The 54289-nt window shown below is 67.3% G+C and carries 59 protein-coding genes (1 of these 59 cut by a window edge); 32 read left to right on the top strand and 27 right to left on the bottom strand.

Going from position 1 to position 54289, the window contains the following annotated elements:
- A protein-coding gene (gene gluQRS, locus V7S63_RS28055) for a tRNA glutamyl-Q(34) synthetase GluQRS (RefSeq protein ID WP_336532738.1) crosses the window boundary here: on the bottom strand, nt 1-579 show its 5' portion. It extends 306 nt beyond the left edge of the window; only the first 579 of its 885 coding nucleotides appear in the window; the start codon lies at nt 577-579; its stop codon lies beyond the left edge, outside the window.
- 89 nt (nt 580-668) lie between these two features.
- Between gluQRS and V7S63_RS28050 the strand changes: the two genes are divergently transcribed.
- Nucleotides 669-1310, top strand: a complete 642-nt coding sequence (locus tag V7S63_RS28050; protein WP_336532737.1) for a DNA-3-methyladenine glycosylase family protein — start codon at nt 669-671, stop codon at nt 1308-1310.
- 4 nt (nt 1311-1314) lie between these two features.
- On the opposite strand, the gene V7S63_RS28045 is transcribed toward V7S63_RS28050, so the two are convergent.
- Both V7S63_RS28045 and V7S63_RS28040 read right to left on the bottom strand, forming a co-directional pair.
- On the bottom strand, nt 1315-2100 hold the full coding sequence (locus V7S63_RS28045) for an HpcH/HpaI aldolase family protein (protein ID WP_100959363.1): 786 nt from the start codon (nt 2098-2100) through the stop codon (nt 1315-1317).
- Between the two features lie 144 nt (nt 2101-2244).
- Nucleotides 2245-2568: a DUF1476 domain-containing protein gene (locus tag V7S63_RS28040; protein ID WP_091843151.1), complete on the bottom strand. Its 324-nt coding sequence runs from the start codon at nt 2566-2568 to the stop codon at nt 2245-2247.
- A 345-nt stretch (nt 2569-2913) separates the two neighbouring features.
- On the opposite strand from V7S63_RS28040, the gene purC reads away from it, so the two are divergent.
- The 4 genes from purC (at nt 2914) to purQ (ending at nt 5311) form a co-directional block, all read left to right on the top strand.
- Complete coding sequence (gene purC / locus V7S63_RS28035) at nt 2914-3708, top strand: phosphoribosylaminoimidazolesuccinocarboxamide synthase (RefSeq protein ID WP_091843148.1); 795 nt, start codon at nt 2914-2916, stop codon at nt 3706-3708.
- Nucleotides 3709-3770: 62 nt separating this feature from the next.
- On the top strand, nt 3771-4304 hold the full coding sequence (locus V7S63_RS28030; protein WP_143079838.1) for a hypothetical protein: 534 nt from the start codon (nt 3771-3773) through the stop codon (nt 4302-4304).
- 65 nt (nt 4305-4369) lie between these two features.
- Nucleotides 4370-4612, top strand: a complete 243-nt coding sequence (gene purS, locus V7S63_RS28025; protein WP_091843141.1) for a phosphoribosylformylglycinamidine synthase subunit PurS — start codon at nt 4370-4372, stop codon at nt 4610-4612.
- A 3-nt stretch (nt 4613-4615) separates the two neighbouring features.
- Nucleotides 4616-5311, top strand: coding sequence for a phosphoribosylformylglycinamidine synthase subunit PurQ (gene purQ, locus V7S63_RS28020; protein ID WP_091843137.1), 696 nt, complete (start codon nt 4616-4618; stop codon nt 5309-5311).
- A 10-nt stretch (nt 5312-5321) separates the two neighbouring features.
- Here the strand turns inward: purQ and V7S63_RS28015 are convergent, their stop codons facing one another.
- The 4 genes from V7S63_RS28015 to V7S63_RS28000 all read right to left on the bottom strand — a co-directional run bounded on the left by V7S63_RS28015 (nt 5322) and on the right by V7S63_RS28000 (nt 7195).
- Nucleotides 5322-5918: a DsbE family thiol:disulfide interchange protein gene (locus tag V7S63_RS28015; RefSeq protein ID WP_336532736.1), complete on the bottom strand. Its 597-nt coding sequence runs from the start codon at nt 5916-5918 to the stop codon at nt 5322-5324.
- Entirely contained in the window at nt 5915-6088 is a 174-nt protein-coding gene (gene ccmD / locus V7S63_RS28010; protein WP_091843129.1) for a heme exporter protein CcmD, read from the bottom strand. The genes V7S63_RS28015 and ccmD overlap by 4 nt, the downstream gene beginning before the upstream one ends.
- Nucleotides 6085-6843, bottom strand: coding sequence for a heme ABC transporter permease (locus V7S63_RS28005; protein WP_091843125.1), 759 nt, complete (start codon nt 6841-6843; stop codon nt 6085-6087). The genes ccmD and V7S63_RS28005 overlap by 4 nt, the downstream gene beginning before the upstream one ends.
- 109 nt (nt 6844-6952) lie before the next feature.
- The gene (locus V7S63_RS28000) at nt 6953-7195 is read right to left on the bottom strand and encodes a hypothetical protein (RefSeq protein WP_336532735.1); all 243 of its coding nucleotides are present in this window, start codon (nt 7193-7195) and stop codon (nt 6953-6955) included.
- A 203-nt stretch (nt 7196-7398) separates the two neighbouring features.
- Here V7S63_RS28000 and V7S63_RS27995 point away from each other — a divergent pair, with 203 nt between their 5' ends.
- Nucleotides 7399-7626, top strand: a complete 228-nt coding sequence (locus V7S63_RS27995) for a hypothetical protein (RefSeq protein WP_336532734.1) — start codon at nt 7399-7401, stop codon at nt 7624-7626.
- Between the two features lie 4 nt (nt 7627-7630).
- Here V7S63_RS27995 and ccmB read toward each other — a convergent pair whose 3' ends face one another.
- Together ccmB and ccmA are read right to left on the bottom strand one after the other, a co-directional pair.
- A complete protein-coding gene (ccmB, locus tag V7S63_RS27990) occupies nt 7631-8296 on the bottom strand; it encodes a heme exporter protein CcmB (protein ID WP_336532733.1) in 666 nt (221 codons plus the stop codon).
- Nucleotides 8293-8913 carry a heme ABC exporter ATP-binding protein CcmA gene (ccmA, locus tag V7S63_RS27985; protein WP_244544073.1) on the bottom strand — a complete coding sequence of 207 codons (621 nt, stop codon included), beginning with the start codon at nt 8911-8913 and terminating at the stop codon, nt 8293-8295. Before ccmA ends, ccmB begins: the two co-directional genes overlap by 4 nt.
- A gap of 236 nt (nt 8914-9149) precedes the next feature.
- Between ccmA and acnA the strand changes: the two genes are divergently transcribed.
- The 11 genes from acnA (at nt 9150) to V7S63_RS27930 (ending at nt 19651) form a co-directional block, all read left to right on the top strand.
- Entirely contained in the window at nt 9150-11861 is a 2712-nt protein-coding gene (gene acnA / locus V7S63_RS27980) for an aconitate hydratase AcnA (RefSeq protein ID WP_336532732.1), read from the top strand.
- 192 nt (nt 11862-12053) lie between these two features.
- On the top strand, nt 12054-12335 hold the full coding sequence (locus V7S63_RS27975; RefSeq protein WP_066473700.1) for an acyl carrier protein: 282 nt from the start codon (nt 12054-12056) through the stop codon (nt 12333-12335).
- A 107-nt stretch (nt 12336-12442) separates the two neighbouring features.
- A complete protein-coding gene (locus V7S63_RS27970) occupies nt 12443-12904 on the top strand; it encodes a 3-hydroxyacyl-ACP dehydratase FabZ family protein (RefSeq protein ID WP_336532731.1) in 462 nt (153 codons plus the stop codon).
- A gap of 1 nt (nt 12905) precedes the next feature.
- On the top strand, nt 12906-14036 hold the full coding sequence (locus V7S63_RS27965; protein ID WP_336532730.1) for a beta-ketoacyl-ACP synthase: 1131 nt from the start codon (nt 12906-12908) through the stop codon (nt 14034-14036).
- A gap of 11 nt (nt 14037-14047) precedes the next feature.
- The gene (locus V7S63_RS27960) at nt 14048-15331 is read left to right on the top strand and encodes a beta-ketoacyl-ACP synthase (RefSeq protein ID WP_336532729.1); all 1284 of its coding nucleotides are present in this window, start codon (nt 14048-14050) and stop codon (nt 15329-15331) included.
- The gene (locus tag V7S63_RS27955; RefSeq protein ID WP_336532728.1) at nt 15328-16074 is read left to right on the top strand and encodes an SDR family NAD(P)-dependent oxidoreductase; all 747 of its coding nucleotides are present in this window, start codon (nt 15328-15330) and stop codon (nt 16072-16074) included. The genes V7S63_RS27960 and V7S63_RS27955 overlap by 4 nt, the downstream gene beginning before the upstream one ends.
- Nucleotides 16075-16172: 98 nt before the next feature.
- On the top strand, nt 16173-16424 hold the full coding sequence (locus tag V7S63_RS27950) for a CopG family ribbon-helix-helix protein (protein ID WP_091843096.1): 252 nt from the start codon (nt 16173-16175) through the stop codon (nt 16422-16424).
- Nucleotides 16421-16705: a type II toxin-antitoxin system RelE/ParE family toxin gene (locus V7S63_RS27945; protein ID WP_336532727.1), complete on the top strand. Its 285-nt coding sequence runs from the start codon at nt 16421-16423 to the stop codon at nt 16703-16705. The genes V7S63_RS27950 and V7S63_RS27945 overlap by 4 nt, the downstream gene beginning before the upstream one ends.
- A gap of 13 nt (nt 16706-16718) precedes the next feature.
- On the top strand, nt 16719-17741 hold the full coding sequence (locus V7S63_RS27940) for a zinc-binding dehydrogenase (RefSeq protein WP_336532726.1): 1023 nt from the start codon (nt 16719-16721) through the stop codon (nt 17739-17741).
- Between the two features lie 60 nt (nt 17742-17801).
- Complete coding sequence (locus V7S63_RS27935; protein ID WP_442896532.1) at nt 17802-18830, top strand: lipid A biosynthesis lauroyl acyltransferase; 1029 nt, start codon at nt 17802-17804, stop codon at nt 18828-18830.
- Between the two features lie 65 nt (nt 18831-18895).
- Nucleotides 18896-19651: a DUF1223 domain-containing protein gene (locus V7S63_RS27930; protein WP_336532725.1), complete on the top strand. Its 756-nt coding sequence runs from the start codon at nt 18896-18898 to the stop codon at nt 19649-19651.
- Between the two features lie 19 nt (nt 19652-19670).
- Here the strand turns inward: V7S63_RS27930 and V7S63_RS27925 are convergent, their stop codons facing one another.
- From V7S63_RS27925 to V7S63_RS27915, 3 genes are all read right to left on the bottom strand, one after another.
- A complete protein-coding gene (locus V7S63_RS27925) occupies nt 19671-20279 on the bottom strand; it encodes a TPM domain-containing protein (protein ID WP_336532724.1) in 609 nt (202 codons plus the stop codon).
- 1 nt (nt 20280) lies between these two features.
- Entirely contained in the window at nt 20281-21090 is an 810-nt protein-coding gene (locus V7S63_RS27920; protein ID WP_336532723.1) for a TPM domain-containing protein, read from the bottom strand.
- Between the two features lie 116 nt (nt 21091-21206).
- Nucleotides 21207-21773, bottom strand: coding sequence for a LemA family protein (locus V7S63_RS27915; RefSeq protein ID WP_244544077.1), 567 nt, complete (start codon nt 21771-21773; stop codon nt 21207-21209).
- 182 nt (nt 21774-21955) lie between these two features.
- On the opposite strand from V7S63_RS27915, the gene ggt reads away from it, so the two are divergent.
- A complete protein-coding gene (ggt, locus tag V7S63_RS27910) occupies nt 21956-23716 on the top strand; it encodes a gamma-glutamyltransferase (protein ID WP_336532722.1) in 1761 nt (586 codons plus the stop codon).
- Nucleotides 23717-23725: 9 nt separating this feature from the next.
- On the opposite strand, the gene V7S63_RS27905 is transcribed toward ggt, so the two are convergent.
- The 4 genes from V7S63_RS27905 to V7S63_RS27890 all read right to left on the bottom strand — a co-directional run bounded on the left by V7S63_RS27905 (nt 23726) and on the right by V7S63_RS27890 (nt 26482).
- Nucleotides 23726-24079, bottom strand: a complete 354-nt coding sequence (locus V7S63_RS27905; protein WP_336532721.1) for a hypothetical protein — start codon at nt 24077-24079, stop codon at nt 23726-23728.
- A gap of 60 nt (nt 24080-24139) precedes the next feature.
- The gene (locus V7S63_RS27900; RefSeq protein WP_336532720.1) at nt 24140-24628 is read right to left on the bottom strand and encodes a hypothetical protein; all 489 of its coding nucleotides are present in this window, start codon (nt 24626-24628) and stop codon (nt 24140-24142) included.
- Nucleotide 24629: 1 nt separating this feature from the next.
- Nucleotides 24630-25859, bottom strand: coding sequence for a dual-specificity RNA methyltransferase RlmN (rlmN, locus tag V7S63_RS27895; RefSeq protein ID WP_091843072.1), 1230 nt, complete (start codon nt 25857-25859; stop codon nt 24630-24632).
- Between the two features lie 80 nt (nt 25860-25939).
- Nucleotides 25940-26482 carry a hypothetical protein gene (locus V7S63_RS27890; RefSeq protein ID WP_336532719.1) on the bottom strand — a complete coding sequence of 181 codons (543 nt, stop codon included), beginning with the start codon at nt 26480-26482 and terminating at the stop codon, nt 25940-25942.
- A 307-nt stretch (nt 26483-26789) separates the two neighbouring features.
- Between V7S63_RS27890 and V7S63_RS27885 the strand changes: the two genes are divergently transcribed.
- Nucleotides 26790-27761, top strand: coding sequence for an NADPH:quinone oxidoreductase family protein (locus tag V7S63_RS27885; RefSeq protein WP_336532718.1), 972 nt, complete (start codon nt 26790-26792; stop codon nt 27759-27761).
- 136 nt (nt 27762-27897) lie between these two features.
- On the opposite strand, the gene V7S63_RS27880 is transcribed toward V7S63_RS27885, so the two are convergent.
- On the bottom strand, nt 27898-28278 hold the full coding sequence (locus V7S63_RS27880; RefSeq protein WP_091843062.1) for a YkvA family protein: 381 nt from the start codon (nt 28276-28278) through the stop codon (nt 27898-27900).
- A 172-nt stretch (nt 28279-28450) separates the two neighbouring features.
- Between V7S63_RS27880 and V7S63_RS27875 the strand changes: the two genes are divergently transcribed.
- Complete coding sequence (locus tag V7S63_RS27875; protein ID WP_336532717.1) at nt 28451-29236, top strand: SDR family NAD(P)-dependent oxidoreductase; 786 nt, start codon at nt 28451-28453, stop codon at nt 29234-29236.
- A 67-nt stretch (nt 29237-29303) separates the two neighbouring features.
- Here V7S63_RS27875 and V7S63_RS27870 read toward each other — a convergent pair whose 3' ends face one another.
- Nucleotides 29304-29927 carry a septation protein A gene (locus tag V7S63_RS27870; protein WP_091843055.1) on the bottom strand — a complete coding sequence of 208 codons (624 nt, stop codon included), beginning with the start codon at nt 29925-29927 and terminating at the stop codon, nt 29304-29306.
- Nucleotides 29924-31189 (bottom strand): signal recognition particle-docking protein FtsY, encoded by a 1266-nt coding sequence (gene ftsY / locus V7S63_RS27865; RefSeq protein ID WP_442896534.1) that lies wholly within the window; start codon nt 31187-31189, stop codon nt 29924-29926. The genes V7S63_RS27870 and ftsY overlap by 4 nt, the downstream gene beginning before the upstream one ends.
- Between ftsY and V7S63_RS27860 the strand changes: the two genes are divergently transcribed.
- The 3 genes from V7S63_RS27860 (at nt 31168) to V7S63_RS27850 (ending at nt 33848) form a co-directional block, all read left to right on the top strand.
- Complete coding sequence (locus V7S63_RS27860) at nt 31168-31911, top strand: RluA family pseudouridine synthase (protein ID WP_336532715.1); 744 nt, start codon at nt 31168-31170, stop codon at nt 31909-31911. The genes ftsY and V7S63_RS27860 overlap by 22 nt on opposite strands.
- Nucleotides 31912-32004: 93 nt before the next feature.
- Nucleotides 32005-32658 carry a DUF6875 domain-containing protein gene (locus tag V7S63_RS27855; protein WP_336532714.1) on the top strand — a complete coding sequence of 218 codons (654 nt, stop codon included), beginning with the start codon at nt 32005-32007 and terminating at the stop codon, nt 32656-32658.
- Nucleotides 32659-32660: 2 nt separating this feature from the next.
- Nucleotides 32661-33848 carry a GNAT family N-acetyltransferase gene (locus V7S63_RS27850; protein WP_336532713.1) on the top strand — a complete coding sequence of 396 codons (1188 nt, stop codon included), beginning with the start codon at nt 32661-32663 and terminating at the stop codon, nt 33846-33848.
- 98 nt (nt 33849-33946) lie between these two features.
- Here the strand turns inward: V7S63_RS27850 and V7S63_RS27845 are convergent, their stop codons facing one another.
- The 4 genes from V7S63_RS27845 to V7S63_RS27830 all read right to left on the bottom strand — a co-directional run bounded on the left by V7S63_RS27845 (nt 33947) and on the right by V7S63_RS27830 (nt 36641).
- The gene (locus tag V7S63_RS27845) at nt 33947-34249 is read right to left on the bottom strand and encodes a 4a-hydroxytetrahydrobiopterin dehydratase (protein ID WP_091843037.1); all 303 of its coding nucleotides are present in this window, start codon (nt 34247-34249) and stop codon (nt 33947-33949) included.
- 2 nt (nt 34250-34251) lie between these two features.
- Entirely contained in the window at nt 34252-34830 is a 579-nt protein-coding gene (gene thpR, locus V7S63_RS27840) for an RNA 2',3'-cyclic phosphodiesterase (protein ID WP_336532712.1), read from the bottom strand.
- 88 nt (nt 34831-34918) lie between these two features.
- Nucleotides 34919-35974 (bottom strand): aldo/keto reductase, encoded by a 1056-nt coding sequence (locus tag V7S63_RS27835; RefSeq protein ID WP_336532711.1) that lies wholly within the window; start codon nt 35972-35974, stop codon nt 34919-34921.
- Nucleotides 35975-36047: 73 nt separating this feature from the next.
- The gene (locus V7S63_RS27830) at nt 36048-36641 is read right to left on the bottom strand and encodes an arylesterase (protein ID WP_336532741.1); all 594 of its coding nucleotides are present in this window, start codon (nt 36639-36641) and stop codon (nt 36048-36050) included.
- Nucleotides 36642-36825: 184 nt separating this feature from the next.
- On the opposite strand from V7S63_RS27830, the gene V7S63_RS27825 reads away from it, so the two are divergent.
- The 3 genes from V7S63_RS27825 (at nt 36826) to V7S63_RS27815 (ending at nt 41121) form a co-directional block, all read left to right on the top strand.
- Nucleotides 36826-37533 carry an ABC transporter ATP-binding protein gene (locus V7S63_RS27825; RefSeq protein ID WP_244544071.1) on the top strand — a complete coding sequence of 236 codons (708 nt, stop codon included), beginning with the start codon at nt 36826-36828 and terminating at the stop codon, nt 37531-37533.
- Nucleotides 37533-40127 (top strand): ABC transporter permease, encoded by a 2595-nt coding sequence (locus V7S63_RS27820; RefSeq protein WP_336532710.1) that lies wholly within the window; start codon nt 37533-37535, stop codon nt 40125-40127. Before V7S63_RS27825 ends, V7S63_RS27820 begins: the two co-directional genes overlap by 1 nt.
- Nucleotides 40128-40344: 217 nt before the next feature.
- Complete coding sequence (locus tag V7S63_RS27815) at nt 40345-41121, top strand: Bax inhibitor-1/YccA family protein (RefSeq protein ID WP_336532709.1); 777 nt, start codon at nt 40345-40347, stop codon at nt 41119-41121.
- Between the two features lie 180 nt (nt 41122-41301).
- Here V7S63_RS27815 and V7S63_RS27810 read toward each other — a convergent pair whose 3' ends face one another.
- Nucleotides 41302-41670: a DUF2794 domain-containing protein gene (locus V7S63_RS27810; protein WP_336532708.1), complete on the bottom strand. Its 369-nt coding sequence runs from the start codon at nt 41668-41670 to the stop codon at nt 41302-41304.
- 429 nt (nt 41671-42099) lie between these two features.
- A complete protein-coding gene (locus V7S63_RS27805) occupies nt 42100-42693 on the bottom strand; it encodes a peroxidase-related enzyme (protein WP_442896533.1) in 594 nt (197 codons plus the stop codon).
- 178 nt (nt 42694-42871) lie between these two features.
- On the opposite strand from V7S63_RS27805, the gene V7S63_RS27800 reads away from it, so the two are divergent.
- Both V7S63_RS27800 and V7S63_RS27795 read left to right on the top strand, forming a co-directional pair.
- Nucleotides 42872-47710, top strand: coding sequence for an NAD-glutamate dehydrogenase (locus V7S63_RS27800; RefSeq protein ID WP_336532707.1), 4839 nt, complete (start codon nt 42872-42874; stop codon nt 47708-47710).
- Between the two features lie 19 nt (nt 47711-47729).
- Nucleotides 47730-47939, top strand: coding sequence for a Trm112 family protein (locus V7S63_RS27795; RefSeq protein WP_336532739.1), 210 nt, complete (start codon nt 47730-47732; stop codon nt 47937-47939).
- A gap of 140 nt (nt 47940-48079) precedes the next feature.
- On the opposite strand, the gene V7S63_RS27790 is transcribed toward V7S63_RS27795, so the two are convergent.
- Nucleotides 48080-49336, bottom strand: a complete 1257-nt coding sequence (locus V7S63_RS27790; RefSeq protein WP_442896531.1) for a ubiquinone biosynthesis hydroxylase — start codon at nt 49334-49336, stop codon at nt 48080-48082.
- Nucleotides 49337-49443: 107 nt separating this feature from the next.
- Between V7S63_RS27790 and tesB the strand changes: the two genes are divergently transcribed.
- The 3 genes from tesB to V7S63_RS27775 all read left to right on the top strand — a co-directional run bounded on the left by tesB (nt 49444) and on the right by V7S63_RS27775 (nt 52388).
- Nucleotides 49444-50310: an acyl-CoA thioesterase II gene (gene tesB / locus V7S63_RS27785; protein ID WP_091843001.1), complete on the top strand. Its 867-nt coding sequence runs from the start codon at nt 49444-49446 to the stop codon at nt 50308-50310.
- Between the two features lie 234 nt (nt 50311-50544).
- Nucleotides 50545-50883 carry a P-II family nitrogen regulator gene (locus tag V7S63_RS27780; RefSeq protein WP_091842997.1) on the top strand — a complete coding sequence of 113 codons (339 nt, stop codon included), beginning with the start codon at nt 50545-50547 and terminating at the stop codon, nt 50881-50883.
- An 80-nt stretch (nt 50884-50963) separates the two neighbouring features.
- Nucleotides 50964-52388 (top strand): ammonium transporter, encoded by a 1425-nt coding sequence (locus V7S63_RS27775; RefSeq protein ID WP_244544075.1) that lies wholly within the window; start codon nt 50964-50966, stop codon nt 52386-52388.
- 67 nt (nt 52389-52455) lie between these two features.
- Here V7S63_RS27775 and V7S63_RS27770 read toward each other — a convergent pair whose 3' ends face one another.
- Entirely contained in the window at nt 52456-52797 is a 342-nt protein-coding gene (locus V7S63_RS27770) for an antibiotic biosynthesis monooxygenase family protein (RefSeq protein WP_336532705.1), read from the bottom strand.
- Between the two features lie 176 nt (nt 52798-52973).
- Here V7S63_RS27770 and V7S63_RS27765 point away from each other — a divergent pair.
- Nucleotides 52974-54289, top strand: a 1316-nt coding sequence (locus V7S63_RS27765; RefSeq protein ID WP_336532704.1) for a DNA translocase FtsK 4TM domain-containing protein, incomplete at its 3' end; no start/stop codon positions are given.

The following is a 54289-nucleotide window of genomic DNA, read 5'->3' as shown; positions in this document are numbered from 1 at the left end:
CCCGGCCGGATCGACGGTGACGTCCCGCTGTGCTCCAGTTTCGTCGAAGAGCCGGTAGACGAGCGCTGCGCCCGCTGCCCGCGCCAGGGCCCGGTCCATGGCGAGTCGCAGCACATGCGGCTCGCCGACAGCGCGGCGTCGGCGTGCCTCGGCTTCACTCAGGTCACGACAGGTGCCGGGATAGAGCGGCGCGCCATCGGGATCGCACGGCCAGGGCATTCCGCTCTCGGCCTCGCATCGGCCCACGGCCTCCTTCACCTGCTGGCGCGAGCAGAAGCAGGGATAGACCAGCCCCATCGCATCGAGCCTGTCCAGCGCGCGGCGATAATCGTCGAAATGCCGGGATTGCCGCCGCACCCCCGGTGGGAACGAAATCCCCAGCCAGGCGAGGTCATCATAAATGCCCTGCTCGAATTCGTGCCGGCAGCGCGTCAGGTCGATATCCTCGATCCGCAGCAGCAGCTCGCCGCCGAAGCGCCCCGCCAGCCGCTGGTTGAGCAGCGCCGAATAGGCATGGCCGAGATGCAGCCGCCCGTTCGGGCTCGGCGCGAACCGGAAAACGGGTGGAGACGATGCCATCCGCTTCTGTCTATGGTTTGCGGCGAGCCTCGCCAAGCCCTGCCTCCTGACAGGACCAGGAGCAGCGATCGGCAATAGACCCGGGCAACATGACGACGATCTCCTGCACCGCCGATCTCGAAGAGGGCATGGCTGCCCTCACCACGCTCGATCCCGTCTGGGACCAGATCATCGCCCGGACCGGCATCCCGCCGCTGCGCCGCCGCGAGAGCGGGTTTTCGAGCCTGGCCTCGATCATCGTCTCGCAGCAGCTTTCGGTGGCAAGCGCCCGCGCCGTCTGGGCGAGGGTCGAGAGCGTGCTTGCCCCGCTGACGCCGGAACGCGTCCTCGCTGCCAGCGACGAGGAGATGCGGCTGTCGGGTCTGTCCCGGCCGAAGCAGAAGACGCTGCGCGCCGTCGCCGCGGCGATCGCCGAGAACCGGCTCGACCTTGCCGCGCTGGAGACGGCGACGCCGGAATTCGTCCACGCGCACATGACGGCCGTTTCCGGCATCGGCCCCTGGACGGCGGATGTCTACCTGCTGTTCTGCCTCGGCCATCGCGACGGCTTCGCCGCTGGCGACCTCGCGGTGCAGGAGGCCGCGAAGGTCGCTTTCGGGCTGCCGTTGCGGCCAAATCCCGCCGAACTGACGGAACTCGCTGAAGCCTGGCGGCCCTGGCGAGGCGTTGCCGCACGCTTGCTCTGGGCCTATTACGCCGCGCTGAAATCGCGCGAGGGCATCAACGCCTGAAGCGTCAGCCGCGCGCGATCTTCAGCGCAGCCTGCGCAGCATGACGCAGGAAGCCGGTATCGCTCATCACGGTAACCAGACGCGCGCCGAGTGCGACACCTTCCGCGGCCCGTTCGGCGCTCGCAGCATAGAAGGCGACCGGCTTCTTCACGGCATTGGCCCGCGCCACGATGTGGCGCAGCGCATCATCGACCTCCTTGGCCGAGGCATTGACGGAGGCGCCGCCCGACAGCGCGATCGAGAGATCGGACGGGCCGACGAAGAGCGCGTCGATCCCCTCGAGCGCGAGGATGTCGTCGACGATCGCCAATGCCTCGCGGGTCTCGATCATCGCGAAGGTCAGCGAGAAGCTGTTGGCCTGCCTGAGATAGCCGTTCTGGTCGAGGCCGGAGGCGCCGAGGCCGCCATAGCTGCCCCAGCTGCGCTCGCCGAGCGGCGGATACTTGGCATAGGCCGCGAGCCGGCGCGCATCCTCGATCGTGTTGATCATCGGCGCGATGACGCCGGAGGCGCCGGAATCGAACAGCTTCGAGACGTTCTGGAACTCGCCGACCGGAATGCGCGCCAGCGCCGGCTTGCCGGCGGCGTTGATCAGCGGAATCGCCCGGATCACCTCGGCGAGCGTGATCGGGCCGTGCTGCATGTCGAGCGTGACCGCGTCGAAGTCTTCCTGCGCCAGGATCGCGGCGATGCTCGGATCCGGCAGCCCGCACCACGCGGACAGCAGCGTCTCGCCCTTGGCGAGACGATCGGCGAGCGAGGACAGCACGGTCGGCTTGGCGGCGGTCATGAGCGCATTCATCCGGTTGCCCGCTCTTCACCACTGGCGGGTCCAGGGACCGTGGACCGAACCGGCGGTGAAAGGCAAACGATGCGGCATGCACCATGCTCAAGGGCGCAATGCGATGAAGTCCGCCCTGCGCCCGAGCGTCGTTCAGCGGCCGGCCTGGATCTCGTCGGCGGCCTTGATCAGGAGCTCGGTCATCGTCCGACGGATCTCATCGTCCGCGACCGTGACGCCGCCCGCGGCGAAATCGGCCTTGACCTTGCGCAGCACGTCGTCGTCGCCGGCCTCCTCGAAATCGGCGAGCACCACCGACTTGGCATAGGCATCGGCATCGGCGCCGCTCTTGCCGAGCTTCTCCGCGGCCCACAGGCCGAGCAGCTTGTTGCGCCGGGCGGTCGCCTTGAAGCGGAGCTCCTCATCATGCGCGAACTTGTTCTCGTAGGCGTCCTTGCGCTGGTCGAAGGTGGTCATCTGGTTTCTTATCCTCTTCGGAGCGGCAATCTTGCTGCGGCGCGATATCAGCTTCGCCATATAGCAATGTGATGGCGGTGCGGGCTAGAGGCCCAGCTGTCCAACCTGATCCGGCACGGTCAAATCCGGCGTCGAGACCCTGCCTCAGGCGCTTTGTTGCGTTTGCAGCACGAAAGGCCCATATAGCGCGACGTGTGGCCGGTTCCTAGGGAGCAGGGCCCGCATGAACCAGCCGGACCGGCGCGCCAGGATCGAACTCGACAGAGCAACGAGATTGCGCGAGAGCGTGCTGAAAAGGGCCATGATCCCGCCGCGGGCAACCGCGACCAGAGAGAGGCCGACCCTTTGGATTTCCTCAAGCCACGGTATATCCCGATGAACCGCCGCCGTCGCATTTACGAAGGCAAGGCGAAGGTCCTCTATGAAGGACCGGAGCCTGGAACGCTGATCCAGCATTTCAAGGACGACGCGACCGCCTTCAATGCCAAGAAGCACGAAGTGATCGACGGCAAGGGCGTGCTGAACAACCGCATCTCCGAGCACATCTTCAGCAATCTCAACGATATCGGCGTTCCCACGCATTTCATCCGCCGCCTGAACATGCGCGAGCAGCTGATTCGCGAGGTCGAGATCATTCCGCTCGAGGTCGTGGTCCGGAATGTCGCTGCCGGCTCGCTCTCGACCAAGCTCGGCATCGAGGAAGGCACCCAGCTGCCGCGCTCGATCATCGAGTTCTACTACAAGAACGACGCGCTGGGCGATCCGATGGTGTCGGAAGAGCACATCACGGCCTTCGGCTGGGCAACGCCGCAGGAGATCGACGACATCATGGCGCTTGCCATTCGCGTCAATGATTTCCTCTCGGGCCTCTTCCTCGGCGCCGGCATCCGTCTCGTCGACTTCAAGATCGAGTGCGGCCGGCTCTGGGAAGGCGACATGATGCGCATCGTCGTCGCCGACGAGATCAGCCCCGATTCCTGCCGGCTCTGGGACATCAGGTCGAAAGACAAGATGGACAAGGATCGCTTCCGCCGCGACCTGGGTGGGTTGATCGAGGCCTATACCGAAGTGGCGCGCCGCCTCGGTATTCTCGGCGAGAACGAAAAGCCGGGCCCGGCGGGCCCTCGGCTGGTGCAGTAATTGTCGCGCCTCGTGCTGTGAGCATGACGGCTACCAAGTCCCAGACGACCGGACGGGGGCGCTTGCGCTCCCGTTTGCGTTTCGGCGCGCTCGCGCTCGGTATGATCCTGATCGCTGGGTGCGCCGATCATTTCGGGCCGGGCCTGGTCCAGCTCGCAGCCGGGCGCGGCTGGGAACCGCTGCCGATCCAGAACTGGGTCGTCAACGACGGCATCAATCCGAAGGCGATGGTCTTCTGCACGCCGCAGGACTGCGAGCGGCCGGGCGTTGCCGCGCTGCTCAGCTTCGAAGGCAGCGAGGCCGCGGACATGGCGCGGACGCTTGCGCTCAACCCGGCGCGGCTGGCACGCGAATTCTCCAAGCGCCCAAAGGCGAAGCGGGCCGAGAAGCCGAAGAGCACGACCACCGTCTCGCGCTTCAAGCAGGACGGCACCGACGGCATCCTCGTCGAAATCCGCGCCAGGGACGGCGGCCGCCTGGCTGCGACCGCGATCCTCTACGCGCGCAAGGACACCACGCTGTCCATGGCGATCGCCGTGACCGATGATTCGCAGGCCGCCCAGGATTTCGCCCGCGCGACCTGGGCGAGTCGCTGAAATGGTTGAGCCGGCACCGATTCACCGCTAAGCGAACCGACAAGCGCCCCGTTCCGGAGATCACGATGAAAGCCCGCGTCACCGTCACCCTCAAGACCGGCGTGCTCGACCCGCAGGGCAAGGCGATCGAGGGCGCGCTGAAATCCCTCGGCATCGACGGCGTCGGCTCGGTCCGCCAGGGGAAGGTCTTCGACATCGAGCTCGACGGCGCCGACAAGGCCGCGGCCGAGGCCGCCCTCAAGGCGGCCTGCGAGAAACTCCTCGCCAACACCGTCATCGAGAACTACCGGGTCGAGATCGGAGCCTGACCGATGCGCGCCGCCGTCATCACCTTCCCCGGCTCGAATCGCGACGGTGACGTCGCCAAGGCCCTGCGCCAGGCGGGCGCCACGGTCGACCATGTCTGGCATGGCGATCATGAGTTGCCTGGTGGCACCGACCTCGTCGTCCTGCCCGGCGGTTTCTCCTATGGCGACTATCTGCGCTGCGGCGCCATCGCCGGCCGAGCCCACATCATGGACGCGACGCGGGCCCATGCGGCGCGCGGCGGCCTCGTGCTCGGCATCTGCAACGGCTTCCAGATCGCCTGCGAGGCCGGCCTGCTGCCGGGCGTGCTGGCTCGCAACGCCGATCTGAAATTCGTCTGCAAGCGCCAGCATCTCAAGGTCGAGCGGAACGACACCGCCTTCACCTCGGCCTATGCCAAGGGGCAGGTGATCGATGTCTGCATCGCCCATGGCGAGGGCAACTATATCTGCGACCCCGAGACGCTGGCCCGGCTCGAAGGCGAGGGACTCGTCGCCTTCCGCTATTGCGATGCGGATGGGAACGTGACTGCCGCGACCAATCCGAACGGCTCCCTCAACGGCATCGCCGGCATCTATTCGCCCGGCCGCAACGTGCTCGGCCTGATGCCGCATCCGGAGAATCTGATCGACGGCCTCGTCGGCGGCACCGACGGCCGCGGCATGTTCGAAAGCCTGGTCGGCGGCAAGAAGGCGGCCTGACCTGCGGCCGTCACTTCACCAGCGCCGCCGCCTTCGCCAGCATGCGTGACGCCGCCTGCCCGTCGAGCGGGCCGACATGCTTGTCGAGGATGCGCCCATCCGGCCCGATCAGGAAAGTCTCGGGCACGCCGTAGACGCCCCAATCGATGGCGGCGCGGCCGGCACGATCGGCACCGACGGCGGAATAGGGATTGCCGAGCGCGCCGAGGAAGCGGCGGGCATTCTCGGCCTCGTCCTTGTAGTTGAAGCCGACGAGCTGGACCTTGCCCTGCTTCACCGCGGCCGAATCGGCCATGGCGACGAGGAAGGGATGCTCGACCCGGCAGGGCGCGCACCAGCTGGCGAAGACGTTGACGATCGTCGCCTTGCCCTTGGCGAGATCAGCCATGCCGAAGGCCGGCACAGGTTGGCCATCGCGCTGCAGGCCTTCGAGCGGCGCCAATGTGACCGCCGGGGCCGGCTTGCCGATCAGGGCCGAGGGCACCTTGCTGGCATCGCCCGAGAACAGCCCTTTGGCGAACACCGCCGCCAAAGCCGCGAAAACCAGCAGCGGGATCGCACAGAGCCAGGGCGACCGTCGCGGCGCTGAAACGGACGCCTCGCTCATGACGACGCTCCGCCACGACGACCGGCGCCGCGCTCTTCCAGCGCCGCCAGAGCACGCCGCTGCGCGCGCCGGTCGAGCAGGATCGCGGCGGCGAGACCGCCGAGGATCACGGCCGCCGCCAGATAGGCGGCGAGGATGAAGCCGGCATGGGGTCCGAGCACGTCCGTCATTGCGCCGCCTGCAGCGAGAGCCGGTCGAGCCGCTCGGCCTCGAAGATCGTCAGTGTGCGCACGCGCCGGCGCAGGATCTCGGCCTGCATGGCGGCGCAGTGCAGCGCCAGCGCCAGCAGCGTGAAACCGATTGCGGTGATCACCAGCGGCCAGAGCATCGAGGAATGGATGGTCGGCCCGCCCAGCCGCAGCACCGAGGCTGGCTGATGCAGAGTGCTCCACCAGTCGACCGAGAACTTGATGATCGGGATGTTGACGCAGCCGACCAGCGTCAGGATCGCGACGGCGCGGCCCGCGCGCGAGGGCTCGTCGATGGCCCGGCGCAGCGCGATCAGGCCGAGATAGATGAGGAACAGCACCAGCATCGAGGTCAGGCGCGCATCCCAGACCCAGTAGGTGCCCCACATCGGCTTGCCCCAGAACGACCCGGTCAGCAGGCAGATCAGTGCGAAGCAGGCGCCGATCGGCGCCGCCGCCTGCTGGGCGACGTCGGCGAGCGGATGGCGCCAGACCAATACGCCCAGCGCCGAGAGCGCCATCATCGAATAGAACATCAGCGCCAGCCAGGCCGCCGGCACATGGATGTACATGATCCGAATCGTCTCGCCCTGCTGGTAATCGGAGGGGGCGACGAACCAGACGAGATAGAAGCCGATCGTGAGCAGCAGCGCCGCCGCTCCCGCGAGCCAGGGCAGCAAGACGCTCGACAGGCGCATGAAGCGCGCCGGATTGGCCAGTTCGGTAAGGCTCGCCATGACGGTGGTGGCCGGCTCTGCTCTTCTTTCGACCAGAGAGCATGTAGCAATCGCCGGCCCGGCTCACAATCGAGGAGCGGTACCTGCGACGATGAGGCTAGCAAGAAGGCTAGTTCTTCTCCGGCACGGCCGGCTCGTCGCCATCGACCTTGTCGAGGACGCTGAAGCTGCCTGAACGAGCGCCGTCGGCAGCGACGTCGAAGCCCTCGGCATTCAGGCCGCGCCTGAGCAATTCGCGGACGGCCGCGGCGCGGCTCGGCATCCGCTTCTCGAACCGCCAGTTCTCGACCGCACGGAGTTCGTCCGCGCTGAGCATGATCTGCAAACGTTCGCCGCGTTCCAAATCCGACATGGCGCGTTCCATCGCGCTGCAAATGAGTAACTGACTATATGTGCGCAAGTTACTCAACCGCAAGCGGCTGCGCCGCCGACGGCACCTTAGCGTCACGCGACTCAACCGCCACTGGCGCAATCTACTAACTATCTGAAAATAATACATATTTTCTTGAGGACTACTCAGCTTGGGCGTAATATCGGGTCGTAGGAGGGATTGCCATGCTCATCACGCTATCCGATCCCATGCGACGCGACATCGAGACGGCCGTGCGCCTGGAGGCAGGTCAATCGCGGGTCGTCGACGTCTTCGGCTTGGCCGAGGAGATTCAGCTCCGCTTCGTCGACGACAATGTTGCGCTCGAAGACATCGCGGCCGCAGTCGCCCGGTTGGCAACCCAATCTGGCTGCGCCCTGGAACTCGACCGGGGTGAATTGTCCGAGGTCTGACGCCTCAATCCGGCTGGCGCAACGCTGCGGCCGCCGCGACACAGCCAACCACGGCCGCCATCAGCGATAACGCAGCCAGGATCAGCAACGGGCTCTGCAGCGGTATCGGGCCGCGTGCCGCGTCCGAAGCCGAAACACCGAAGATCAGCACGGGCACGCACAGCGGCGCGACCAGGATCGGCAGGATCAGGCCGCCGCGACGCAGGCTTGCAGTCAGCGCCGCAGCAGCCGCACCGATGAAGCTCAGCGCCGGCGTCCCCAGTGCAAGGCTCGCGGTCAGCGGCAGGACGCTCTCAACCGGCAGGGCGACGAGCAGCCCGAGCAGCGGCGCGGCCAAGGTCAGCGGCAGGCCAGTCGTCAGCCAATGCGCCAGTGCCTTGGCGAGGACGGCGAGCTCCAGCGGCAGCGGCGCGCCGCGGATCAAATCGAGCGAGCCGTCCTCCTCATCAGCCTGGAACAGGCGGTCGAGCCCGATCAAGGTCGCCAGCAACGCCCCGAGCCAGAGGATAGCCGGGCCGATCCGCGACAAGAGGTTGAGGTCGGGCCCGAGCGCGAACGGAATCAGCACCACGACGGTCAGGAAGAAGACGAGCGCGAGCTCGCCGCCGCCGCCGGCCCGGACAGCCAAAGCAAGATCGCGCCTGAGGATGGCAAGGAAGGCGCCGGTCACGGGCCGATCCTGAGTTCGCGCGCGCCGTCGAGGCCGAGCGGGCCGTGGGTCGCCGCCAGGATCGCGCCGCCCGCCGCCAGATGTGCCTGCATGAGCTGCGACAGCATCGCCTGCGAGCCGATATCCAGTGCCGCCATCGGCTCGTCCAGCAGCCAGATCGGCCGCGACGCCACCAGGAGGCGTGCCAGCGCGACGCGCCGGCGCTGGCCGGCCGAGAGATAGCCGACCGGCAGCGACCCGGCATGCGGCAGGCCGACCGTAGCGAGCGCCTCGGCCGGGTCGAGGCCCGGCTGGCCAAGCAGATCCTGCGCGAAACGCAAATTCTCGGCCGCGGTCAGCGCGGTCTTGAGCCCGTCGCGGTGGCCGACCAGATGAACTGCCTCGGCCGGCGGCAGGTCGCCCTGCCCCTCGAGCTTGATCACCCCGGCTTCGGGCCGCAGGCGCCCGCACACCATGGCGATCAGGCTCGATTTGCCGGCGCCGTTGCGGCCGGTGAGCGCGATCGCCGTGCCATTTTCCAGGTGGAAGCTGACGTCGCCGAAGACCGCGCGCCCGCCGCGGCGGCAAGCGAGCCCTTCGGCTGTCAGGGCGAATCTCTGGAAAGGAATCTGCGTCACGCCGAGCCTGTCTTCCGAAGCGTCATGAGCTCTTCATCTGACGCATATCGAGCCTGTAGCGAGCTTCTTGGAATTGATCTATAGAACCCGTGGCTACGCCGCACGCCGATCCGGCGCGGGGCTCGGGCACTCCCGGGGCGGCGTGCGCGTCATGCGCAACAGGCCTTCGACCGGATTCATCCGCAAGGAGGGATTCGGCTCGTGACCGCAACCCCTTGATCAGGATGTAAGCCAAAATGGCCTCGCTCGATTCATTCAAGTGCCGCAAGACGCTGACCGTCGGCACGAAGAAATATGTCTATTACTCCCTCAAGGCTGCCGAGAAGAACGGCCTCGCCGGCATTTCCAAGCTGCCCTTCTCGATGAAGGTGCTGCTCGAGAACCTGCTGCGCTTCGAGGACGGCCGCTCGGTCACCAAGGCCGACATCGAGGCCTTCGTCGGCTGGCTCGACGACAAGGGCAAGGCCGGCAAGGAGATCGGTTTCCGCCCCGCCCGCGTGCTGATGCAGGACTTCACCGGCGTGCCGGCGGTGGTCGACCTCGCCGCGATGCGTGACGGCGTCGTCGCGCTCGGCGGCGATCCCAAGAAGATCAACCCGCTGGTGCCGGTCGATCTCGTCATCGACCACTCCGTCATCGTCGACGAGTTCGGCTCGCCCAAGGCCTTCAAGCAGAACGTCGATCTCGAATACCAGCGCAATGGCGAGCGCTACCGCTTCCTGAAATGGGGCCAGGGCGCCTTCGACAATTTCCGCGTCGTCCCGCCCGGCACCGGCATCTGCCACCAGGTCAACCTGGAATACCTCGCCCAGACCGTCTGGACGGCGAAGGAGAAGGTGAAGAAGGGCAAGAAGACCGAAACGGTGGAGGTCGCCTATCCCGACACCGTGGTCGGCACCGACTCGCACACCACCATGGTCAACGGCCTCGCCGTGCTCGGCTGGGGCGTCGGCGGCATCGAGGCCGAGGCCGCCATGCTCGGCCAGCCGCAGTCGATGCTGCTGCCCGAGGTGATCGGCTTCAAGCTCACCGGCAAGCTCAAGGAAGGCATCACCGCGACCGACCTCGTGCTGACGGTCACGCAGATGCTGCGCAAGAAGGGCGTCGTCGGGAAGTTCGTCGAGTTCTTCGGCCCCGGCCTCTACAATCTGACGCTGGCCGACCGCGCAACGATCGCCAATATGGGCCCCGAATACGGCGCCACCTGCGGCTTCTTCCCGGTCGACGCCGAGACGCTGAACTATCTGGAGACCACCAGCCGCAAGGCCGCCCGTGTCGCCCTGGTCGAGAAGTACTCGAAGGCCCAGGGGTTGTTCGCGACGCGCTCGACGCCCGACCCGGTCTTCACCGACACGCTCGAGCTCGACCTGAATACCGTCCAGGCCTCGATGGCTGGCCCGAAGCGTCCGGAAGGCCGCGCCGATCTCGGCGCGATCAAGAGCGGCTTCGCCGCAGCGATGGATACGGACTACAAGAAGGGTGGCGAGCTCTCCCGCCGCGTCAAGGTCGAGGGTGAGAAGTTCGATCTCGGCCATGGCGACGTCGTCATCGCCGCCATCACCTCCTGCACCAACACCTCGAACCCGTCGGTGCTGATGGCTGCCGGCCTGCTCGCCCGCAACGCGGTGGCCAAGGGCCTCAAGGTCAAGCCCTGGGTCAAGACCTCGCTGGCCCCCGGCTCGCAGGTCGTGGCCGAGTATCTCGCCAAGGCCGGCCTGCAGAAGGACCTCGACAAGCTCGGCTTCAACCTGGTCGGCTTCGGCTGCACCACCTGCATCGGCAATTCCGGCCCGCTGCCGGCCCCGATCTCGAAGGCGATCAACGATCAGGGCCTGATCGCCGGCGCCGTGATCTCGGGCAACCGCAACTTCGAGGGCCGCGTCTCTCCGGACGTCCAGGCGAACTACCTGGCATCGCCGCCGCTGGTCGTCGCCTATGCGCTGGCAGGGTCCGTGCAGATCGACCTGACCACCGAGCCGCTCGGCATGGGCAAGGACGGCAAGCCGGTCTATCTCAAGGACATCTGGCCTTCCAACAAGGAGATCCAGGCCTTCATCGCCAAGAACGTCACCAAGGCGATCTTCAAGGCGAAGTATGCCGACGTCTTCAAGGGCGACGCCAACTGGCAGAAGGTCAAGGCGCCGACTGGCCAGACCTATGCCTGGGACGACAAGTCGACCTATGTCCAGAACCCGCCCTATTTCCGCGGCATGGGCAAGCAACCGGCTCCGGTCACCGAAATCGTCGGCGCCCGCATCCTCGGCCTGTTCGGCGACAAGATCACCACCGACCACATCTCGCCGGCCGGTTCGATCAAGGCCGCCTCGCCGGCCGGTGCCTATCTCACCGAGCATGGCGTCGCCGTCGCGGACTTCAACCAGTACGGCACGCGCCGCGGCAATCATGAGGTGATGATGCGCGGCACCTTCGCCAATATCCGCATCCGCAATCACATGATGGGCCCGAACGGCCGCGAAGGCGGCTACACCATCCACTATCCCAGCAAGGAAGAGCTGCCGATCTACGACGCGGCGATGCGCTACCAGGCCGAGAAGGTGCCGCTGGTGATCTTCGCCGGCGTCGAATACGGCAACGGCTCGTCGCGTGACTGGGCCGCCAAGGGCACCAACCTGCTCGGCGTCAAGGCCGTGATCGCCCAGAGCTTCGAGCGCATTCACCGCTCCAACCTGGTCGGCATGGGCGTGGTGCCGTTCACCCTGCAGGAGGGCACGAGCTGGGCCTCGCTCGGCCTCAAGGGCGACGAAACCGTGACGATCAAGGGTCTCGCCACCGTCAAGCCGCGCCAGACGCTCGAAGCCGAGATCACCTATGCCGATGGCAAGGTGAAGAAGGTTCCGATCCTCTGCCGCATCGATACGCTGGACGAGCTCGACTACTTCAAGAACGCCGGCATCCTGCACTACGTGCTGCGCGGCATCGCCGCCTAAGGCTCGGCGAGGACAATACTGGACGCCCGGCCAAAAGCCGGGCGTCTCTCTTTTGGTCGTGACGGTTGTCCTATCCTGCACGCAGGTGTAAGGGGGCGGTCACAGTCATCCTCGGCGGGGGGCTTGGGGCAGGCGCGGGGCGAACGCGCCCGGACGCCGTCCGCCATCATCATCCAAGACGGGAGCACCCGCATGTCCGCCACGTTCGAGACGGTCGCCGGCATCATTTCGGAAACTTGCGACATTCCCCGCGAGAAGATCACGCCCCAGAGCCACGCGATCGACGATCTCGGCATCGACTCCCTCGCCTTCCTCGACATCGCCTTTGCGATCGACAAGGCCTTCGGCATCAAGCTGCCGCTGGAGCAGTGGACCCAGGAAGTCAACGAGGGCAAAGCGCCGGCCGAGCAGTATTTCGTGCTCGAGAACCTGTGCAAGCGCATCGACGACCTCGTCGCCGCCAAGGCTGCCTGAGTAAATTGGCCGCCTGAGCGCATCTCGGCCCGTCGGGGCCGACGCTGGACGTTGAGACGCCGCAAGCGGGGCACGACCCCGATCGCGGCGAGACGGGTTGGAACCGCATGCGCCTCGAATATTTCGACATGATCGACAAGGTCGAGAGCTTCGATCCGGCGGCCAAGCGGATCCTGACCCGCTCGACCGTTCCGGCGACAAGCCCGGTCTTCGAAGGCCATTTTCCCGGCCACCCGCTCGTTCCCGGCGTCCTGCTGACCGAAACCATGGCGCAAGCCTCCGGTTATCTTCTGCTCGGGCTCAACGGCCTGACGCAGATGCCGTTCCTGATGATGGTCGACAAGGCGCGCTTCCGCACGTTCGTCGAACCGAATGCGGTGCTCGAGGTCAGCGCCGAACTCGTCCACGAGGGCTCCGGTTACGCAGCGACCAAGGCGAAGATCGCCATCGCCGGCAAGCCGATCTGCGATGCCGAGCTGCGCTTTCGCCTGATGCCTTTCCCCGCCGATATGCGCACGCTGATGCAGAGCCGCATCGCCGCCATCGGCCTCTCCCCGGAGGCAGCCTGACATGGCCCGCGACGTCGTCATCACCGGCATCGGCCTTGCCTCCAGCCTCGGCGAGGGCGTCGAGGCGCACGCGCTGGCGCTCGCGTCCGATACGGCCCCCGTCGTCGATACCCAGAGCTTCGCGCCCTACCCGCTGCATCCGCTGAAGCCACTCGAGCTCGACAAGCAGATCCCGAAGAAGTCCGACCAGCGCCAGATGGAGCCCTGGCAGCGGCTCGGCGTGTATGCCGCCGGCCTCGCCCTCGACGATGCCGGGCTAAAGGACGACACCGAGGCCAAGAGCCAGCTCCAGGTCATCGTCGCCGCCGGCGGCGGCGAGCGCGACCACGCGGTCGATGCCGCCATCCTGGCCGGCCTGCGCAACGCCAACCAGCCCGGCGCCTTCCTCAACGAGCGGCTGATGGGTGATCTCAGGCCGACGCTGTTCCTGGCTCAGCTATCCAACCTGCTCGCCGGCAATATCGGCATCGTCCACGGCATCACCGGCGCCTCGCGCACGCTGATGGGCGAGGAGCAGGCCGGCGTCGACGCGATCCGCACCGCTCAGGCCCGGATCGCGGCCGGCCAGGCAGACATCATCCTCGTCGGCGGCGCCTACAATGCCGAGCGCCGCGACATGCTGCTGCTGTTCGAGCTCGGCGGCTTCCTGCGCTCTGCCGATTTCGCACCGGTCTTCGCTCGCAGCGAGGCGCCCGGCATGATCACCGGGAGCGCCGGCGCCTTCCTCGTGCTCGAAGCGGCCGAGCGCGCCGCGGCGCGCAGCGCCAGGGCGCATGCGCGCCTCAGCCATGCCGGCGCTCATCGCAGCCGCCGCCAGCCCGGCTCGGTCGCCAAGGCACTCGACGAACTTCTCTCCGGCTTCGGCCCGATCGCCGCCGACGCGCTGGCGATATCGGCTGCGACCGGCTGCGCCGAAATCACCGACGAAGAAGCCGCCGCCATTGCCAAGGCCGCGCCAGGCGCGCGCCGCATCGCCACCGGCGACCTCGTCGGCCATTCCGTCGAAGCCGCCTTCCCGGTCTCGGTCGCGCTCGCCGCAGCCGCGCTCTCGACCGGCGCGGCAAACGAGGCCATCGTCACCGGCGCCGCCCATTGGCGCGGCGAGGGCGCTGCCCGTCTGGTCAAGGCGTGAGGAGAGGCGTCATGGGTGCAAACCATCGCGACAGCCAGGGCCGGCCGATCGTCGCCGTCACCGGCCTCGGTATCGTCACCTCCCTCGGCCAGGGCAAGGACGCCAACTGGGAGGCCCTGACCGCGGGCCGCTCCGGCATCCACCGCATCGAGCGCTTCCCGACCGAGGGCTTGCGCACCACCATCGCCGCAACCGTCGACTTCCTGTTCGACGGTTCTTTTGCGGCCCCGGAGCTCTCAGAGAAGCTCGCCACGCTCGCCGCTGAGGAAGCGGTCGCGCAGAGTGGTCTCGGCGAAGCCGGCGATTTCCCGGGTGAGCTCTTCATGGCGGTGCCGCCGGTCGAGATGGAATGGCCGCAAAAGCAGGAACTGGCGCAGGCGGTGGATGGCGATACCGACTACGATGCGCTGCTGCGCGTCGCCGCCCGCCACAAGCACAAGGCGATGCACGAGCTCTTCCTGTTCGGCGGCGTCGCCGAGCACATCGCGGAGAAGTTCGGCACCAAGGGCTCGCCGATCTCGCTCTCGACCGCCTGCTCCTCGGGCGCGACAGCGATCCAGATGGGCGTCGAGGCGATCCGTAGAGGCGAGACAGAGGCCGCGCTCTGCATCGGCACCGACGGCTCGGTCCATGCCGAGGCGTTGATCCGATTCTCGCTGCTCTCGGCCCTCTCGACCCAGAACGATCCGCCGGAGGCCTCCGCCAAGCCGTTCTCGAAGAACCGCGACGGCTTCGTCATGGGCGAGGGCGCCGGTGCGCTGGTGCTGGAGGACTACGACCACGCCCTGGCGCGGGGCGCCACCATTCTCGGCATCGTCGCCGGCTGCGGCGAGCGCGGCGACGGCTTCCACCGCACCCGCTCGAGCCCGGACGGCAAGCCGGCGATTCTCGCCATGCAGGACGCCCTGGCCGACGCCGGACTCACCCCCGACGACGTCGACTACATCAACGCGCACGGCACCTCGACGCCGGAGAACGACAAGATGGAGGCGATGAGCTGCTCGGCCGTCTTCGGCGAGCGCATGGCGAGGCTCCCGATCTCCTCGAACAAGTCGATGCTCGGCCATACGCTGACGGCAGCCGGCGCGGTCGAGGCGGTGATCTCGCTATTGACCATCGCCAATGGCCGGATACCGCCGACGATCAATTACAACACGCCCGATCCGGCGATTGCGCTCGACGTCATCCCGAATGAGGCCCGCGACGCCAAGGTCCGCACCGTGCTGTCGAACTCCTTCGGCTTCGGCGGCCAGAACACCTGCCTCGTCCTGACGGCGGGGCCGAACGCAGCATGACCAGGGTTCTCGTCACCGGCGGCGCCAAGGGCGTCGGCGCCGCGATCGTGCGGGCTCTCGTGGCCGATGGCCACGATGTCGATTTCACCTACCGTTCTTCGGGCGATCAGGCGCAGGCCCTCGCTGCGGAGATCGCCGAAGCCGTGCCTGGTCGCTCGGTGCGCGCTTTGCCGCTCGATCTCTCCGACAAGGCCGCGCTCGACGCCTTCTGCGAGCAATGCGAAGGCGAGACCTGGTTCGGCCTCGTCCACAATGCCGGCCAGCCCTATGACACGCTCGCCGCCATGCTGGTGCAGGACAAGGCCGAAGCGGCGATGCAGGTCAACTTCTGGGCCTTCACCCGCCTCGCCAAGAGCCTGATGCGCGGGATGATCCGCGCCAAGGAAGGCCGCATCGTCGCGATCGGCTCGGTCGCGGCGCTGCGCGGCAATCCCGGCAATGCCGCCTATGCGGCATCCAAGGGCGCGCTGATCTCCTATGCCAAGACGCTCGCGGTCGAGACCGGCAAGCGCGGCGTCACCGTCAATGTGATCGCGCCGGGCTTCGTCGATACCGACATGATGGCGCCCTATGCCGCCTATCGCGACAAGATGGAAAGCCAGATCCCGGCCGGCCGCTTTGCCAGACCGCAGGAGGTCGCCGGCCTCGCCGCCTTCCTGCTGAGCCCGCCGGCCGCCTACATCACCGGCACGGTCCTGCCGATCGATGGCGGCCTGACCGCCCATCTCGGTGTGCACCGTTAAAGGGCTCTCCAGCGCTTCACGTGAAACATGGTAAACGCGCGACGCTTGGCGCTGCGCTGTAAACCGCCTATGTTCATTGTGAACCGGAGTGAACCAGCATGACGGCAGCCTTCACCATCCGCCTCGACGACGAGACCCTTGCCAAGCTCGATGCGTTGGCGGCCGACACCGACCGCTCGCGCAACTGGCTCGTGGCGAAAGCGATCCAGGACTATGTCGAGCTGAATGCTTGGCAGATCCAGCGGATCAAGGAAGGCATCGCCGAAGCCGACCGAGGCGAATTCGCGACTGACGAAGAACTCGACGCAATCGAAGCCAAGCTGCAAGCCATGATCAACGCCGGTCGATGAAAGTCATCTGGACGGCCCGCGCCCGGGTCGAGCTTGATGACATCGCGGACTATGTCGCGCCGATCAGCGCCTCAGCCGCTTTGGCTCTCGTGCGCCGCCTCAGGCAGGCGGGAAAGCAGCTCGGCGAGCACCCCCATATGGGAAGGCCGGGTCGTGTCGACGGGAGCCGTGAGCTCGTCGTGAACGGAACGCCCTATATTCTACCCTATCGCGTTCGCGACGGACGCGTCGAAATCCTCGCGGTCCTGCACGCCTCCCGGCTATGGCCGGACCAGCTTTGAAAGAACAAGACCGATGCTCTCGCTCCAGCTCCATGGCGACCGCGATCTCCGCCTCGAACAGATCGAGCCGCCGCCCCCGCCCGCTCCCGGCGAGGTCCAGATCCGTATACGTGCCGTCGGCCTGAACTATCTCGACCTCTGGGGCTTCCGCGGCATGGCCTTCGCCAAGCGCAAGATGCCGCAGGCGGCCGGCGTCGAGGCGGCCGGCGAGGTCGTCGCGGTCGGCGAGGGCGTCTCGCGCTTCCGCGAGGGCGATACGGTGACGATGTACGGCGCCGAGACCTGCGGCCACTGCAAGGCTTGCCGCGAAGGCCGCGACAATCTCTGCGAGAACGTCGCCGGGATCATGGGCTTCCACATCGACGGCTTCGCCCGCGAATTGATCAACCGCCCAGAGCGGCTGGTGATCAAGGCGCCGAAGGGGGTCTCCTTCGAGGAGGCCGCCTGCGCCCCGATCGGCTTCGGCACGGTCCAGCACATGCTGTTCGACAATGCCAGGCTCGAGCCTGGCGAGTCCGTCCTCGTCCATGCCGGCGGGTCCGGCATCGGCACCGCGGCGATCCTGATGGCCAAGGCGATCGGCTGCACCGTCTACACCACCGTCGGCGACGACGAGAAAGGTGAGAAGGCCAAGGCGCTCGGCGCCGATTTCGTCGTCAACTACAAGACCGAACGCTTCGAGGGCGAGGTCCGGCGCCTGACCAAGCGCAAGGGCGTCGACGTCGTCTTCGAGCATGTCGGCGCCGACACCTGGAACGGCTCGCTGCTCTGCCTGAAGCGCGGCGGCCGGCTCGTCACCTGCGGCGCGACCTCCGGCGCCTCGACGACGATGAACCTGATGCAGCTCTTCCAGCAGCAATACCGCATCACCGGCTCCTTCGGCTGCCGGATCGAGAACATCGCGCAGTCACTGGAGAAGATGGCCGGCGGGATGAAGCCGGTGATCGATTCGGTCTTCCCGCTCGCCGAGTTCGAGCAGGGCCTCGCCCGGATCGAAGGCCGCAAGGTCTTCGGCAAGGTCATCGTCACGCTCTGAGCGCCCCTTTGAGCCGGCGCGACTTGACGCGCCGGCCACAATCCCGCAAGTCGCGCCGCAATGGCGAGGTCCGGCCCGGACGCTGCGCCGACGGACCGGGCTGGGATTTTGAGGAAGCTGAAGCAATTCGCGACGCGCATCGGCGCTGCGCTGATGATCGGGCTTATCCGCACGATCTACGCCTTCCTGCGCGCGCTTGGACCGGAGCGCGCCTCAGATCTCGGTGGCTGGCTCATGCGCAGCATCAGCCCGCTGATCCCGGTCAACCGCGTCGCCTATGCCAATGTCCGCGCAGCCTTCCCGGGTATCGCCGATGCCGAGGCACGGCGTATCGTCCGCGGCGGCTGGGAGAATCTCGGCCGCACCGTCGCCGAATATGCCCATCTCAAGACGCTGTTCGATTACGACTACCACAATCCCGATCCGAACGGCCGGATCGAGGTCGTCGGAATCGAGCATTTCATCGCGCTGAAGGACGACGACAGGCCAGGCCTGATCTTCTCGACGCATCTTGCCAACTGGGAACTGCCGGCGATCTGCGCGGCAACCTACGATCTCGACACCACCGCCGTCTTCCGCGCGCCGAACGATCCGGCGATCGCCGCCGTCGTTCACGAGATCCGCTCCAGCGCGATGGGCGGGCTCGCCGCCGCCAAGCAGGGCGCCGCCTTCGCCATGCAGGGCGTGCTCGAGAATGGCGGCCATCTCGGCATGCTGATCGACCAGCATTTCACCCGCGGCGTGGTGGTGCCTTTCCTTGGCCGGCCGGCGCTGACCAACCCGATCCTCGGCAAGTTCGCTCGCCGCTTCGAATGCCCGGTCCATGGTGTGCGCGTCATCCGCCTGCCGAACCGGCGCTTCCGCATCGAGTTGACGCCGCCGCTGGACCTGCCGCGCGATGCCAACGGCGAGATCGACGTCACCGGCGCCATGGCGATGATGACCGCCGTGGTCGATGGCTGGGTCCGGGAACATCCCGAACAGTGGCTGTGGATGCACCGGCGCTGGCGCCCGAACCTGATCAGCGCCGAGGCTCTGGCACGTTTTCGCGATCAGGCGCCACAGAAGCCTGTTTTCAAGGCAACGTGATTTCCAATTGAGTGGAGAGTAGCGCTTTTGGTAACCGCCTGCTTCTATACAGGCGTCGAGTTCGAATGATGGTCCGCCACACCAGCAACATCGCTGCTGCCGCTGCTCTCCTGCTGCTCGCAGGTGCCCCGGCGCATGCCCAGCAGCCGGCGGTGCGCCCGCAGGCGGTGGTCGAGCTTTTCACCAGTCAGGGCTGCTCGTCCTGCCCCGCGGCGGACGCGCTCTTCACCGAGCTCGCCAAGGACCCCAAGCTGATCACCCTGACCCTGCCGGTGACCTATTGGGACTATCTCGGCTGGAAGGACACGCTCGGCCAGGAGGTTTTCAGCAAGCGCCAGAAGCTCTACGCCAAGGCGCGCGGCGACGGCCAGATCTATACCCCACAAGCCGTGGTCAACGGCGCTGCCCATATCGTCGGCTCCGACAAAGGCGGCATCGACAAGCTCGTCCAGGAGCAGGGCAAGAGCGGCTTTACGGTCAAGGTCGACCTGTCCGAGGCGGATGGCGCGCTGCGTGTCGCTCTGGGCCAGGCGCCTTTTGCAAGCGAGAAGCCGGCCGTCGTCTGGCTGCTGCAGGTCAGCCGAACCGCTACCGTGCCGATCGAGCGCGGCGAGAATACCGGCAAGACCGTGACTTATGCCAATGTCGTGCGCGGTATCAGCAGGATCGGCGAATGGAACGGTCAGGCTGCGACCCTGAGCGTGCCGCTGGAGACCGTCCGCTCCGCCGCAAAGGCCGATTCTTACGTCGTGCTGGTCCAGGCCGATCTCTACGCCCGCCAGAGCGCCATCCTCGGCGCCGCGCGCGGTCCGGCCAAGTAAGCAGCCGAAGTAGGCGGTCCTACAGAATCACCACCTTGTTCGGCAACTCGTCGACATCGTCGGCGGCCGGTGGCGCATGGGCGGCGAGTACGGCGCCGACATCGCGCACCGCCGCGATCAGACCTTCACGCAAAGTATCCTGCGCCGCAGCCGCCAGCAGCGGCTCGACGATCTTCTGCCAAGCCTCGCCATCGACCTTGGCCGAGATTCCGGCATCGGCGACCACCTCGGCATAGCGCTCCTGCACGGCGATATAGAGCAGCACACCGGTGCGCGCCTGCGTCAATGTCAGCCCCCGAGCCGTGAACTCGCGCAGCGCCGTCTCATGCGCCTGCCGGCGCTTGACGAAACCGGGGACGAAGCGCCCGCCGCGGCCATACCACAGCAGCGTCGCGAGCAGCAGCGCTGCGGCGATCAACTGGGCCAGGAAGATGCTGGCGGCGCTCAGATTCGTGATCAGCAGGAACGGCCAGGGCACGAACAGGGCAAGCGCCAGCGCCAGCACCAGTGGCACCGCGACATAGCTGCCGGCGGCGCGGTCGACGACGACGACGATCTCGCCGGAGGTCTGCCGTTCGGCCTCGCGCACGGCCTCGGCGATGGCGTCGCGATCATCGGAATTCAGCATCTCACCAGTCCCCCGAAGCCCCGCCACCGCCGGACGAGCCGCCCCCGCCCGAGAAACCGCCCGAGCTCGAGCCGCCTCCCCAACCCGAGCTCCAGCCGCCCGAGGAGGAGCCGCCGCTCCAGCCCGAGCCGCCGGAGGGCGGCAGGACGATCCAGCGTCCGTCCCGCGTCCGGTGCCGGCGTGCCCCGCCCGAGGAACGGCCGAGCTCGCGCATGAAGCTGACAATCAGGATGAACACGATGATCATGACAAAAATCACCGCGGCGGTCTCGGTCCAGGAGGATTCGTCGCTGCGGATCTGGGCGCGCCGCTGCCATTCCTCGGCATCGCCCGCCAGGATCGAGAGGATCGCGTCGACGCCGCCCTCGATGCCCCCCGCGAAATCGCCGTTCTTGAATTTGGGCGCGACCGCGGTGGTGATGATCACCTTTGAGAGCGCGTCGGTCAGCGCCCCTTCCAGCCCGTAGCCGACCTCGATGCGCACCTTCCGCTCGTTCGGCGCAACGATGAGCAGGACGCCGTTGTTCTTCGCCTTGTCGCCGAGCTTCCAGGCCCGGAACAGGCCGTTGGCGAACTCCTCTACGGGGTAGCCTTGCAGCGAGGGCACCGTCGCGACCACGACTTGGTCGCTGGTCTTCTCCTCATGCGCGCGGAGCTTCTGCTCGATCCGGCTGAAGGCCTCGGCATCCAAAAGGCTCGAGTTGTCGACGATACGGCCGGTCAGCGCCGGATAGTTCGGCTCGGCGGCGATGGCGATGAGGGGGGAAAGGAGGCAGAAGAGCAGGACAGCGAGCCGGATGAAGGCCGTCATGCTCGGGCTTGACCCGAGCATCTCCTGATCGAGATTCTCGGATCTACGCTTCGCTCCGTCCGAGAATGACGGCATGTCGATGGCTGCAGAGACCCGGACCACGCAGGATCACACGCTCAGAACTTCACCGCCGGCGGCCGTTCGGCTCCTGCCGTCGCCGAGAAGCTCTCCATCGGCTTGGCCCCCCAGAACAGGCGAGCCCAGATCACCCCCGGGAAGGTCCGGATCTCCGTATTGAAGGCCTGCACCGCCTGGATGTAGTCGCGCCGGGCGACCGCGACGCGGTTCTCGGTGCCTTCGAGCTGCGACTGCAAGGCCAGGAAGTTCTGGTTCGACTTCAGTTCGGGATAGCGCTCGACCGTCACCATCAGGCGCCCGAGCGCACCGCTGAGCTGGTTCTGCGCGTCCTGGTATTCCTTGAACTTGGCGGGGTCGGTGATCGTGGAGGCATCGACCTTGACCTGCGTCGCCTTGGCGCGCGCCTCGATCACCTGGGTCAGGACCTCCCGCTCCTGCTGGGCATAGCCCTTCACCGTCTCGACCAGGTTCGGGATCAGGTCGGCGCGGCGCTGATACTGGTTCTGCACCTCGCCCCAGGACGCCTTGGCCTTCTCCTCCAGCGTCGGCACGTTGTTGTAGCCGCAGCCCGCCAGAACCAGGCCGAACAGCCCGATCAGCAGCATGACGAGGGGACGGCGAATTGCCGGAGACTGCGTGAGCACCATGACGAACCCCTTCGGCGTAGGCGAACAAATCAGGAGGCCGACCATAGCCGCGCCGCCCGGCAGAGCAAACCAGCGCCGCAAGCATGGCGCGCAAGCCGGCAAGCGCGCTAGTCTGCGCGGCAATCGAAGAGGACAGGACCATGCTGCATACATCGTCCGCATTCGGTAGCCGCTCGCTCATCGCTCTCGGCCTTTGGCTCGCCGCTGCAACCGCAGCCCCGGCCCAGACCATGGCGCCCGCGCCCGAAGCTGCGACCGGCCGCACCGCCAAGACACTCGGCACGGCGCAGCGCTACATGGCCGCTGCCGCCAATCCGCTCGCCGCCGCGGCCGGTCGCGAGATGCTGCGGGCCGGCGGCAGTGCCACCGACGCGGCGATCGCGATCCAGCTCGTGCTCAACCTGGTCGAGCCGCAGAGTTCCGGCATCGGCGGCGGCGCCTTCTTCGTCTATTGGGACGAGGCCGGCCGGCAGATGACCACGCTCGACGGCCGCGAGACCGCGCCGAAGGCGGCCAAGCCCGAGCGCTTCCTCGGCGCCGACGGCAAGCCGATGAAGTTCGTCGATGCCGTGGTCGGCGGCCGCTCGGTCGGCGTGCCCGGTACGGTCCGGCTGCTCGAGGAGGCGCATAAGCGCTGGGGCAAATTGCCCTGGGCCGAGGTTTTCGCCCCGGCGATCAGACTGGCCGAGGAGGGCTTTGCCATCTCGCCGCGTCTCAACGGGCTCCTCGCCCAGGAAACGAATCTCGGCAAGGATGCCCGGGCCGCCGCCTATTTCTACGAGGCCGACGGCAAGCCCAAGCCGGTCGGCGCGATCCTGAAGAACCCGGCCTTCGCGACGACGCTGCGCGCCATCGCCGGACGCGGTGCCGACGCCTTCTATGAGGGTGCGATTGCAGAGGACATCGTCGCGACGGTGACCGGCCATGCAACCAATCCCGGCGACATCACGCTGGACGACCTTGCCGCCTACAAGGTCGAGGAGCGCGCCCCGGTCTGCGGCCGCTATCGCGCCTATACGCTCTGCGGCATGGGCCCGCCGAGCTCGGGCGCGGTCGCCGTGCAGCAGATCTTGGGCATGCTCGAGACCAAGGACATTGCTCGTGCCGGAGCGGGCGCCGAAGCCGCCCACTGGTTCGCCGAAGCCGGGAAGCTCGCCTTCGCCGACCGGGCGCTCTATCTCGGCGACCCCGCCTTCGTCAGCGTGCCCATCTCCGGTCTGATCGACGAGGAGTATATCCGTGAGCGCGCAAAACTGATCAGCCCGGACAAGGCGATGGCCAAGGCCAGCGCCGGCACCCCGCCGAACAAGCGCGCTTTCCTGTTCGCGCCCTCGGATGGCGTCGAGAACGGCACCAGCCATATCTCGGTGATCGACGCTGCCGGCAATGCCGTCTCGATGACGACGACCATCGAGGACGGCTTCGGCTCGCGCCTGATGACGAAGGGCGGCTTCCTGCTCAACAACGAGCTGACCGATTTCTCGTTTGCGCCGACCGAGGACGGCAAGCCGGTCGCCAACCGGGTCGAGCCCGGCAAGCGCCCGCGCTCCTCGATGGCGCCGACCATCGTCTTCGATGCCTTTGGCCGGCTCTATGCCGTCACCGGCTCGCCCGGCGGCAGCCAGATCATCGGCTATGTCGCCAAGACGCTGGTCGCCCTGCTCGACTGGAAGATGGACCCGCAGCGCGCCGTCGATCTCGCCAATTTCGGCAACCGCAACGGGCCGACCGAGCTCGAGAAGGGGAGCGAAGCGGAAAACTGGAAAGCCGCGCTGGAAGCCAGGGGCCACGACGTCAGGCTGATCGAGATGACCTCCGGCATCCAGGCCATCGTCAAGACGCCGGAGGGCTATCTCGGCGGCGCCGACGGACGGCGTGAGGGCGTGGCGATCGGCGATTGAGAACCAGTCTTAGGAACAGCGCGACAGACGCCGCGAAGGTTTGCCGCGTTCCGACCAGACCAACACATCGCCGTCGCGCGCGAGGTTGATACGGCGCTTCTCGGTCATGCCTTCGCCGTGGCAGGTCGCCGCGATGTCCCAGCGGCCATTACCACCACCGACGCGGTCGAAGCTGCAGTCGAACTCATAGCCGTCGACGCGGCGCGCGGTGAAGCGCATGGCGATTTCGTCGGTCGTACCGAGCTTGTTGCGACACCAGGCGGCTTCATGCGCCCAGCGACCGGCATAAGCGGGCTGCTGGGCAGCCGCAGTGTGAATAAGGCCGAGCGACGACAGGCTGATGAGCATGGCATAGCGAAGCATGGCATCCCCCATCATGATGATGATGCGGGATTTGGCGAGATCAGACGGGTTTTGTCGAGATCAGGCCTGACGCTGCGGCTCGCGCTTCTCCCCGCCCGCCCCGCGCCCGGCGATCAGCCAGTAGACGAAGCCGGTGGCGGCGCCGACCAGGAAGAGCGCCGCCACGACCTGCATCTCGCCGGCGCGCGGCGCCCTGGCCATGCCGAGCATGGCGAGCGGCAGCAGGGCGGCCAGCAGGCCGGTGAGCCCGCTCTGGATCAGGCCGCTGCGGAAGCGGAACAGCTCGGACGCGATCGCGACCAGCACCACCGGCAGGACCAGGATGGCGAAGCCGAGCCGGCCGAGCAGGGAAAACGCCGCCTCCGCCGTCGGGCCGGGATCGAAGCCGCGCTCGGCCTGGTCGAACAGCGCCGAGATCAGCCGGTCGAAGCCGCCGCCGATCAGCAGGCCGAGATCCGGCGAGGCGACGCCGGCGATCAGCAGGGCGACCAGGCCCGAACCGATCGCGAAGAGCAGCGCGAACGGGATCAGCAGCAGCCAGCGCAGCATGTCAGTGGGTCGCCACGGCCGTCGCGGTGTCGACCTCGCCCTGCTCCAGCATCAGCCGGGCGCGAGCCGAGAGCTTCTCGGTCTCGCTCTTGAGCTGGCCGCAGGCGGCGAGGATGTCGCGCCCGCGCGGGGTGCGGACCGGCGAGGCATAGCCGGCCTTGAACACGATCTCGGAGAAGCGCTCGATCCGCTCCCAGTCCGAGCACTCGTAGCGCGTGCCGGGCCAGGGGTTGAACGGGATCAGGTTGATCTTGGCCGGGATGCCCTTGAGCAGGCGCACCAGCTCGCGCGCCTCGGCATCGCTGTCGTTGACGCCCTTGAGCATGACGTATTCGAAGGTGATGCGTTTGGCGTTCGACAGGCCGGGATAGTTGCGGCAGGCCTCGAGCAGGTCCTTGATCGGGTACTTCTTGTTGAGCGGCACCAGCTCGTTGCGCAGGTCGTCGCGCACCGCATGCAGAGAGATCGCCAGCATCGTGCCCATCTCGTCGCCGAGCGGACCGATCTGCGGCACCACGCCCGAGGTCGAGACGGTGATGCGCCGGCGGCCGAGGGACAGGCCCTGGTCGTCGGTGATCACGCCGATCGCATCGCGCACGCCGTCGAAATTGTAGAGCGGCTCGCCCATGCCCATGAAGACGATGTTCGAGACGAAGCGCCCGCCATCATTGGGAACGAAAGCGCCGTCGGGCGCGCTGCGATTGGGGAAATCGCCGAGCCGGTCGCGCGCCACCATCAGCTGCGTGACGATCTCCTCGGTGGTGAGGTTGCGCACGAGCCGCTGCGTGCCGGTATGGCAGAAGGTGCAGGTCAGCGTGCAGCCGACCTGGCTGGAGACGCAGAGCGTGCCGCGGTCGACCTCGGGGATGTAGACGCACTCGATCTCGGCGCCGCGATCGCGCGGACCGGTCGGCGCCATGCGCAGCAGCCATTTGCGGGTGCCGTCGCTGGAGATCTGCTCGGCGGTGACCTCCGGCAGGTCGAGCGAGAAGCGCTCGGCGAGCTGCGCGCGCAGGCCCTTGCCGATCGTCGTCATCTCCGCGAAGTCGCGGACGCCGTAATGGTAGATCCAGTTCCAGAGCTGGCCGACGCGCATGCGCCGCTCCTTCTCGGGAACGCCGATCTCGGCCAGGGCCGCATCCAGGCCGGCGCGCGTGCGCCCAGCCAAAGAAGGCCGCCGCATAACAGGTTCGGCCGCCGGAAGGGCGGCTTCAGCAACAGAGAGATTCATCGGAACTCGGCTCGCAGCGGGCGTGTCCCGCCCGGAATTGGCCGCCTCATAGCACGAGCGCGGCCGATCGCGAAATGATCCTACTTGCAGGCGTCCTCGGCCCGCTTGACAATCTGCGAGATGCCGGCGAGCGAATACTTGTCGCTGGTCGGGTTGCCGCGCTTCGAGGTGCCCTTGATCTCGAGCCCCGAGCCCTTGCGCAGCGCATCGAGCATGCGGCCTTCCTCTGCCGGGTTCTTCAGCCAGACATTCTGGCCCTTGGCGACCAGCGCGAAGCGCTCGCTGCCGATGATCGCCTGATGCTCGACGTCTTCCTTGAGGTCGAAATTCATCACGAGGCTGATCTCGTTGCGCACGCCTTCGCCGGGGCGGCTGGAGATGAACAGCAGGCCCTCGACATCCTTAAGATTCGCAGGGATGCGGGTTTCGGCCTTGGACAAAGCGTAGCAGATCTTCGAGCGGCCCTGCTGCGAGGAGAAGGCCTGCCATTTGCCGGCGGTTTCGAGCAGCAGCGCCTGGCCCTGCCCTCCGGCCGCAGCCGTCTTGGCCGGCGCCGGCTTGCTCGCGGCGCGCTGGGCCAGCGCCGGGGCGCTTGCAAGAGTCAGAGCCGCCAAGGCGAGCAAGGCAGCGGCCAGAGCCGGGCGGCAGACGGAAGAAGGAGCCGAAATGCGAATCATGGATCGCCAGTAACCAACAAAAACGTTAACGCCGAATGGACAATGCGCGGGATCGGCGATCCGAATTGACGCGACGCGACGGATAGGATGTCACGATCCTGGCGAAAATGCGAACGTCCGCTGCAGGCTCGCCGATCGGACGACGCCTTCTGCTTCAATAGTTTAGAGCAAGCCGCGCCCGGTTCCGTTCGGCTTCGGGCTGTGCCAGCCTTCTGCGGATGCGAGAGAAGCGACCGGACGGGATGGAGGATCGATGAAGGCGCTGCTGTGCGAAGCTCTGGGGCCGGCCGAGACCCTGGTGATCCGCGACCTGCCCGAACCGGAGCCGGGCCCCGGCGAGATCGCGATCCGGGTCAGGGCCGCCGCGCTCAATTTCTTCGACACTCTGGTGATCGAGGGCCGCTATCAGGTGAAGCCGCCGCTGCCCTTCTCGCCCTCGGCCGAGTGCGCCGGCGTGGTCAGCGCCGTCGGCGAAGGGGTCTCCGACTGGCAGGTCGGCGAGCGCGTCGCCGCCTGGCTCGGTTATGGCGCGGCCCGCGAGACCGTCGTGGTTCCAACTCAGGCTGCGATCCGGATTCCCGACAAGCTGAGCGATCACCAGGCTGCCGGCCTCTTCGTCACCTATGGCACGGCGCTGCACGGCCTGATCCAGCGCGGAGAGATCAGGCCAGGCGAGACACTCGCCATCCTCGGCGCCGCCGGCGGCGCTGGCCTTGCCGCGGTCGAGATCGGCGCCTTGCTCGGCGCGCGCGTGATCGCCTGCGCCTCCTCGCCGGACAAGCTCGCGCTCGCCCGTGAGCATGGCGCGCAGGACGGGCTGGACTATGCCGCAGACGACATTCGGGCTGGCTTGCGGCGCCTTGCTCCCAATGGTCTCGACGCGCTCTACGACACGGTCGGCGGCGAACTGGCGGAGCCGGCCCTGCGCTCGATGGGCTGGGGCGGCCGCTATCTCGTCGTCGGTTTCGCCGGCGGCGAGATCCCGAAGATCCCGCTCAACCTCCTGCTGCTGAAAGGTTGCGACCTGCGCGGCGTCTTCTGGGGCGACTTCGTCCGGCGCGATCCGGCCGGCCACCGCGCCAATATGGAGCGCCTGCTCGCCTGGGCAGCCGCCGGCCAGATCCGCGCCCATGTCCATGCCGCCTATCCGCTCGAGCGGGCGGCGGAAGCGCTGGCGCTGATCGCCGGCCGAAAAGTCCAGGGCAAGGTGGTATTAGTTCCCTGAACTCCTAGGTCGTCCCGGGCGACCGCAGGGAGACCCGGGACCCATTCCGGAACCTTTATTGGAAAGGCTCAGGAATGGATCCCGGATCAGCGCGGCTTCGCCGCTTGTCCGGGATGACCACAGAGTTGGAAGACGCTCACAGATCGGCCAGCATCTCCTTGGCCTTGTCGCGATGTTGCTGCGTGATCGAGCCCGCGACGGCAGCGAGCGCCGCCGCGATCACCGCGGCATCATCGGTGAAGCCGAGCAGGGGCATGACGTCGGGGATCGCATCGAGCGGCAGCACGAAATAGCCGAGTGCCGCGAGCAGCGTCAGCTTGACCCGCCGCGGCGTCGAAGGATCGCGCGTGCAGACCCAGGCCGCGAGCAGATCCTCGGCAAAGGGGATGCGCTTCGCCACCCGCTTCAGCCGGCCGATGAATTCGGACCCGAAGCGCGCCTCGTCACGCAGGCTCTTGCGAATCGACGCCATCTCGTCGGGTGTGAAACGCTGGCCGAAGCCGAAGCTGTCGCTCATTCCTCTCTCCCTTGGCGCACCAGATTTCTAGCCCGCCATCGATGCGAAAATGTGGCCCCGCATGAAGGGCTGCACAAGGGACCGACTCAGAATCGCACGCCGACCCCCCTTGGATGGCGAGCATCGCGCCTCTAAAGCCGATGCAGCAATGTCAAAAGACGCGAGGGACGCCATGAAGCTCGACTCCTCCATCGCCGCCATCGTCACCGGCGGTGCCTCCGGCCTCGGCGAGGGCACGGCCCGCATGCTCGCCAGCCATGGCGTCAAGGTCGCCCTGTTCGATCTCAACGCCGAGCGCGGCGAGGACGTCGCCAGGGAGATCGGCGGCCTGTTCTGCGCCTGCGACGTCACCAGCGAGGAATCGGTCGATGCCGCCCTGCAGAAGGCGCGCGCCGCCCATGGCGTCGCCCGCATCGTCGTCAACTGCGCCGGCATCGCGCCGGGTCGCCGCGTCGTCTCGAAGAAGCGCGACACCGGCGAGCTCGTCGCCCACGACCTCGCCACCTTCGAGAAGGCGGTCGCGATCAATCTGACCGGCACCTTTCGCCTGATCGCCAAATCGGCGGTGGCGCTCGCGGCGCTCGATCCGATCACCGAGGATGGCAGCCGCGGCGTCTTCGTCTGCACGGCGTCCGTCGCCGCCGAAGACGGCCAGATCGGCCAGGCCGCCTATGCCGCCTCCAAGGCCGGCGTCGTCGGCCTGACCCTGCCGGTCGCGCGCGATCTCGCCGGCGTCGGCATCCGCATCGTCACGATCATGCCCGGCCTGTTCGAGACGCCGATGTTCGCCGGCCTTCCCGACGAGGCGCGCGCCTCGCTTGCCGTCTCGGTGCCGCACCCCTCGCGCCTCGGCCGGGCCTCGGAATACGCCGCCCTGGTCAAGAGCATCGTCGAGAACGACATGCTGAACGGCACCGCGATCCGCCTGGACGGCGCAATCCGGCTGGCGCCGAAATAGGACTGCGCCACACCTGTCATTCCGGCTTCCTCGCTCTGCGAGGCCCCGGAATGAAAGCGCGGAAGCTCTACTCCGCCGCCCCCTCGCGCTTGATCTCATGCTTGAGGATCAATGGCGTCTGCGCGAGCGCGAAGATCATGGTCAGCGGCATCACGCCCCAGACCTTGAAGGCGACCCAGAAATCCTGCGTCTGCGTGCGCCAGACCACCTCGTTCAGCGCCGCCAGCACGAAGAAGAACAGGCCCCAGCGCAAAGTGAGCTTGCGCCAGCCCTCCTCGTCGAGCTGAAGCACGCTGTCGAGCACCAGCGCCAGCAGCGAGCGGCCGAAATAGAGACCGCCGAGCAGGATGCAGCCGAACAGCGTGTTCACGATCGTCGGCTTGACCTTGATGAAGAAGGCGTCGTCGAGCGCCAGCGTCAGCCCGCCGAAGACCGTCACCACCACGGCGTTGACGATCGCCATGCGCGGCAGATGGTTCATCACGAGCTTCGACAGCGCCAGCGCGATCAGCGAGGCCGCTATGAAGACGCCGGTGGCGACGAAGATGCGCCGATCCTCGGCGACGCCGAACCAGCGGTCGCCATAGGAATTGACGAAGAAGAAGATCGCCAGCGGCCCGAATTCGAGCGCGAGCTTGACGAGCGGATTGATCGGTTTCGCCGCGTTCGGGCTCGCCGCGGTCTCGCTCATGCCGCTTCTCCCAGTCCTGCAACGGCGCGGGCGAAATCGCGCGCCGAGAATGGTTCGAGGTCGTCGACGCTCTCGCCGACGCCGATGAAATGCACGGGCAGGCCGAACTGCGCCGCCAGCGCGACGAGGATGCCGCCGCGCGCCGTGCCGTCGAGCTTGGTCATCACCAGCCCGGTGACGCCGGCAGTGTGGCGGAACGCCTCGACCTGGCTGACCGCGTTCTGGCCGACCGTGGCGTCGAGCACCAGCAGCGCCGCATGCGGCGTCTGCGGATCCAGCTTGCGGATCACCCGCACAACCTTGGCCAGCTCGTCCATCAGGCCCGTCTTGTTCTGCAGCCGCCCGGCGGTGTCGATCAGCAGTACATCGGTGCCCTCGGCCTTGGCCTTCTGCAGCGCCTCGAAGGCGAGCCCGGCCGCATCGGCGCCCTGCTGACCGGAAACGACCTGCGCGCCCGTCCGCTCCCCCCAGACCTTGAGCTGCTCGATCGCCGCCGCACGGAAGGTGTCGCCCGCCGCCAGCATCACCGACTTGCCCTCGGCCCGGAACTTGGCCGCGAGCTTGCCGATCGTCGTCGTCTTGCCCGAGCCGTTGACCCCGACCATCAGGATCACGAACGGCTTTTTGGTGGCATCGATCGCAAGCGGGGTAGCGACCGGAGTCAGGATCGCCTCGACCTCGCGCGCCAGGATCGCCTTCACCTCCTCGGGCTCGATCTGCTTGTCATAGCGGCCCTCGCCGACCGCCTTGGCGATGCGGGCCGAGGTCGCCAAGCCGAGATCGGCCTGGATCAGGATGTCCTCCAGATCCTCCAGCGTCCCGGCGTCGAGCTTGCGCTTGGTGAAGAGGTCGCTGATCCCGGTCGTCAGCGCCGAGGACGTCCGCGACAGGCCCTCGCGAAGCCGGCGCCACCAGCTGCGCTTGGGCTGGGCCGGTTCGGGCTGAGGCTGCGGCTCCGGCGGCACCACCGGCGGGAGGGAGGGCTCGCTGAGCAGGGTCTCCGGCGCGGCCGGCACCTCCGGCTCTGCTTCCTGCACGATCTCGGCCACAGGCTCGGCCGGCGGCGCGGGCGGGGGAGCAGGCGCCGGTTCCGGCGGCCGCGTCTCCGGCTGGTCCAGCCCGAACAGCTTCGAGAAGAAGCCGCGTTTCTTCGGTTCGGTCTCGCTCATCGCCCGTCCTGCCGCGATGCGCGGCAACGCTTCAGGTTGCATGGCCTCGCGGCCTTGTTTAGCGCAATGCCATGACCACGCCCGAGCGACCAGCCCTTTCGCAGGACGACCTGCCCTTCGCGTTGCTGCATCGCGACGCGATGATGCTCGTCATCGACAAGCCGGCGGGGCTTCCGGTGCATCGCGGCCCGGCGGCGAAAGGCCGCATCATCCCGGTGCTGACCGACCATCTCGACGCCCTGCGCTTTGGCCTGCCACGCCGGCCCGAGGCGGCGCACCGGCTCGACAAGGACACCTCCGGCTGCCTCGTGCTCGGCCGGCACCCGCGCGCCATGGCGCAGCTCAACCAGCTCTTTCGCGATGGCCGCATCGAGAAAGCCTACTGGGCGGTTGTCGAGGGTAACCCCGCCGAGGACGCAGGATTGATCGATCTCCCCCTGGCCAAACGCTCGCCCGAGCGCGGCTGGTGGATGAAACCGGATCCGGAAGGCCTGCCCTCGCAGACACGCTACCACGTGCTTGGCCGCGGCGTGCGCGACGGAACCCGGCTTGCCTGGCTGGCGCTCGAACCCCTGACCGGCCGCACCCACCAATTGCGTGTGCACTGCGCCGCCAGCTTCGGGCCGATCCACGGTGACGAAATCTACGGCACGGCGCCACGCGACATCGGGCCGGGCCTGCACCTGCATGCGCGGAGCGTCGCGATTCCGCTTCATCCCAAGCGCGAGCCGGTACGGGTCTCCGCTCCTCCGCCGCAAAACATGCAGGCCGCGCTCTCGGCCTGTGGCTGGTCCGGGGACGATAAGCTTTCCTAAACCCTAACGCCGCGATGGCTTGCGACAAGACCTCGTCAACCATTCTCTAAGGCGTTCCTGCTATCGCCGGTTGCATCGGCCTAGGGGTTTCTCATGCTGGACACGGTGGCGAGAACGGCAGAAGCGCGCGATGCGCTGCTGACCTTCGCGCAGGCGCGGGCCGACATCGCGGCCGATGCCGGGGCGAATGCCGCGCTCGCCACGCTTTTGGGCTGGGTCGAGAGCTATCTGATGCGCGAGCATCCCGATCTCGGCCGCACCGGCGCCGTCTGCCCCTTCACTCGCCAGGCTGCCCGCATTGACACGGCGCGGCTCGCCATCTGCACCGCCGGCCCCAATGAGGAGGAGCGCGCCTTCGCTCTGATCCGCGGCAGCTTCGGCGCGCTCGACGCCATCCCCTGCAAACCCGGCATGGTACATTTCCGCACCGTCATCGTCGGCTTCCCGAACTGCAGCGACGAACGCGGCGTGGCCATGCTGCAACGCGTCCAGAAGCGGCATAAAATCTATTCGCTCGCGCGCGGCCGGATGATCGGGCTCATGTACGAGGCGTCCGAGGCGCCCGGCTTGTGGAACCGCGATTTCCGACCATTGCGGGCTCCAGTCCCGGTCCTCGCCATCCGTCACATGGTCGAGCACGATGCGCCCTTCGCCGCCCGGCATCCGCTGCTGCTAGCGCCCTATCTCGCGAAGTTCCGCCTGACGGGGGCCAAGCGCTTGATCGATCACTTTCGCGGCCAGGAATGAGCATGCCCGCCAAGTCCATGCGCCGGGACACGGAAGGACCGCTCTCGCCCGGCGATGCGGTGGCGGCAAGCTTCTCCGTCGAGATCCTGACCGGCCGCGACGCTTTCCTCGCCCTGAAGCCCGAATGGGATGCGCTTTTCGCCCGCGCCGGCCTGCCGCAGCAGCTTTTTCAGCGCCATGCCTTTCTGCGGTACTGGTGCGATCACTATCTGCCCGCCGGCGATCGCCTTTGCCTGGTCGTGGGCCGCGAGTCCGGCCGCCTGGTCATGCTCTGGCCGCTCGAGCGCCGGCGCCGCCTCGGTCTCGAGCTGGTGCGCCTGATGGGTGCGCCGGTGGCCCAGTTCGGCGATATCCTCATCGAGCCCGGGCCGCGACGCGAGCACTGGCTGGAGCGCGGCTGGGAAGCCCTGCGCCGGTACGGGATCGACCTCGTCGAATTGCGGCTCGTCCGTGCCGACGCGGCACTTGCCCATTGCGGCCGGCTCGCGCTGGTCGTCCCGGTGGTGAGCCAGGAAGCGCCGTTCGCCGACCTCGCCTTGCGCGTCGCGCCGGACGGGCCGAGCCTCGCCTACCCGGCGCGCGACCGCTCGAATTATCGCCGCCGGCTGCGCCGGCTCGCCGAGCGCGGCGAGATCGTCTTCGCTCATCAGGAGCCCGGTCCCCAGGCGGGAGCCCTGGCCGAGCAGGCGGTGGCGATGAAGCGCGACGCGCTCGCCCAGCATGGCATCGTTGCCCCGGCCGTCTCCAACCCGCGTTTCGGGCGCTTCTTCGCAGCCCTGGCCGCCGAGCAGAGCGAGGATACGGGCCTGCGTCTCTCGGTCGTCACCTGCGACGATCGCCCGGTCGGAATCGATCTGTCCTTCGATTGCAAGGGCCGCAGCTTCGGCCATGTCATCGCCAGCGACCTCGCCTTCGAGCGCGAGGGCCTCGGCCGGGTGCTGATCCACCACGCTTTCGCCAGCGCCCGGGCGCGCGGCAACGCGATCTTCGATTTGCTGGCGCCCGCCGATCCCTACAAGCGCGAGCACGCCGACGGAGCCGTCCCGGTCCGCGACTTCACCGTGCCGTTGAGCTGGCGCGGGCAGCTCGCCTGCGACCTCGCGCTGCCGCAGCTGCGGCCGACGCTCAAGGCGATCGTCAAGCGCCTGCCGGCAGGCTGGGTGCAACGTTTCGCAAGGTCCGGGAGCTGAAGCATTTTCGAGCGAAGTGAACACCGGTTCGCGTGAAGAAAATGCGATAAAACAAAGATGCAGCGCAATTCCGCGATTCGGAGAATTGCGGAACTGCGCTAGCTCGCCATCGCGTCCATGGCGCGCGCCAGCCTGACGTCGAGCTCGGTCAGGCCGCCGGCGTCATGGGTCGACAGCGTCACCACGACGGTCTTGTAGACGTTCGACCATTCCGGGTGATGGTCGAGCTTCTCGGCGAGCAGCGCCACCCGGCTCATCCAGCCGAAGGCTTCGTTGAAATCGCGGAAGACGAAGCGTTTGCTCATCGCCTCGCGGCCTTCGACCAGCGCCCAGCCGCTCAGGACCGACAGCGCCTCCTTGCGGGCCTCCGGGCTCAGGCGCTTCGGGCGGTCATGTCCCAATGTTACCTCCGCTGCGAAAGCGCGCCGAGTGGGCGGTTCGGATAGTGCAGGCCGAGCGGATAGGCCGCCTCCAGCACATAGGGGCCGCCACCGATCGAATCGCGTGACGACATCAGCGCCAGGCGCCGCGCCGTGAAGCTGATCGGCCGCACGATCGGATGCAGGGCGAGGTAATGCGCGACGTCGGCCGGCGAGACGTCCCGCAAGCGCGCCAACGTCACATGCGGCGTGAACTTGCGTGATTCCGGCGGCAGGCCGAGACGCCGCATCAATCGCTCCAGCTCCGCCTGCAACTCGTTCAACTTCGGCGAGGGCTGGACACGGGCGAACACCGCGCGCGGCCGGTCGCCGCCGAAGCTGCCGAGCTGGTCGAGCGTGATCGTCAGCGGCTCGCCGCCAAGATCGCTGAGGAAGCTGTCGACGTCATGGGCCATGCGCCGGTCGACATCACCGAGGAAGCGCAGGGTGATGTGGTAGTCGGCGGCCTCGATCCAGCGGGCGCCGACCAATCCGCCGCGATGCAGCGTCAGGGCCGAGGCGACCTCGGCGGGAATCTCTAGCGCGGTGAACAGCCTAGGCATGACGAATCAGTGCCAAGCATTTGTGACTCTGGCGAGACGGCAGCCTTGCACTGCCAGCCGCGGTTCACAAGTCGGCTCTGCTTCCCCGTCATGGACAGGGGTTGCCGACCCGCTGATGGATCGCGTCGATCTTCGCCTCCAGCTCCGGTGAGATCGTCACCGAAGCGGAGCCGATCGCCGTCCTGAGCTGCGCCATGCTGGTCGCGCCGATGATGTTCGAGGTGACGAAGCAGCGCGAGGTCACGAAGGCCAGCGCCATCTCGGCGGGGTCGAGCCCCGCCTCGCGGGCGAGCCCGACATAGGCCTTGATCGCCTCTTCCGCTCCGGCGGTCTCGTAGCGCTGGCCCCGGTCGAACAGCGTCGAGCGCGCCCCGGCCGGCCGGGCGCCGTCCAGGTATTTGCCGGTCAGATAGCCCTGGCCCAGCGGCGAATAGGCGAGCAGCCCAACCTCCTCGCGCATGGCGATCTCGGCCAGCGCCGTCTCGAAGGTGCGGTTCAGGAGATTGTAGGCGTTCTGGATCGACTGGATACGGGGCCGGTCGCTGCCATAAGCCGCAGCGAGGAAGCTCATCGTGCCCCAGGCGCTCTCATTGGACAGGCCGAGATGGCGGATCTTGCCGGCCTTGACCATGGCGGCAAAGGCGTCGAGCTGCTCGGCGAACGAGGTCTCGTCCTCGGCTTTCGCGAATGCGGCCTGGTTGTATCGCGTCGGATTCGAGCCCCATTGCATCGGCCGGTCGGGGAAATGAATCTGGTAGAGGTCGATATAATCGGTCTGCAGTCGCCTCAGGCTCTTGTCGACAGCCTCCTCGACCTGCCTGCGGTTGACCCGGGTCGGCCCCTTGTCGTCGCGGAACCAGTCATTGGTCGAGCGGCCGACGATCTTGGACGCGATGATCACCTTGTCGCGATTGCCGCGCGCCTTGAACCAGCTGCCGATGATCGTCTCGGTCGCGCCTTGCGTCTCCGGCTTCGGCGGGATCGAATACAGCTCGGCCGTATCGAAGAAATTCACGCCCTGCCCGAGCGCGTAATCCATCTGCTCATGACCCTCGGCTTCCGTGTTCTGCTGGCCGAAGGTCATCGTGCCCAGGCAGATCGCCGAAACCTTGAGATCGGTGCGGCCGAGATGGCGGTAGTCCATGGCGAAAGGCTCCGGCGACGAGCGCGCCGGGACGCGCCGCGCATGACTGGACAATGGCGGGATGCGCCTTGGCTCAGGAGCGCGGGCGCAAGGAGGCGAGGAACCGCTCCACCGTCGGCAGGATGCGCTGCGCGATGACGCGCACGCCTTCAGCCGTCGGATGCAGCATGTCGGGCTGGTTCAATACCCGGTCCCCGGCGATCCCGTCCAGAAAGAACGGATAGAGGATGAGCTCATGCTTCTCGGCGAGCTTCGGATAGATCGCGTCGAAGCGGGCGACATAGTCCGGGCCGTTGCTGCGCGGCGCATACATGCCGGCGAGCAGCACCGGGATGCCGCGCGCCTTCAGCCTGGTCACAATCGCGTCAAGCGACGTCTCGGTCAGCGCAGGATCGACCCCGCGCAGGGCGTCGTTGGCGCCGAGCTCGAGGATGACGCCATCGGTCCCATCCGGCACCGACCAGTCGAGCCGTTCCAGCCCGCCCTGCGAGGTGTCGCCGGAGACGCCGGCATTGGCGACCTCGACCGAAATCCCCTTGTCGCGCAGCAGCTTCTCCAGCACCGTCGGGAACGCGGCGCTGCCGGGGAGGTTGTAGCCGGCGGTCAGGCTGTCGCCGAGCGCCACCAGCTTGAGAGGCTTGGTCTGGGCGTGAGTCGCGCTGTTCATCAAAAAAGAACCCAGGCTGGCAAAGACGAGCAGCATCGCCGCCCAAATGCGCGGCGACAGCTGGATTCGTGACGGCAAGCGCCCATATCGGGTGGCGGCAGGGCGCATGGCGGTTCTGATCCCTTCGGCTCGAAATGGCGGTCGAAGCGGCGACATCGGATGGGATGAAAGCGGAAACATGGCGGTGAGCGAAGAAACCCCGGCAGTGATCGAACTCGACAACGTCGAGCTCAGTCTGGGGCGCGGCGCCGCCCGCGTCCATATCCTCAAGGGCGTTTCGCTGGCGATACCGCAGGGGCAGGCGACAGGCCTCGTCGGCCCGTCCGGCTCCGGCAAGTCGACTTTGCTGATGACCATGGCCGGGCTGGAACGTCCCGATTCCGGCATGGTGAGGGTCGCCGGTCAGGATCTCGGTGCGCTCGGCGAGGACGCGCTTGCCCTCTTCCGCGGTCGCCATATCGGCATCGTCTTCCAGTCCTTCCACCTCGTGCCGACCATGACGGCCCGCGAGAATGTCGCGCTGCCGCTGGAATTGGCTGGCGCCGACGACGCCTTCGAGCGCGCCGCGGCCGAATTGCGCAATGTCGGCCTCGGCGAGCGCATGGATCACTACCCCGCCCAGCTCTCCGGCGGCGAGCAGCAGCGCGTCGCCATCGCCCGGGCCGTCGCGCCCGATCCGGCGATCCTCGTCGCCGACGAGCCGACCGGCAATCTCGACGAGAGCACCGGCCGCTCGATCGTCGACCTTATCTTCGCGCTCCGGCGCGAGCGCGGCGCCACCCTCGTGCTGGTCACCCATGATCTCTCGCTCGCCGCAAGCTGCGACCGCACCGTGCGCCTGCGCGCCGGCCGGATCGAGACCGAGACCGGCACAGAGGCGCTGGCGATCTGATGCACGCCCCCGTCAGACCCTCGACGTCTTCTTCCGCTCCCATTCGGCGCCCGGTCGGCCTGAAGCTGGCCCTGCGCCTCGCCTGGCGTGACCTGCGCGGCGGCCTGCGCGGCTTCGGCGTATTCATCGCCTGCCTGGCACTCGGCGTCATGGCGATCGCCGCGGTGTCCTCGGCCTCGCGCGGCCTGAGCGAAGGCCTCGGCCGCGAAGGACGGCGCATTCTCGGCGGCGATGCCGCCTTCAGCCTGATCCATCGAGAGCCGACCGCCGAAGAACATGCCTTCCTCGCCCGCCATGGCAAGGTTTCGACCATTGCGACCCTGCGCAGCATGGCCAATGCCGGCGAGAAGGGCGCGGCCCTGGTCGAGCTCAAGGCCGTCGACGGCTCCTATCCCAGCATCGGCGAACTCCGCACCGATCCGGCCCAGCCGGCGGCCGATCTGCTTGCCTTGCGCGACGGCGCCTATGGCGGCATCGCCGATCCCGTCCTGTTCGGCCGCCTCGACCTCAAGCCTGGCGACACCGTGCTGATCGGCTCGGCGCGGGTGCAATTGCGTGCCAGCCTGACGTCAGAGCCCGACAAGATCGCCGCCGGCGTCGGCTTCGGCCCGCGCCTGATCCTCTCGCAGGACGCGCTGCGGGCGTCCGAACTGCTGCAGCCCGGCAGCCTGGTGCGCTGGACGGCGCGGGTCATCCTGCCCGATGGCGCCAATACCGATGCCGCCCTTGAAGCCCTTCTCGCCAGCGCCACGCGCGAACAGCCGAATGCGGGCTGGGAAGTCCGCTCGCGCGCCAACGCCGCCCCGAACTTCCAGCGCAATATCGAGCGCTTCACCCAGTTCCTGACCCTGGTCGGCCTGACCGCGCTGCTGGTCGGCGGCGTCGGCGTCGCCAATGCGGTACGGCGTTTCGTCGAGGCCAAGCGGCTCGACTTCGCCACGCTGAAGGCGATCGGCGCCACCGGGGGCCGGGTCGTCGCCATCCATCTGACCGAGGTCATGCTCGTCGCCGGCTTCGGCATCGCGATCGGGCTCGCGCTCGGTGCGGCCGCCCCGTTTGCGCTCGGCTATGCGCTCGCCGACGTCCTGCCCCTGCCGTTCGAGCCGACGCTCGCACCGGTCGAACTCGCCATCGCCGCGCTCTACGGGCTGCTGACGGCGCTGGTCTTCGCCATCATCCCGCTCGGCCGCGCCCATGACGTTCCTGTCTCGGCGCTGTTCCGCGACCAGATCGAGCCCGACCGGCGCCAGCCGCGTTGGATTTACCGGGCGATCTTCCTGGCCGCGCTTGCCGGCCTCGTCGGCGTCGCGCTCGTCTTCGCCTATGACCGGCGCATCGCGCTGATCTATGTCGGCGCCGCCACCGGCATCTTCCTGCTGTTGCGGCTGATCGCCTGGGGACTGATGGCGCTGGCCCGGCGCGCCGGGCGTCCCCGGCAACCGGCGCTGCGCCTGGCACTCGCCAATATCTATCGTCCCGGTGCGCTGACACCCTCGCTGGTGCTGTCGCTCGGGCTTGGCGTGGCCCTGCTCTCGACGCTCGCCTTCATCGACGTCAGCTTGCGCCGGCAACTGACCCAGTCGCTGCCGCAAAAGGCGCCGAGCTTCTTCTTCCTCGACATTCCCAATGCGCAGGCCGCCGCCTTCGACCGCTTCCTCGCCGAGCAGCGTCCCGGCGCCCATGTCGAGCGCGTGCCGATGATGCGCGGGCGCATCGTCAGCGTGAACGACGTCCCGGCCGAGCAGATCAAGGCGAGCGAGCAGATGGCCTGGGTGCTCGAGGGCGACCGTGGCATCACCTATTCCGCCGCGATGCCCGAGGCCTCCAGGCTCGCCTCGGGCGAATGGTGGCCGGAAAACTACCGCGGCGAGCCGCTGGTCTCCTTTGACGCCCGCGCCGTCGAGGGACTGGGCCTCAAGCTCGGCGACAAGCTTACGGTCAACGTGCTCGGCCGCAATATCACCGCGCGCATCGCCAATTTCCGCGACATCGAATGGCGCTCGCTCGGCATCAACTTCGTCATGGTGTTCTCACCCAACACCTTCGCCGGCGCGCCGCACACCAATCTCGCCACCGTCACAGACAAGGGCGCGGCGCCTGTGGCCAACGACGCCGCGCTGATGCGCCAGCTTGCCATCGCCTTCCCGGCGGTGACGGCAGTCCGGGTCAAGGACGCGCTGGAGGCGGTCAACACCATCGTCGGCCAGCTCGCCGGCGCGATTCGCGGCGCCTCGGGCCTTGCCATCACCGCGAGCCTGCTGGTCCTCGCCGGTGCTCTGGCGGCCGGGCAGAGGGCGCGGCTCTATGACGCGATGATCCTGAAGACGCTCGGCGCGACTCGCCGCTTCATACTTTCGTCGTACATCCTCGAATACGCAGGGATCGGTGTCGTGTCTGCTCTGTTCGGGCTCCTGGCAGGTGCCGCGGCCGGCTGGGGCGTCGTCACGCAAGTGATGAAGATAGATTTCGTCCCTGATCCGACAGGCGCTATCCTCGCTGCGACTGCAGCCGTCGTGGTCACCGTCCTGTTCGGATTGATCGGAACGCTGCAAATACTATCGAAGGCGCCCGCTTCTCATCTGAGGAATTTATGAGGTCTGACTCAAGTCGGTCTGACATAAACATGAACGGACGGTAATGTTGCATAGACTGGCCACCGAATATCTATGCCACGCGCGGCGCTAACCATGCTTGCCTCTTGTAAGGGCGCCTGATCCCCCTCATATTCTGCGATGTCGCCACGTTGGTGCGCGGCGGCGGGTGTCGCAACGGCGATGTCCGCCAGGCAAAGTTTCAAGGGGAACTCTCTCCATGAGCGATTTCGACCGCAACGCTCAGGTCTGGGGCGCCGGCCGCGCCCAGCAGACCAGCGCCGTCGAGATGGACCAGGGCCTGCGCTCGTTCATGCTCGGCGTCTACAACAACATGAGCATCGGCCTGGCCATCACCGGCCTGATGGCGATCGGCATCTCCATGCTGGCGATCGCCGGCTACTCGCCCTCGGGCAAGGCCACCGCGCTGACGCCGCTCGGCCAGGCGCTGTACCTTTCCCCGCTGAAGTGGGTGGTGATGCTGGCGCCGCTGGCCTTCATCTTCTTCTTCTCGTTCAAAGCCGAGAGCATGAGCTCGTCGACCGCGCGCGCCATGTTCTTCGCCTTCGCGGCGGTGATGGGCATCTCGCTGTCGTCGATCTTCGTGGTCTTCACCGGTGAATCGATCGCCAAGGTGTTCTTCATCACCGCGGCCTCCTTCGCTGGCCTCAGCCTGTTCGGCTACACCACGAAGAAGTCGCTGTCGGGCATCGGCTCGTTCCTGATCATGGGCCTGATCGGCCTGGTGATCGCCTCGGTGGTCAACATCTTCCTGGCCTCGAGCGCGCTCTCCTTCGCCATCTCGGTGATCGGCGTGCTGGTCTTCGCCGGCCTGACCGCCTGGGATACGCAGCGCCTGAAGGAAATGTACCTGTACTCGGACATGGATTCCGAGTCGGCAGCGAAGCTCTCGGTGAACGGCGCCCTGTCGCTCTACCTGAACTTCGTCAACATGTTCCAGATGCTTCTCTCGCTCTTCGGCTCCAAGCAGGAGTGATCCGGGCGACAGCCTGAACAAAGAAGCCCCGGCCTCGCGGCCGGGGCTTTTCTTTTGGACTGAGCCTAGAGCATTTTCGAGCGAAGTGGACACCGGTTCGCGTGAAGAAAATGCGACAGAACAAGGACTTAGAGCCTTTCCGCGATTCGAAGAATCGCGGAAAGGCTCTGGTGGATCAGCTCAGCTCACCACGCTCAACCGCTTGTCGAGCACCTTGAGCACGCGGCTCAGTTCGGCGCCGCGCTTCAGGATCAGCCCGGTCGCGGTCACCACCGAATAGGTACCCTGTCGCCGCGCCAGCGACGGGTCCTTGACGATCCGGTAGAGCGGCACCTCGGCCGTGCGGCGAAACACCGAGAATTGTGCCTTGTTGCGCAGGAAATCGATGGCGTAGTCGCGCCACTCCCCGGCGGCGACCATGCGGCCGTAAAGATTGAGCAACTCGTTCAGTTCGCGGCGATCGAAGGTGACGGAGGAGGGCGCGGCAGCAGCCGGAAAGGCGACGACCGGGCCCGCTCGCTGACCTGGCGGAGTTTCGCTTTCGCTCATCACGCCTCCTTTTCGTGGCCGGTGGTGATCCGGCAAGGGATGATGCGCCCGCCCTCCAGCGCTGGCAAGGGCACCACAAGACAGATTGACGACAGGCCTAGGATCCCTTTTTCGCGGCCAGGGTGATTGCCATGATTTTGCCGCGCTTGCGCCCAGCGAACGCCCCGTTACGGGGCTCAACTCCGATTCGTTGCTTCGGCGGCCCGGCCTGTCCGGTTCCGGACACGTCAGCCCCCCAGCCCCTCCGGCGCTGCGGCGGGCCGGGCCAACGAGTCGAAGCCAACTCACGGCTGGCGGTTTCCGCCGGCCGTTTTCTTTTGGCCGGGCCCCAGAGCATTGTCGATCGAAGGGGCGACCGGCTCGCGCGAAGACAATGCGTCAGAATGGAAAGGTCGAGCATTCCGCGCTTCACGGACGCGCGGAGATGCTCTACCGGGACGCGCCGTGATATTCGGGATTGGGCCGCATATCGACCGCCGAGGCGATCCGGTTCGACATGTTGTAGAACGCGGCGACCGCGCCGATGTCCCAGATGTCGCGCTCGCCGAAGCCGGCGGTTCGCAGGGCCTGCCGATCCTCCTCCTCGATCCTGTGCGGCTCTTCCGTCAGCTTCACCGAGAAGTCGAGCATGGCGCGGTGGCGGGCCGAGAGCTGCGCGGCGCGATAGTTCATCACCATCATCTCGCCGAGCACGGGGTCGCCCGAGAGCTGGCGCACCGCCTGGCCATGCGCCGTCAGGCAGTAATAGCAGCGGTTCACGCTGGAGACGGCGACCGCGATCATCTCGCGCTCCAGCTTCGAGAGGCCCGACGGGGCCAGCATCAGATCGTTGTAGAAGGTGGCGAAGGCCTGGAGCTTGGCGTCGTCATGGGAATAGGCGGCCAGGACGTTCGGGACATAGCCGAGCTTTTCCTCGCATTTGGCGAAATAGGCCTGCATCGCCTCGGAAAGCTCGGCTCGCGGCAGAGAGAGCGCCATCACGGCCGGCGGCGCGTCCTGCTTTGCAGGCTGCTCACCCACCATCGCCTTGTCATGCTTCTTCGTCATCTCTGCACTCCTCGCGCTGATATCCGCGCGGATTGGGCACGACTTGCCGCGTCCGCGCCATATTGGTGCAATCTGGCTGCTGCGATGCGACGAAAGTTGCAGCAGCCGGTGAGCTATGTCATCGCTTCGGCAAAATAGCAGGGGGAAGAAGACTATGGCCAAGCGCGAAGCGAATGCCACGGCCGCAGCCGTCACCGCGATCGAGGCGGCTGCCCAGAAGCTCGGTTCGGCGATGCCCGCGGACTTCCCCAAGCTGCTCTATGGCCGGACCGTCGCCGAGGATCTCGTTGCACTGCCGCCCGAACTCCTGGCTCGCGCCGCCAACGCCGCCTACGCCCACCTGACCGGCAACCGCAAGCCCGGCGAGCCCAATCTGCGCTTCCGCGACGAGGCGGTGAATGAGGATGGGCGCGAGCGCCAGATCACCATCCTCGAGGTCGTCAACGACAACAAGCCGTTCCTGCTGGATTCGACCCTGGCCGAGCTCGCCGAGCAGGGCTACGAGCCCCGCCTCGTGGCCCATCCCATCCTCGCCGTGGTGCGCAAGGACGATGGCACCTTCCAGTCGCTTGCCGGCGAGGCCTCGGGCCGCGCGGTCGAAGGCACGCGCCGCGAGAGCTTGATCCATATCCATCTCGACCGGATCGACACCGCCGAGGCCCGCGAGCGCCTCGCCACAGGTCTTGCCCGCGTCTATGTCGATGTCGGCCTCGCCGTCGACGACTGGGCCGCGATGCGCGGGCGAATCACCGAGGTGATCCAGTCCTACCGCGCCAATCCGCCGCCGCTGCCCGAGGACGAGGTCGCCGAGGCTCTGAATTTCCTCGAGTGGATCGCCGGCGACAATTTCACCTTGCTCGGCGTTCGCGCTTATCGCTTCGCGGGTGGCGACACCGCCGCCGACCCGGTCGACTCCTCCGGCCTCGGCATCCTGCGCGACCCGGATGTTCGGGTGTTGCGCAAGAATCGCGAGCTCGTGGTGATGACGCCGGAGATCCGCGCCTTCCTGGCCAAGCCGCAGGCGCTGATCATCACCAAGGCCAACGTCAAGAGCCGCGTCCACCGCCGCGTCCATCTCGACTATGTCGGCGTGAAATTGTTCACGCCCGACGGGCGGCTCGACGGCGAACTGCGCATCGTCGGCCTGCTCACCTCGAACGCCTATACCGGCAGCGCCCGCTCCATCCCCTATCTGCGTCTCAAGGTCGCGCGCGTGCTCAAGAGCACCGGCTTCGACCCGTCGAGCTATTCCGGTCGCGCGCTCTACAACGTGCTCGACGCCTTCCCGCGCGACGAGCTCTTCCAGATCGATGTCGAGACGCTGGAGCGCTTCGCCCTCGACATCATGCAACTGACCGAGCGGCCGCGCATCCGCGCGCTCGCCCGCGCCGACGAGTTCGACCGCTTCGTCTCGGCGCTCGTCTTCATCCCGAAGGATCGCTACGACACCACGGTGCGCCGGCGCGTGGGCGAATTCCTCGCCCGCGTCTACCAGGGCCGCGTCTCCGCCGCCTATCCGGCCTATCCGGAAGGGCCGCTCGCCCGCACCCACTACATCATCGGGCGCGACGAGGGTCGCACGCCCAAGATCGACCGCAACACGCTGGAAGCCGGCATCGCCGCGATCGTCCGCACCTGGAGCGACGGCCTCAAGGACGCGCTCGACGCGCAGAAGGCCGGTCCCGCCGCGCGCTCCCTCGCCGAGCGCTATGCCGAGGCCTTCGGCGCCGCCTATCGCGAGCGTTATTCAGCAGAGGACGCGCTGGTCGACGTCGACATGCTGCAGAAGCTGTCGGCGGAGCGGCCGCGCGCCGTCAATCTCTACCGCCGCGACGGCGACGGCCCGACGCGGGCCAATCTCAAGCTGTTCTCGCGCGGCGCCGCGATCTCGCTCTCCGAGCGCGTGCCGATGCTGGAGAACATGGGCTTCCGCGTCGTCAACGAGCGCACTTTCAACATCACCCCGCAACAGAACGGCGGAGCCGGAGCCGACAGCCGCGTCTGGCTGCACGACATGACGCTGGAGCGCGCCAGCGGCGGCGAGATCGACATCGAGAACCTCGATCCGACGATCGAGGCGGCGCTGATGGCGCAGTTCCGCGGCCTCACCGAATCCGACCGCTTCGACCAACTCGTCCTTGCCGCCGGCCTTGCCTGGCGGGAAGCTGCACTGCTGCGGGCGCTCGGCCGCTATCTGCGACAGGTCGGCGCGCCCTATGCGCAGGGCTACATCGCCGACGCGCTGACCCGCCATTCCGGCATCGCCACGGGGCTGGTGAAGCTCTTCGTCGCCAAGTTCGACCCGCACCTCTCTGACGAGAAGCGCGCCGAGCAGATGAAGGCCGAGCGCGAGCGCATCGAAGCCGCGCTCGCCGACGTCACCAGCCTCGACGAGGACCGCATCCTGCGCCGCTTCGTCAACCTGATCGACGCGACGCTGCGCACCAACTTCTTCCAGATCGGGCCTGACGGGCACCCGCGCGGCACGATCTCGTTCAAGCTCGCCTCCGGCCAGGTCGACGGCATGCCGCTGCCGCGGCCGCTCTACGAGATCTTCGTCTATTCGCCGCGCGTCGAGGGCATTCATATGCGTTTCGGCAAGGTCGCGCGCGGTGGCCTGCGCTGGTCGGACCGGCCCCAGGACTTCCGCACCGAGGTGCTCGGGCTGGTCAAGGCCCAGCAGGTCAAGAACGCCGTCATCGTCCCGGTCGGCGCCAAGGGCGGCTTCGTTCCCAAGCAATTGCCGCCGGCCTCCGATCGCGCCGCCTGGCTCGCCGAGGGCACCGAGAGCTACCGCATCTTCATTCGCACCCTGCTCGAGCTCACCGACAATCTCGACGGCGAGAAGATCCTGCCGCCGCCCGACACCGTCCGTCATGACGGCGACGATCCCTATCTCGTCGTCGCCGCCGACAAGGGCACGGCGACCTTCTCCGACACCGCCAATGCGCTCTCGGCCGAGAAGCATCACTGGCTCGGCGACGCCTTCGCCTCGGGCGGCTCGCAAGGCTACGACCACAAGGGTATGGGCATTACCGCCCGCGGCGCCTGGGAAGCGGTGAAGCGCCATTTCCGCGAGATCGACGTCGACATCCAGACGACCCCCTTCACCGTGGCCGGCGTCGGCGACATGTCCGGGGACGTCTTCGGCAACGGCATGCTGCTCTCGCCGGCGATCAAGCTGATCGCCGCCTTCGACCATCGCGACATATTCCTCGATCCCGATCCGGATACGGCCAAGAGCCTCGCCGAACGCCAGCGCATCTTCGCCCTGCCGCGCTCGTCCTGGCAGGACTACGACAAATCGCTGATCTCGAAGGGCGGCGGCATCTTCTCGCGCCAGGCCAAGAGCATCGCGCTCTCGCCCGAGGTCCGGCAGGCCATCGGCTTCGACAAGGCGCAGGCCACGCCGGCCGAACTGATGACCGCGATCCTGAAGGCGCCGGTCGACCTGCTCTGGTTCGGCGGCATCGGCACCTATATCCGCGCCAGCGACGAGACCGACGCCCAGGTCGGCGACCGCGCCAATGATGCGATCCGCGTCACCGGCTCCGATCTGCGCACCAAGGTGATCGGCGAGGGCGCCAATCTCGGCGCGACCCAGCGCGGCCGGATCGAGGCGGCCCGCAACGGCGTGCGCCTCAACACCGATGCGATCGATAACTCCGCCGGCGTCAACACCTCCGACGTCGAGGTCAACATCAAGATCGCGCTGGCCGACCCCGTTCGTGACGGCCGCTTGCCCGAGAAGAAGCGCAACGCCCTGCTGGCTGAGATGACCGACGAGGTCGGCCTGCTCGTCCTGCGCAACAACTACCTGCAGACCCTGGCACTCTCCCTCACCGAGGCGCAGGGAATCCAGGCAAGCCCGCATCTGCGCCGGCTGATGGTTCGGCTGGAGGAGGAGGGCCGGCTCGATCGCGGCGTCGAGTACCTGCCCTCGGATGCCGTGCTGATCGAACGCGAGAAGCGCGGCGAAGGCCTGACCCGGCCGGAGCTCGCGGTGCTCATCGCCTATGCCAAGCTCGCTCTGCACGACGCGCTGCTCGACTCGGCGATCCCCGACGACCCCTATCTCAAGAGCGAGCTCATCCGCTATTTCCCGCAGCCGCTGCGCGAGGGCTATGCCAAGGAGATCGCCGGCCACAGGCTGCGCCGCGAGATTGTCGCGACCCAGCTCGCCAACGCCATCATCAACCGCGGCGGCCCGGCCATCGTCTCGATGCTGGCCGACCAGACCCGCGCCGAGGCGCCGGCGATCGCGGCGGCCTATGCCGTAGCCCGCGATGCCTTCGACCTGATCGCGCTGAACGGCGCCATCGATGCGCTCGACGCCAAACTGCCGGGCAAGACGCAGACCGGGCTCTATGCCGCCGCACAGGAGCTGGTCGTCGACCGGATGCGCTGGTTCCTGCGTCGCGGCGTCGCCAAGCCCGGCGCGATCGAGCAGACCGTGGCGCATTATGCCAAGGGCGTCGGAGCGCTGGAGGGCGCACTCGGCGAATTGCTGCCCGAGGCGGCCGCCCAGGCCCGCAATGCCCGCATCGCCGCACTCACGGCCGAAGGCGTACCGGAAGCGCTGGCGATCCGCGTCGCCAGCCTGCCCTGGCTCGCCGAGGCGACCGACATCGTCGACATCGCCAGCCGGACCAAGCGCGACATCGTCGAGGTCGCCCGGATTCATTTCGGGACCGATTCGGTCTTCGGCTTCTCGACGCTGAGATCAGCTGCTGAAGCCGTCCCGGCGACCGACGATTACGAGCGTCTCGCCCGCCAGCGCGCGGTCGAGACCCTGACCGATGGCCATGCCGGGCTGACGCAGGAGATCGCGACCGGCAAGCCTGGCCCGGACGCGCTGAAGGACTGGCTGGCCGAGCGCGGCGCCGATGCCGAACGCACCCGTGCCACCGTTTCGGCCATTGCCATGTCGGGGCTCTCCCTGCCAAAGCTGATGGTGGCGGCCGGCATGCTGGCCGATCTGCCCCGCAAATGAGGTCTGGAGACAGGTGGTGATGGATACGGACGAGGAAGGCACGGTGCCAGCGGTGACGCGAATCGACCCGAAGCTACTGGAAATCCTCGTCTGCCCGGTCACCAAGGCGACGCTGGAATACGACGCCGGACGCCAGGAACTGATCAGCCGCGCCGCCAAGCTCGCCTACCCGATCCGCGACGGTATTCCGATCATGCTGCCGGAAGAGGCGCGCCAGCTGGAAGGATAAGACCGGAGATCGCGCGTCCTACTTGGATTGACTCAAGTATGATTCGGGCGGACTCCCGAAGTTCGATCCCTGAGTCATTAGAAGCCGCCGGCCCGACTCGGTATGACCGAGTCGGCCTCCGGTTATGGCGGCGGATAGACCTACAGCATCTCGCCCTTCAGCAGCCGCGGCGTCGGCCCGGCCAAGCCGGCCGCCTCACGAATGAAGAAGCGCTTCAGCCCCGGCATGCGCTCGACCAGGCCGAGGCCGAGATCGCGTGCCAATCGTAACGGGGTCGAATCGTTCGAGAACAACCGGTTGAGCCCGTCGGTAACCACGCCCATCGCCACGGTGTCGAAGCGCCGGCCCCTCTCATAGGCTTCGAGCACCTCGGAGCCGCCGACATCGAGGCCGAGCCGGGCCGCGTCGACGATTGCCTCGGCCAGCGCCGCGACGTCCTTCAGCCCGAGATTGAGTCCCTGGCCGGCGATCGGGTGGATGACATGGGCGGCGTCGCCGAGCAGCGCCAGCCTGCCGTCGACGAAACGGCGCGCCACGCCGAAGGAAAGCGGATAGGCGCCCGGGCGGCTCTCCAGGGCGATCTCGCCGAGCTCCAGGCCGAAGCGGCGCTCGACCTCGAGCAGGAGGTCCCTCTCGTCCAGCGCCAGCAAGGCCGGGACGTTCTCGCTGCGCTCCGTCCAGACGATCGAGGAGCGATGGCCGAGTTTCCCACCATCGGCCAAAGGCAGGATGGCGAAGGGCCCGGACGGCAGGAAGTGCTCCACCGCCCGCCCGTCATGCGGCCGCTCATGGCCGATCGTCGCGACGATACCCGATTGCGGATAGGACCAGCCGACCCAGCCGATCCCGGCCTGCTCGCGCAATTTCGAGCGGGCGCCGTCGGCAGCAATCAGCAGCGCCGCATCGAGCTTTTCGCCGCCGGCGAAGGCAATGGCGATCGCACCATCGTCCTCCATGCCTGAACGGACGCTCTCGGGCCGCAATTCGACGCCATTGGCGCGCGCGACCTGAAGCAGTGCCGCCATCAGCGCGCCGTTCTCGACCATATGGGCAAAGGGCTGGCCGGGTTCGATCTCGCCGTCGAAGGTCAGGAAGACCGGCCGCACCAGATCGGGCGTGCGGCTGTCGGTGATGACCATCTCGGTCATCGCCGTCGCGGTGGCTTCCGCAAGACGCCAGATGCCGAGCGCTTCCAGCATGTTGCGGGCCGCCGCCGCGACCGCATAGGCGCGATCGTCGGCGCGCGGCGGGCCTGCCAGCGTCGGATCGGCGACGATCACATCGAAGCTCTCGCCCAGTGCCTGCTTCAGCGCCACTGCCAGCGTCAGCCCGGCGACGCCGCCGCCGGCGATGACGATGCGTTGGCTCGCATTCTCGGGTCTCTGCACTGTCGCCATCCTCGCATCGCGCCGCTTGACGCGGCCGAGTCGCTCGTTGCTGATGCTGTCTCGTCTTGCCCATAGCCGGCCGGGGCTGCAAGCCCGGGCCGTGCCGGTCCCTGCCGATGACATCAGCCGCCAACACCCTGCTCTCGATCTTCGATCTCGAACCGCTCGGACACAACCGGTTCCAGGGTCGCAGCCCCGACAATGGCTGGACCCGCGTTTTTGGCGGCCAGGTGATCGGCCAAGCGCTTTATGCCGCCTGCAAGACCGTCGAAGCGCGCCAGCCGCATTCGCTGCACGCCTATTTCATGTTGCCGGGCGATCCGGCGATTCCGATCGTCTACGAGGTCGAGCGCCTGCGAGATGGCGGCTCCTTCTCGACGCGGCGCGTGCTGGCGCTGCAGAAGGATGCGGCGATCTTCGCGATGTCGGCCTCATTCCAGATCGCCGAACCCGGCTACGACCATCAGATGCCCATGCCTGCCGTGCCGATGCCGGAGGAGCTTCCCGGTCGCGACGGCATGGAACGCGACGTGCTGCCACATATGCCCGAGGCGGTGCGCGCCTATTACCGGCGCGAGCGGCCGATCGAGATCCGCCCCGTCGAGATGAGCCGCTACGCGGCGGATGGGCCGCGGGAACCGAAATTCAATGTCTGGGTCAGGGCGTCCCAGACACTGCCCGAGGAGCCGGCGCTGCACCAGAGCGTGCTCGCCTATGCCTCCGACCTGATGCTGCTTGATTCCAGCCTGATCGCTCACGGCACAAGCGTCTTCGACCGGCGCGTCCAGAGCGCCAGCCTCGACCATGCCATGTGGTTCCATCGCCCCTTCCGGGCGGACGACTGGCTGCTCTACGCCCAGGACAGCCCTTCGGCCTCCGGTGCGCGCGGCTTTTCGCGCGGGCTGATCTTCGATCGGGACGGGAATCTCGTCGCCTCGGTCGCGCAGGAAGGCCTGATCCGGCCGCGGCCCGATCGCGCCTGAATGCGCTTATCGCCTGCTTTCGCGGCATCTGCCTAATTATTGATCATCTTTATGTGCTGAACCCCGCCGGATCATGGCGGAATCGCGGCATTGCCCGCTCGCGCGCCACATCCACCGGTTGGCACGCGGCTTGAAAGGCATCCCCCGACGCGCCTGGCTCGAAAGGGCGCGAGAGGCGCAACGACGTCGTTTGGATCGCGGTCCGGCGACGCACAAGCGGGGGACAACCCAGCCATGAAGATCGTGATGGCCGTCATCAAGCCGTTCAAGCTGGAGGAGGTGCGCGACGCGCTCACCGCCATCGGCGTGCACGGGCTGACCGTGACCGAAGTGAAGGGCTATGGCCGCCAGAAGGGCCATACCGAAATCTATCGCGGCGCCGAATATGCCGTGAGCTTCCTGCCCAAGATCAAGATCGAGGTCGCGGTCACCGACGACCTCGTCGGCAAGGTGATCGAAGCCATCACCGCCGCCGCCCGCACCGGCCAGATCGGCGACGGCAAGATCTTCGTCTCGTCGATCGAGAAGGCCGTGCGGATCCGCACCGGCGAGACCGACGGCGACGCCCTCTGATCCCCGACCTTCCCAGGAGTTTTACGATGAACACCAAGACCCTTAACCGGGCCGGGCTGGTCGGGCTGGCCTTCGCCGCAATGGCCGGCGCCGCGCTGGCGCAAACCCCGGCCGCGCCGCCCGCCCCAGTGCCCAACAAGGGCGACGTTGCCTTCATGATGAGCTCGACGATCCTCGTCCTGCTCATGACCGTGCCCGGCCTGGCCCTGTTCTATGGCGGCCTCGTCCGCTCCAAAAACATGCTCTCGGTGCTGACCCAGGTCTTCGCCATCGTCTGCATCGTCAGCCTGATGTGGGTCGTCTTCGGCTACTCGCTCGCCTTCACCAATGGCGGCGGCCTCAACGACTTCGTCGGCGGCTTCTCCAAGGCCTTCCTGCGCGGCGTCGACGGCAACTCGACCGCTGCGACCTTCTCCAACGGCGTCGTCATCCCGGAATATGTCTACATCGCCTTCCAGATGACCTTCGCCTGCATCACGCCGGCCCTCATCGTCGGCGCCTTCGCCGAGCGCATGAAGTTCTCGGCGCTGCTGCTCTTCACCGTGCTCTGGGTCACCTTCATCTATTTCCCGATGGCCCACATGGTCTGGTACTGGGGCGGGCCCGACGCCGTCGGCAACGCCGCCAAGGCGCTGGCTGATGCCGGCACCGACGGCAAGGCCGCAGCCCAGGCGGCGCTCGATGCGGTCAACGCCGATGCCGGCATGCTGTTCAAATGGGGCGCACTCGACTTCGCCGGCGGCACCGTCGTGCACATCAATGCCGGTATCGCGGGCCTCGTCGGCTGCATCCTGATCGGCAAGCGCATCGGCTTCGGCAAGGAGCTGATGGCGCCGCACTCGCTGACCATGACGCTGATCGGCGCCGCTCTCCTCTGGGTCGGCTGGTTCGGCTTCAACGCCGGCTCCAACCTCGAAGCCAACGGCACCGCGGCGCTCGCCATGATCAACACCTTCGTCGCCACTGCGGCGGCGGCGGTGGCCTGGCTGTTCGTCGAATGGGCGGTCAAGGGCAAGCCCTCCATGCTCGGCATGGTCTCGGGCGCGGTCGCCGGCCTCGTCGCCGTCACCCCCGCGGCGGGCTTCGCCGGCCCGATGGGCTCGATCGTCCTCGGCCTCGTCGCCGGCGCGGTCTGCTTCGTCTTCTGCTCGACCGTGAAGAACGCGCTCGGCTACGACGACTCGCTCGACGTCTTCGGCATCCACTGCGTCGGCGGCATCATCGGCGCGCTGGCCACGGGCATCCTGGTCAACCAGGCGCTCGGCGGCGCCGGCATCCCCGACTATTCGACCAAGCCTGGCGAGCTGGTCGCTGCGACCTACGAGTTCGGCACGGCCTTCATGGCCCAGCTCAAGGCGGTGTTGTTCACACTCGTCTTCAGCGGCGTCGGCTCGGCAATCCTCTACAAGGTCGTCGACGTGATCATCGGGCTGCGTATCCCCGCCGACCAGGAGCGCGAGGGCCTCGACATCGCCGAGCACGGCGAGCGCGCCTATCACGACTGAACCAGGGGTTCATCTCCCAGGAATCATCGCCCCGGCGGGAGACCGCCGGGGTTTTTCGTTGGGCCGCTCAGTCGCGGCTCGTCGCGCGGTCCAGTACGATCTCCAGCACCTGAACCTTCTCCGGCAATTCGATCAGGAATTCGGCATCGCGTTCGAGGTGATGGATCTTCCGCGGATCGGGCCCGGCGAAGCGCGACATCGCCTCGACGCTCTCCCAATAGGAGACCGTCACGAACTCGCTCTCGGTCTCGCTGTCCTCGCGGAACATCTGCGCACCCAGCGCCTTCTTCGCCAGCGGCCTGACGCCGACCTCCAGCAGATAGGCGGCATAGGCATCGGCCTTGTCCGGCTCGGTGCGGCCGCGCCAGATCCGGGCAATTCTTGCGATCCTGTCGTCGCCATCGGCCATCGTGCCCTCCTTGCGGTTGCTGTTTGAAAAATGCCCTGGCCAGGCCGATCGTTCCTCGATCTCCTGACAGCCCGCGGCGGCAGTGCAAGGTTAAGCGGGCCTTAACCGGACCTTCCTAACCTGCCGGTTCGACAGGTGGCGTTCGCCGCCTTCCTGATGCCCGCAGACACGGCCCGATGCGCACGATCCGACGCTCCTCATCGCTGATCGACCGCCTGCCCGATCCGGTGCGCGAGTTCCTGTCGCGCCGCGCCGCAGAAATCGGCGGCATCGCGATGCTCGCGCTGATGGTGGCTGTCGCCGTCGCCCTCGCGACCTGGTCGGTCGACGATCCCAGCCTCAACAACGCCACGCGCGGCACCGTGCACAACCTGCTCGGCCGGCCTGGCGCGATGATCGCCGATCTCGCCATGCAGCTGCTGGGCCTTGGCGTCGTCGCATTGCTGCTGCCGCCGCTGCTCTGGTCGCTCCGGCTGATTCGCTTCCACCTCTTCGATCGCAGCGCCCTCAAGCTCGTGCTCTGGGTCGTCGGCATCGTCTCGAGCGCGGCGGTGGCGAGCGCCCTGCCGGCGACGCCGCGCTGGCCTCTGCCGACCGGGATGGGCGGCGTGATCGGCGACGCGCTGCTGCAGGGCACCCGCAACATCGTCGGCCTCGGCGGCACCGCGCTCGGCGGCCTCGTCGCCTTCGTCTTCGCCGGCATCGCCATCCTCTCCGTCACCGCCGCCGCCGGCTTCGGCTTCGTCACCGACGAGGATCCGGAACTGGACCAGGACGACGATGCGCCCTTCGCCGATGGCGAGGAACGTCGCGACGACGAACCGGGGTTCTCGGTCATCCTGATCGGCTGGGTCGCTCATGGCGCCATGGCGCTGAAGGCCGCGATCCTTCGCCGCCTGCCGCGCCCGCCACAGGCGGCTTCCGCGGGCGCGGGCGCGATGCCCGTTCCGGCCCAGACCGGCCGGGTCCGCCGCGAGCCGAACCTCACCGGCGATCCGGAGGCCTACCGGTCCCCTGTCGTCGCCCCCGAGCTCGTGCGCCCGGCTGCTGCCAAGGCAGCGCCAAGCGCCCGGCCGGCCTACGACGACGATGACGAGCCCTTCGAGGCGCAGGACGTGCGCGATCTCAATGCGCCGCGCGTCGCCGCGCCGGTGCGCGCGCCCAAGCCCGGCAAGCGCCTGTCGCGCGAAGCCCAGCCCTCGCTGCTCGATCGCGAAGGTTTCGAGCTGCCGCCGCTGACCTATCTCGCCGAACCGAAGAAGATCCCGGCCAACACCATCTCGACTGACGCGCTGGAGCAGAACGCCACCTTGCTGGAAGGCGTGCTCGAGGATTTTGGCGTGCGCGGCGAGATCAGCCAGGTTCGCCCCGGCCCGGTCGTGACCTTGTACGAGCTCGAGCCTGCGCCTGGCACGAAGTCGTCGCGGGTGATTTCGCTGGCGGACGACATTGCGCGCTCGATGAGCGCGGTATCGGCGCGCGTGGCGGTGGT

The organism is Allobosea sp. CCNWLY174, from assembly GCF_037120455.1.
Taxonomy (GTDB): domain Bacteria; phylum Pseudomonadota; class Alphaproteobacteria; order Rhizobiales; family Beijerinckiaceae; genus Allobosea; species Allobosea lupini.
This window is presented reverse-complemented; position numbering and strand designations above follow the sequence as displayed.

What these genes read in the sequence shown, in the direction of transcription:
- V7S63_RS28050 (WP_336532737.1), top strand. Translation starts at nt 669, where the DNA reads ATGACGACGATCTCCTGCACCGCCGATCTCGAAGAGGGCATGGCTGCC.
- V7S63_RS28045 (WP_100959363.1), bottom strand. Translation starts at nt 2,100, where the DNA reads ATGACCGCCGCCAAGCCGACCGTGCTGTCCTCGCTCGCCGATCGTCTC.
- V7S63_RS28040 (WP_091843151.1), bottom strand. Translation starts at nt 2,568, where the DNA reads ATGACCACCTTCGACCAGCGCAAGGACGCCTACGAGAACAAGTTCGCG.
- purS (WP_091843141.1), top strand. Translation starts at nt 4,370, where the DNA reads ATGAAAGCCCGCGTCACCGTCACCCTCAAGACCGGCGTGCTCGACCCG.
- purQ (WP_091843137.1), top strand. Translation starts at nt 4,616, where the DNA reads ATGCGCGCCGCCGTCATCACCTTCCCCGGCTCGAATCGCGACGGTGAC.
- V7S63_RS28015 (WP_336532736.1), bottom strand. Translation starts at nt 5,918, where the DNA reads ATGAGCGAGGCGTCCGTTTCAGCGCCGCGACGGTCGCCCTGGCTCTGT.
- ccmD (WP_091843129.1), bottom strand. Translation starts at nt 6,088, where the DNA reads ATGACGGACGTGCTCGGACCCCATGCCGGCTTCATCCTCGCCGCCTAT.
- V7S63_RS28005 (WP_091843125.1), bottom strand. Translation starts at nt 6,843, where the DNA reads ATGGCGAGCCTTACCGAACTGGCCAATCCGGCGCGCTTCATGCGCCTG.
- V7S63_RS28000 (WP_336532735.1), bottom strand. Translation starts at nt 7,195, where the DNA reads ATGTCGGATTTGGAACGCGGCGAACGTTTGCAGATCATGCTCAGCGCG.
- V7S63_RS27995 (WP_336532734.1), top strand. Translation starts at nt 7,399, where the DNA reads ATGCTCATCACGCTATCCGATCCCATGCGACGCGACATCGAGACGGCC.
- acnA (WP_336532732.1), top strand. Translation starts at nt 9,150, where the DNA reads ATGGCCTCGCTCGATTCATTCAAGTGCCGCAAGACGCTGACCGTCGGC.
- V7S63_RS27975 (WP_066473700.1), top strand. Translation starts at nt 12,054, where the DNA reads ATGTCCGCCACGTTCGAGACGGTCGCCGGCATCATTTCGGAAACTTGC.
- V7S63_RS27970 (WP_336532731.1), top strand. Translation starts at nt 12,443, where the DNA reads ATGCGCCTCGAATATTTCGACATGATCGACAAGGTCGAGAGCTTCGAT.
- V7S63_RS27965 (WP_336532730.1), top strand. Translation starts at nt 12,906, where the DNA reads ATGGCCCGCGACGTCGTCATCACCGGCATCGGCCTTGCCTCCAGCCTC.
- V7S63_RS27960 (WP_336532729.1), top strand. Translation starts at nt 14,048, where the DNA reads ATGGGTGCAAACCATCGCGACAGCCAGGGCCGGCCGATCGTCGCCGTC.
- V7S63_RS27955 (WP_336532728.1), top strand. Translation starts at nt 15,328, where the DNA reads ATGACCAGGGTTCTCGTCACCGGCGGCGCCAAGGGCGTCGGCGCCGCG.
- V7S63_RS27950 (WP_091843096.1), top strand. Translation starts at nt 16,173, where the DNA reads ATGACGGCAGCCTTCACCATCCGCCTCGACGACGAGACCCTTGCCAAG.
- V7S63_RS27945 (WP_336532727.1), top strand. Translation starts at nt 16,421, where the DNA reads ATGAAAGTCATCTGGACGGCCCGCGCCCGGGTCGAGCTTGATGACATC.
- V7S63_RS27940 (WP_336532726.1), top strand. Translation starts at nt 16,719, where the DNA reads ATGCTCTCGCTCCAGCTCCATGGCGACCGCGATCTCCGCCTCGAACAG.
- V7S63_RS27935 (WP_442896532.1), top strand. Translation starts at nt 17,802, where the DNA reads ATGGCGAGGTCCGGCCCGGACGCTGCGCCGACGGACCGGGCTGGGATT.
- V7S63_RS27930 (WP_336532725.1), top strand. Translation starts at nt 18,896, where the DNA reads ATGATGGTCCGCCACACCAGCAACATCGCTGCTGCCGCTGCTCTCCTG.
- V7S63_RS27925 (WP_336532724.1), bottom strand. Translation starts at nt 20,279, where the DNA reads ATGCTGAATTCCGATGATCGCGACGCCATCGCCGAGGCCGTGCGCGAG.
- V7S63_RS27920 (WP_336532723.1), bottom strand. Translation starts at nt 21,090, where the DNA reads ATGACGGCCTTCATCCGGCTCGCTGTCCTGCTCTTCTGCCTCCTTTCC.
- V7S63_RS27915 (WP_244544077.1), bottom strand. Translation starts at nt 21,773, where the DNA reads ATGCTGCTGATCGGGCTGTTCGGCCTGGTTCTGGCGGGCTGCGGCTAC.
- ggt (WP_336532722.1), top strand. Translation starts at nt 21,956, where the DNA reads ATGCTGCATACATCGTCCGCATTCGGTAGCCGCTCGCTCATCGCTCTC.
- V7S63_RS27905 (WP_336532721.1), bottom strand. Translation starts at nt 24,079, where the DNA reads ATGCTTCGCTATGCCATGCTCATCAGCCTGTCGTCGCTCGGCCTTATT.
- V7S63_RS27900 (WP_336532720.1), bottom strand. Translation starts at nt 24,628, where the DNA reads ATGCTGCGCTGGCTGCTGCTGATCCCGTTCGCGCTGCTCTTCGCGATC.
- rlmN (WP_091843072.1), bottom strand. Translation starts at nt 25,859, where the DNA reads ATGAATCTCTCTGTTGCTGAAGCCGCCCTTCCGGCGGCCGAACCTGTT.
- V7S63_RS27885 (WP_336532718.1), top strand. Translation starts at nt 26,790, where the DNA reads ATGAAGGCGCTGCTGTGCGAAGCTCTGGGGCCGGCCGAGACCCTGGTG.
- V7S63_RS27880 (WP_091843062.1), bottom strand. Translation starts at nt 28,278, where the DNA reads ATGAGCGACAGCTTCGGCTTCGGCCAGCGTTTCACACCCGACGAGATG.
- V7S63_RS27875 (WP_336532717.1), top strand. Translation starts at nt 28,451, where the DNA reads ATGAAGCTCGACTCCTCCATCGCCGCCATCGTCACCGGCGGTGCCTCC.
- V7S63_RS27870 (WP_091843055.1), bottom strand. Translation starts at nt 29,927, where the DNA reads ATGAGCGAGACCGCGGCGAGCCCGAACGCGGCGAAACCGATCAATCCG.
- V7S63_RS27860 (WP_336532715.1), top strand. Translation starts at nt 31,168, where the DNA reads ATGACCACGCCCGAGCGACCAGCCCTTTCGCAGGACGACCTGCCCTTC.
- V7S63_RS27855 (WP_336532714.1), top strand. Translation starts at nt 32,005, where the DNA reads ATGCTGGACACGGTGGCGAGAACGGCAGAAGCGCGCGATGCGCTGCTG.
- V7S63_RS27850 (WP_336532713.1), top strand. Translation starts at nt 32,661, where the DNA reads ATGCCCGCCAAGTCCATGCGCCGGGACACGGAAGGACCGCTCTCGCCC.
- thpR (WP_336532712.1), bottom strand. Translation starts at nt 34,830, where the DNA reads ATGCCTAGGCTGTTCACCGCGCTAGAGATTCCCGCCGAGGTCGCCTCG.
- V7S63_RS27835 (WP_336532711.1), bottom strand. Translation starts at nt 35,974, where the DNA reads ATGGACTACCGCCATCTCGGCCGCACCGATCTCAAGGTTTCGGCGATC.
- V7S63_RS27830 (WP_336532741.1), bottom strand. Translation starts at nt 36,641, where the DNA reads ATGAACAGCGCGACTCACGCCCAGACCAAGCCTCTCAAGCTGGTGGCG.
- V7S63_RS27820 (WP_336532710.1), top strand. Translation starts at nt 37,533, where the DNA reads ATGCACGCCCCCGTCAGACCCTCGACGTCTTCTTCCGCTCCCATTCGG.
- V7S63_RS27815 (WP_336532709.1), top strand. Translation starts at nt 40,345, where the DNA reads ATGAGCGATTTCGACCGCAACGCTCAGGTCTGGGGCGCCGGCCGCGCC.
- V7S63_RS27810 (WP_336532708.1), bottom strand. Translation starts at nt 41,670, where the DNA reads ATGAGCGAAAGCGAAACTCCGCCAGGTCAGCGAGCGGGCCCGGTCGTC.
- V7S63_RS27805 (WP_442896533.1), bottom strand. Translation starts at nt 42,693, where the DNA reads ATGGTGGGTGAGCAGCCTGCAAAGCAGGACGCGCCGCCGGCCGTGATG.
- V7S63_RS27800 (WP_336532707.1), top strand. Translation starts at nt 42,872, where the DNA reads ATGGCCAAGCGCGAAGCGAATGCCACGGCCGCAGCCGTCACCGCGATC.
- V7S63_RS27795 (WP_336532739.1), top strand. Translation starts at nt 47,730, where the DNA reads ATGGATACGGACGAGGAAGGCACGGTGCCAGCGGTGACGCGAATCGAC.
- V7S63_RS27790 (WP_442896531.1), bottom strand. Translation starts at nt 49,336, where the DNA reads ATGGCGACAGTGCAGAGACCCGAGAATGCGAGCCAACGCATCGTCATC.
- tesB (WP_091843001.1), top strand. Translation starts at nt 49,444, where the DNA reads ATGACATCAGCCGCCAACACCCTGCTCTCGATCTTCGATCTCGAACCG.
- V7S63_RS27780 (WP_091842997.1), top strand. Translation starts at nt 50,545, where the DNA reads ATGAAGATCGTGATGGCCGTCATCAAGCCGTTCAAGCTGGAGGAGGTG.
- V7S63_RS27775 (WP_244544075.1), top strand. Translation starts at nt 50,964, where the DNA reads ATGGCCGGCGCCGCGCTGGCGCAAACCCCGGCCGCGCCGCCCGCCCCA.
- V7S63_RS27770 (WP_336532705.1), bottom strand. Translation starts at nt 52,797, where the DNA reads ATGGCCGATGGCGACGACAGGATCGCAAGAATTGCCCGGATCTGGCGC.